Source organism: Enterococcus moraviensis ATCC BAA-383 (assembly GCF_000407445.1).
GTDB classification, from domain to species: Bacteria; Bacillota; Bacilli; order Lactobacillales; family Enterococcaceae; genus Enterococcus_L; species Enterococcus_L moraviensis.
Map to the genome: position 1 here is coordinate 173015 of NZ_ASWB01000004.1, position 57671 is coordinate 230685.

Annotated in this window: 43 protein-coding genes (2 of these 43 running past the window's edge); 29 read left to right on the forward strand and 14 right to left on the reverse strand. The window is 37.0% G+C overall.

Features of this window, described 5'->3' with window-relative positions:
• A protein-coding gene (locus I586_RS14340; RefSeq protein ID WP_010763585.1) for an AcpB/EbpR/MafR family transcriptional regulator crosses the window boundary here: on the reverse strand, positions 1-721 show its 5' end (the start). The gene continues 743 nt to the left of window position 1, outside the view; the window shows 721 of its 1464 coding nt (coding positions 1-721); it begins with the start codon at positions 719-721; its stop codon lies off the left edge, out of view.
• Between the two features lie 390 nt (positions 722-1111).
• Here I586_RS14340 and I586_RS14345 point away from each other — a divergent pair, with 390 nt between their 5' ends.
• Positions 1112-2620: a lytic polysaccharide monooxygenase gene (locus tag I586_RS14345; protein WP_010763586.1), complete on the forward strand. Its 1509-nt coding sequence runs from the start codon at positions 1112-1114 to the stop codon at positions 2618-2620.
• A 273-nt stretch (positions 2621-2893) separates the two neighbouring features.
• Entirely contained in the window at positions 2894-3514 is a 621-nt protein-coding gene (locus I586_RS14350; RefSeq protein ID WP_010763587.1) for a GyrI-like domain-containing protein, read from the forward strand.
• 242 nt (positions 3515-3756) lie between these two features.
• Here I586_RS14350 and I586_RS14355 read toward each other — a convergent pair whose 3' ends face one another.
• The 3 genes from I586_RS14355 to I586_RS14365 form a co-directional block, all read right to left on the reverse strand.
• A complete protein-coding gene (locus I586_RS14355; RefSeq protein WP_010763588.1) occupies positions 3757-5430 on the reverse strand; it encodes a glycoside hydrolase family 13 protein in 1674 nt (557 codons plus the stop codon).
• A 76-nt stretch (positions 5431-5506) separates the two neighbouring features.
• Positions 5507-7147 (reverse strand): glycoside hydrolase family 13 protein, encoded by a 1641-nt coding sequence (locus tag I586_RS14360; RefSeq protein ID WP_034702622.1) that lies wholly within the window; start codon positions 7145-7147, stop codon positions 5507-5509.
• Positions 7068-8933, reverse strand: coding sequence for a glycoside hydrolase family 13 protein (locus I586_RS14365; RefSeq protein WP_010763590.1), 1866 nt, complete (start codon positions 8931-8933; stop codon positions 7068-7070). Before I586_RS14365 ends, I586_RS14360 begins: the two co-directional genes overlap by 80 nt.
• 375 nt (positions 8934-9308) lie before the next feature.
• Here I586_RS14365 and I586_RS14370 point away from each other — a divergent pair, with 375 nt between their 5' ends.
• From I586_RS14370 to I586_RS14380, 3 genes are all read left to right on the forward strand, one after another.
• Entirely contained in the window at positions 9309-10544 is a 1236-nt protein-coding gene (locus I586_RS14370; protein ID WP_010763591.1) for an extracellular solute-binding protein, read from the forward strand.
• A 114-nt stretch (positions 10545-10658) separates the two neighbouring features.
• Positions 10659-12014, forward strand: a complete 1356-nt coding sequence (locus I586_RS14375; protein WP_010763592.1) for a carbohydrate ABC transporter permease — start codon at positions 10659-10661, stop codon at positions 12012-12014.
• An 8-nt stretch (positions 12015-12022) separates the two neighbouring features.
• Entirely contained in the window at positions 12023-12862 is an 840-nt protein-coding gene (locus I586_RS14380) for a sugar ABC transporter permease (RefSeq protein WP_010763593.1), read from the forward strand.
• A 37-nt stretch (positions 12863-12899) separates the two neighbouring features.
• Here the strand turns inward: I586_RS14380 and I586_RS14385 are convergent, their stop codons facing one another.
• The 3 genes from I586_RS14385 to I586_RS14395 form a co-directional block, all read right to left on the reverse strand.
• Positions 12900-13538: an NAD(P)H-binding protein gene (locus I586_RS14385; protein WP_244147890.1), complete on the reverse strand. Its 639-nt coding sequence runs from the start codon at positions 13536-13538 to the stop codon at positions 12900-12902.
• Between the two features lie 97 nt (positions 13539-13635).
• Positions 13636-14457: an endonuclease/exonuclease/phosphatase family protein gene (locus I586_RS14390; RefSeq protein WP_010763595.1), complete on the reverse strand. Its 822-nt coding sequence runs from the start codon at positions 14455-14457 to the stop codon at positions 13636-13638.
• Positions 14458-14535: 78 nt separating this feature from the next.
• Entirely contained in the window at positions 14536-16713 is a 2178-nt protein-coding gene (locus I586_RS14395) for a PTS transporter subunit IIBC (RefSeq protein WP_010763596.1), read from the reverse strand.
• Between the two features lie 183 nt (positions 16714-16896).
• Between I586_RS14395 and I586_RS14400 the strand changes: the two genes are divergently transcribed.
• From I586_RS14400 to I586_RS14420, 5 genes are all read left to right on the forward strand, one after another.
• Positions 16897-19236 carry a glycoside hydrolase family 65 protein gene (locus tag I586_RS14400; protein ID WP_279615040.1) on the forward strand — a complete coding sequence of 780 codons (2340 nt, stop codon included), beginning with the start codon at positions 16897-16899 and terminating at the stop codon, positions 19234-19236.
• Positions 19229-19903 carry a beta-phosphoglucomutase gene (gene pgmB / locus I586_RS14405; RefSeq protein ID WP_010763598.1) on the forward strand — a complete coding sequence of 225 codons (675 nt, stop codon included), beginning with the start codon at positions 19229-19231 and terminating at the stop codon, positions 19901-19903. The genes I586_RS14400 and pgmB overlap by 8 nt, the downstream gene beginning before the upstream one ends.
• A gap of 112 nt (positions 19904-20015) precedes the next feature.
• Positions 20016-21026, forward strand: a complete 1011-nt coding sequence (locus tag I586_RS14410) for a LacI family DNA-binding transcriptional regulator (RefSeq protein ID WP_010763599.1) — start codon at positions 20016-20018, stop codon at positions 21024-21026.
• Positions 21027-21254: 228 nt separating this feature from the next.
• A complete protein-coding gene (locus I586_RS14415) occupies positions 21255-21758 on the forward strand; it encodes a hypothetical protein (RefSeq protein WP_010763600.1) in 504 nt (167 codons plus the stop codon).
• Between the two features lie 309 nt (positions 21759-22067).
• Positions 22068-24533 carry a heavy metal translocating P-type ATPase gene (locus I586_RS14420; protein WP_010763601.1) on the forward strand — a complete coding sequence of 822 codons (2466 nt, stop codon included), beginning with the start codon at positions 22068-22070 and terminating at the stop codon, positions 24531-24533.
• Positions 24534-24794: 261 nt separating this feature from the next.
• On the opposite strand, the gene I586_RS14425 is transcribed toward I586_RS14420, so the two are convergent.
• A complete protein-coding gene (locus I586_RS14425; protein ID WP_010763603.1) occupies positions 24795-25793 on the reverse strand; it encodes a serine hydrolase domain-containing protein in 999 nt (332 codons plus the stop codon).
• A 382-nt stretch (positions 25794-26175) separates the two neighbouring features.
• On the opposite strand from I586_RS14425, the gene I586_RS14430 reads away from it, so the two are divergent.
• Together I586_RS14430 and I586_RS14435 are read left to right on the forward strand one after the other, a co-directional pair.
• Positions 26176-27369, forward strand: coding sequence for a multidrug effflux MFS transporter (locus I586_RS14430; protein ID WP_010763604.1), 1194 nt, complete (start codon positions 26176-26178; stop codon positions 27367-27369).
• Positions 27370-27487: 118 nt separating this feature from the next.
• Positions 27488-28396 (forward strand): AEC family transporter, encoded by a 909-nt coding sequence (locus tag I586_RS14435; protein WP_010763605.1) that lies wholly within the window; start codon positions 27488-27490, stop codon positions 28394-28396.
• A gap of 90 nt (positions 28397-28486) precedes the next feature.
• Here I586_RS14435 and I586_RS14440 read toward each other — a convergent pair whose 3' ends face one another.
• Positions 28487-30004, reverse strand: a complete 1518-nt coding sequence (locus tag I586_RS14440; protein ID WP_010763606.1) for a UDP-N-acetylmuramoyl-L-alanyl-D-glutamate--L-lysine ligase — start codon at positions 30002-30004, stop codon at positions 28487-28489.
• Between the two features lie 460 nt (positions 30005-30464).
• Here I586_RS14440 and I586_RS14445 point away from each other — a divergent pair, with 460 nt between their 5' ends.
• The 4 genes from I586_RS14445 (at position 30465) to I586_RS14460 (ending at position 34917) form a co-directional block, all read left to right on the forward strand.
• On the forward strand, positions 30465-32114 hold the full coding sequence (locus I586_RS14445; protein WP_010763607.1) for a putative polysaccharide biosynthesis protein: 1650 nt from the start codon (positions 30465-30467) through the stop codon (positions 32112-32114).
• 117 nt (positions 32115-32231) lie between these two features.
• Positions 32232-32954, forward strand: coding sequence for a pseudouridine synthase (locus tag I586_RS14450; RefSeq protein ID WP_010763608.1), 723 nt, complete (start codon positions 32232-32234; stop codon positions 32952-32954).
• Positions 32955-33211: 257 nt separating this feature from the next.
• Positions 33212-34099: an ABC transporter ATP-binding protein gene (locus I586_RS14455; protein ID WP_010763609.1), complete on the forward strand. Its 888-nt coding sequence runs from the start codon at positions 33212-33214 to the stop codon at positions 34097-34099.
• Positions 34096-34917, forward strand: a complete 822-nt coding sequence (locus I586_RS14460) for an ABC transporter permease subunit (protein WP_010763610.1) — start codon at positions 34096-34098, stop codon at positions 34915-34917. The genes I586_RS14455 and I586_RS14460 overlap by 4 nt, the downstream gene beginning before the upstream one ends.
• A 223-nt stretch (positions 34918-35140) precedes the next feature.
• Here the strand turns inward: I586_RS14460 and I586_RS14465 are convergent, their stop codons facing one another.
• Positions 35141-35992 carry an NAD(P)H-hydrate dehydratase gene (locus I586_RS14465; RefSeq protein WP_010763611.1) on the reverse strand — a complete coding sequence of 284 codons (852 nt, stop codon included), beginning with the start codon at positions 35990-35992 and terminating at the stop codon, positions 35141-35143.
• Positions 35993-36143: 151 nt separating this feature from the next.
• Here I586_RS14465 and pepV point away from each other — a divergent pair, with 151 nt between their 5' ends.
• The 3 genes from pepV (at position 36144) to I586_RS14480 (ending at position 40218) form a co-directional block, all read left to right on the forward strand.
• A complete protein-coding gene (gene pepV / locus I586_RS14470) occupies positions 36144-37559 on the forward strand; it encodes a dipeptidase PepV (RefSeq protein WP_010763612.1) in 1416 nt (471 codons plus the stop codon).
• Between the two features lie 189 nt (positions 37560-37748).
• A complete protein-coding gene (locus tag I586_RS14475; RefSeq protein ID WP_010763613.1) occupies positions 37749-38699 on the forward strand; it encodes an ABC transporter ATP-binding protein in 951 nt (316 codons plus the stop codon).
• 1 nt (position 38700) lies between these two features.
• Entirely contained in the window at positions 38701-40218 is a 1518-nt protein-coding gene (locus I586_RS14480) for an ABC transporter permease/substrate-binding protein (protein WP_010763614.1), read from the forward strand.
• A gap of 1224 nt (positions 40219-41442) precedes the next feature.
• Here the strand turns inward: I586_RS14480 and I586_RS14485 are convergent.
• Both I586_RS14485 and I586_RS14490 read right to left on the reverse strand, forming a co-directional pair.
• Positions 41443-43497 carry a DEAD/DEAH box helicase gene (locus I586_RS14485; RefSeq protein ID WP_010763615.1) on the reverse strand — a complete coding sequence of 685 codons (2055 nt, stop codon included), beginning with the start codon at positions 43495-43497 and terminating at the stop codon, positions 41443-41445.
• Positions 43484-44641 (reverse strand): Hachiman antiphage defense system protein HamA, encoded by a 1158-nt coding sequence (locus I586_RS14490; RefSeq protein ID WP_010763616.1) that lies wholly within the window; start codon positions 44639-44641, stop codon positions 43484-43486. The genes I586_RS14485 and I586_RS14490 overlap by 14 nt, the downstream gene beginning before the upstream one ends.
• Before the next feature lie 385 nt (positions 44642-45026).
• Here I586_RS14490 and I586_RS14495 point away from each other — a divergent pair, with 385 nt between their 5' ends.
• The 4 genes from I586_RS14495 to I586_RS14510 all read left to right on the forward strand — a co-directional run bounded on the left by I586_RS14495 (position 45027) and on the right by I586_RS14510 (position 48626).
• The gene (locus I586_RS14495) at positions 45027-45596 is read left to right on the forward strand and encodes a matrixin family metalloprotease (protein WP_010763617.1); all 570 of its coding nucleotides are present in this window, start codon (positions 45027-45029) and stop codon (positions 45594-45596) included.
• Between the two features lie 6 nt (positions 45597-45602).
• Positions 45603-46439 carry a hypothetical protein gene (locus tag I586_RS14500; protein ID WP_010763618.1) on the forward strand — a complete coding sequence of 279 codons (837 nt, stop codon included), beginning with the start codon at positions 45603-45605 and terminating at the stop codon, positions 46437-46439.
• A gap of 172 nt (positions 46440-46611) precedes the next feature.
• Positions 46612-47067 carry an arginine repressor gene (argR, locus tag I586_RS14505; protein WP_010763619.1) on the forward strand — a complete coding sequence of 152 codons (456 nt, stop codon included), beginning with the start codon at positions 46612-46614 and terminating at the stop codon, positions 47065-47067.
• A 38-nt stretch (positions 47068-47105) separates the two neighbouring features.
• Entirely contained in the window at positions 47106-48626 is a 1521-nt protein-coding gene (locus I586_RS14510) for a phosphohexomutase domain-containing protein (protein WP_010763620.1), read from the forward strand.
• 44 nt (positions 48627-48670) lie between these two features.
• Here the strand turns inward: I586_RS14510 and I586_RS14515 are convergent, their stop codons facing one another.
• Both I586_RS14515 and I586_RS14525 read right to left on the reverse strand, forming a co-directional pair.
• Positions 48671-49531 (reverse strand): RluA family pseudouridine synthase, encoded by an 861-nt coding sequence (locus I586_RS14515; protein WP_010763621.1) that lies wholly within the window; start codon positions 49529-49531, stop codon positions 48671-48673.
• A gap of 696 nt (positions 49532-50227) precedes the next feature.
• Entirely contained in the window at positions 50228-51184 is a 957-nt protein-coding gene (locus I586_RS14525; RefSeq protein ID WP_010763622.1) for an endo-beta-N-acetylglucosaminidase family protein, read from the reverse strand.
• Between the two features lie 523 nt (positions 51185-51707).
• On the opposite strand from I586_RS14525, the gene I586_RS14530 reads away from it, so the two are divergent.
• The 6 genes from I586_RS14530 to I586_RS14555 form a co-directional block, all read left to right on the forward strand.
• Entirely contained in the window at positions 51708-53870 is a 2163-nt protein-coding gene (locus tag I586_RS14530) for a PBP1A family penicillin-binding protein (protein WP_010763623.1), read from the forward strand.
• Between the two features lie 68 nt (positions 53871-53938).
• On the forward strand, positions 53939-54280 hold the full coding sequence (locus I586_RS14535; RefSeq protein WP_010763624.1) for a YlbF/YmcA family competence regulator: 342 nt from the start codon (positions 53939-53941) through the stop codon (positions 54278-54280).
• Between the two features lie 204 nt (positions 54281-54484).
• A complete protein-coding gene (locus I586_RS14540) occupies positions 54485-55090 on the forward strand; it encodes a CDP-alcohol phosphatidyltransferase family protein (RefSeq protein WP_010763625.1) in 606 nt (201 codons plus the stop codon).
• A 21-nt stretch (positions 55091-55111) separates the two neighbouring features.
• On the forward strand, positions 55112-55981 hold the full coding sequence (locus tag I586_RS14545; protein ID WP_010763626.1) for a phosphatidylserine decarboxylase: 870 nt from the start codon (positions 55112-55114) through the stop codon (positions 55979-55981).
• Positions 55974-57119 carry a metallophosphoesterase gene (locus tag I586_RS14550; protein ID WP_010763627.1) on the forward strand — a complete coding sequence of 382 codons (1146 nt, stop codon included), beginning with the start codon at positions 55974-55976 and terminating at the stop codon, positions 57117-57119. Before I586_RS14545 ends, I586_RS14550 begins: the two co-directional genes overlap by 8 nt.
• 300 nt (positions 57120-57419) lie before the next feature.
• Positions 57420-57671 carry the beginning of a metallophosphoesterase family protein gene (locus tag I586_RS14555; protein WP_010763628.1) on the forward strand. It continues 981 nt past the right edge of the window, so 252 of the gene's 1233 nt are visible here — the first part of the coding sequence; its start codon is at positions 57420-57422; the stop codon falls past the right edge of the window.

Here is a 57671-nt window from a genome sequence, read left to right on the forward strand (position 1 = left end):
CGCAAGCATATGTATCGTTAAGTATGGCAAAGTCTTTATTAGGTAAATCGTGAAGTTGATTTTCGCCATTATGTTTTAAAAGAATGATGACAGTGTACGTGTAAAAACGCAATTGATTCAACAAAGAGAAATCAAGGTTATAAGAAGCTTTAGTTGGAAGTGCTTGTTTAACCATCTCAAAAGCAACCTTGTCTAAGCTAGTCAATTGGCTAGGTGTTAAAAGTTTTTCAGCAAGACCATATTTTTCATAAAAGTAATGTTGCATAAAATTACAAATACTACGGGGGTCCCCAATAAGTTGCATCTTTTTCAGGTTGATTGTAAAACCTTCTATTTGGAGAAGTTGGTTTACGCGAATAACAATTCGTTTGATTGTTGAAACACTTGTATAAAGGTCGTTAGCTAGCTCGATGACAGTAGCGAAATTATGTAAGAAAATCTTTTCGATCAACTGAAATTCGACGCTGTTCTTTATGAATTTTTGATAAATGCTTGTTTTACAGAAGCCGAAATTTGACGCTAAACGAATCCCGTATTTTTTTGATGACTCGATTGTAGCAGGTGCAAGTAAGGCTCCTAACTCAATGATATCCGATTTTAATGTTTTAACAGGAACGCTGAGAGATTTTGATGCAGTAGTAAAAGTGACCCAATCGTTATCCGCTAAAAGTTCCATCAACTCTAATTGGCGTTTGGATCTTGAGGAAAGGATTTCTTTCATAATACCAACACTTTCTTTTTGATGTTATTTTATATATTTTTTCATATTGTAATGAAATAAATTTCAAGATATCATTCATTTTAACTTGAATTAATCTGTTTTGTCTATATAGCAAGTAATAATAAACTCTATTTTTATAGTATTTTAAAACGAATCGGTCATTTTTTTCTTTTTAATAGAGAAATTTGACCTTTTTCTTGTGTGTTTTATTGATAACGTTTGTAATATTTCCTATAAGTTGTTTTAAATTTATTTTCATTTCTTTTTATGAAGTAAAAATAACCAAATCTTTCTTTTTAATGACCTTAAATGACCCTTTTTTTTCTTACAAAACGTTTAAACTAATGTTAAGCCGTATTCAGGCAATAGGACGATAGATAGGAGAGAAACATGAAGAAAAAAATAGTAGGATTAGCGTTGGTGTCAGCAATTAGTTTAGGTGGAGCAGCTTTGTTAAACGCAGAGGAAGGGAATGCGCACGGATATGTAGAAAAACCAGCAGCTCGTGGGTACCAAGGGTCGTTGGATAAAAATACATTGGGTTGGACTGCTGCAATGGAAAAATACGGGATAGTTATTACAAATCCACAGTCTTTAGAGTTTGATAAAGGATTTCCACAAGCTGGGCCAGCAGATGGTCGTATTGCTTCAGCACAAGGTGGGAAAGGCCAAATTTCTGATTTTGTAATGGATAGTACTGGTGCTAACCGTTGGACAAAACAAGAAATTTCAACGGGATCTAATACATTTACTTGGCATTATACAGCACCTCATAGTACAACTAAATGGCATTACTATATGACAAAAGTGGGCTGGAATCCAGAAAAGCCATTAACAAGAGCGGATTTCGATTTTCTAGGTGAAGTAAAGCATGATGGTTCAGCTGCTTCGAATAATAAGTCTCATCAAATCGTCGTGCCTGAAAATCGTTCAGGTTACCATGTGATTTTAGCGGTCTGGGATGTTGCGGATACATCGAATGCTTTTTATAATGTGATTGATGTCAATGTAAACGGCAGTGGTGAGATTACACCACCAATTGAAGTTGCACCAGAAAAACCTGCGAATGTGAAAACGTCAGAAGTTACGATGTCTTCACTGAAATTAACGTGGGATACAGTTGCAAATGCAAAAGAATACAACGTGTATCGTAATGGAAAAAAAGTAGCAACAATTGGTGGAACGCAATTCAACGATGCTAGCTTAGCTGAAAATACTACGTATTCTTATCAAGTTGAAGCAGTTGGGACAAATGGGAAGGTCTCTGAAAAAAGTACAGAAGTAAACGTGACAACACAGTCATCAGCAGTAGAAGATAACCAAAAACCAACAGTACCAACAAATGTTCATTCAATGGGAACTACAGAAAGTTCAGTAGCGTTAATGTGGACAAAATCAACCCACTTCTTAGGCGTTAAAAACTATGAAGTATACCGTGATGGAAAAAAGATCGAAACGACTGAAAAAACAAGTTTTACAGATACTGGCTTAAAAGCAAACACGACGTATGATTACACTGTAAAAGCCGTTAGTCTTGGTGGGAATGTTTCAGAGGCAAGTGCTGTATTTTCTGTGAAAACCAAAGAAGCATCAAACGGTCACTCAACATGGGAAGCGGATAAAGTGTATACTGCTGGAAACAAAGTTCTCTTTGATGACTTAGAATATGAAGCGAAATGGTGGACGAAAGGCGATCGTCCGGATAAATCGGATGCTTGGAAATTACTTTCAGATAAAGTAATGAACTGGGAAGCGAGCAAAGCGTATAGTGGCGGGGACACAATCATTTTCCAAGGGAAAACATACAAGGCAAAATGGTGGACTCAAGGCAATCAACCAGGAACAGCGCCTGTTTGGGAAGCTATATCAGACGTAACTGATTCTCGTTTATCAGAGTAAAAAATCTCTACGACGTAGAACATAAAAGAAGGAGTAGTCAAGATGTAGAGCATCTTAGCTAGTCCTTCTTTTTGTATATAGTGGAGATGGAAAGAGTACAGAAAAAAAGACAGCTATTTTTTAGTTGCTAAAGTTGTTATTTATTCTGGTTAGTCCACTGTTAATAGGGAAGTTGATGCAGGGTGCTTTTTAGCGTATTATTTATTTTGAGAAGCAATCTTTTTGTTTGTATTGAACGAATCTGTTTTTTTATTGAAATAAGGAGGAAGATCAATGAAATATGAGTGGCGAAAAAAGGAAAAGGACTGTTACTTACCGAAAGCGAAACCAATGGAACTTACTATACCAAAACAGAAATTCTATACAATTTCAGGAAAAGGTGATCCAAACGGACCAGACTTTGGCGAGGAGACTGCAGCATTATATGCAATGTCGTATGGGATTCGAATGATGCCTAAAAATGGTATCACACCGGATGGGTATTTTGAGTACACGGTTTACCCATTGGAAGGATACTGGACTTTATCAGATGAAGCTATAGCAGAGGGAAGAGCGTTTGATAAGGCGGATTTAGTGTATAAAATCATGATTCGTCAGCCTGATTTTGTAACTGCTGAGTTGGCGCAGGCCAATTTAGAAGCTGTCGCAAAAAAGAAACCTAATGCATATAATCAAAAGGTGAAATTTGAAACGATCGAAGATGGTAAATGTGTACAAATGTTGCATCTAGGTTCTTATGATGATGAGTTTAAAACATTTGAAGTGATGGATCACTACTGTAGCGAGAGACAATTGGAAAGAACAACATTGGCACATAAGGAAATTTATCTATCTGATCCAAGAAAAGTAGCACCAGAAAAGATGAAAACAGTGTTACGTTACTTTGTTAAATAGAACAAGTAGTTGGTACAGAAGTGTTTAACTCCGAGAACCAAGTAGGTACTGTGTAACATCAGCTCGTTCCTCGCTGTGTTTTACAGCAATTTCAGTTTATTTCATAAGGAGTTGTTTCTGCCTCTACGGTTCTCGTTTCACTCCTAGCCTCGAAGCATCGAGGACCATTTGCTTCCACCGTTTATTCGGATACTAGGTGTCTGGGACATAACTCTACGAGTTACATCCCAGACACTTTTTAGTTACCCGATTATTTCTCGATAAACATGCGCTTCGTAATTGGAAAGGCATAGTTTGGAATGTAAGGATTTCGTTTCTGAATTGGAAATGATTTCGACCCATTTGGCATAATCCCAAGAATCAGGGAATGAGACGGTTGTCTCTTCACGACCTAGTTGAACTAAAATCAACCAACGTTCTGTTTCTGTTGTGCGAGTGTAACAAAAAACAGTTGGATGTTCTGGCAATAATAATTCGAATGTACCATCAATAAGAGCGTCTGTCTGTTTTCTTAACCGGATCAACGTTTGGTAGTAATGGAAAATACTACTACTTTCAAGATCTTTTTGAGCGGCATTGATCATGGGATAATTGTCATTAACGCGTAACCAAGGCTCAACTGTCGAAAAACCGCCATGTAGAGTGTTTTCCCATTGGAAAGGCGTTCGACTGTGGTCTCTGGACCAATTTACTGCGATAGCTAAAGCTTCTGTATCTATCATTCCTTGATCTAATAGCGTTTGATAAAAATGGATCGTATCTGCGGCATTGATTTCTTCGATTGAGCTGAAAGGATAATTTGTCATGCCAACTTCTTGTCCTTGGTAAATAAAAGGAGTCCCTTTCAGCAATAAAAGAATTGTAGCTAAGGCTTTCGCTGCTTCTGGCGTGTCGTCACCATAGACGGATACACTGCGAGGCGTATCGTGGTTCTCTAAATATAATGCATTCCATCCATCAGCCTCTAAACTAGTTTGCCATTGATTTAAAGAATGCTTTAAATGTGGAATCGAGCCTTTTTGTTGCCCGACTGTCCCGATCCTTTCGCAATGTTCTAGTTCAAAAATCATATTGAAATAGCCGTTTTCGCCTGTCCAATCGGTTGCTTCTTGATGAGGAACACCGCTTGCTTCACCTACAGTCATCACATTGTATTCATTGAAAATAGCTTTCAGTTCTTCTAAATAAAGTTCGATTCCAGCAACATTCATAAAGGGGGCCCACTGATTCTCGGTAATTTTAAAGTCCCAAGGTTCTTTTTGAATATGGCTGATCGCATCTATCCGAAAACCGTCTATTCCAAGGTCTAACCACCAACGAATCATTTGGTAAATTTCATGACGAACTTTTGGATTTTTCCAATTAAGGTCAGGCTGTTCTTTGGCGAAAACATGAAAATAGGACTGTTCAGTTGTCTCATTATATGTCCAAGTTGAGCCGCCGAAAAACGATTGCCAGTCATTAGGGGGTACTTCTCGTGTGGCATCGGCCCAATGATAATAGTCACGGTAAGGGTTGTCTAATGATTTTTTTGATTCTAAGAACCATGGATGTTGGTCACTTGTATGATTGACTATGAGATCCATAATGATTTTTAGATTCAAGTTGTGTGCTTCATTAAGTAAGGCTTGAAAATCCTCCATTGTACCAAAATCTTCGTGGATTGCTTGGTAATCGGAAATATCATAGCCATTATCAACGTTTGGTGATGCATAAATTGGATTGATCCAAACAAAATCGATTCCTAGTTCTTTTAAGTAAGGCAACTTTTCTCGAATGCCGTTAAGGTCACCGATGCCATCGTGGTTGCTATCTTTGAAACTGCGGGGATAAATTTGGTATCCGACAGCGTTTTTCCACCAATTCTTTTTTGTTTCTATACTCATTTGTTTTGTTTGAATAGCTGAGTTCGGCATGTTCTTTCCTCCTAGATTTAAGGGTATAGCTAGATGCTATTAAACACTGAACGATTCATTTTTAACACTAGTCTGGCTAATTAGAGATAGCAACGACAAACGCTTCGTAAGGTTCCAATATTGTGTCAACTAACTGGCTATAGTGTTTCTCAGTGTTTGAGAGGATTGTTTCTGTTACAGTTTTCTCTAATGAAAAGACTTGTTCTTGATCAGAAAAATTGCAAACGACTAACCATGTTGCGCCTTGATAATGGCGATAATATGCAAAAATATCAGTTGCAGTTTCTTCAAGTAATTCAAAACTTCCCCAAATGATCAATGGATAGTTTTTGCGGAGGTCAATCAATTTTTGATACGTATAAAAGATTGAATCATTATCTGCTAAAGCTTGTTCAACGTTGATTTTGTCATAATTTTCGTTAACGGCAAGCCAAGGAGTTCCAGTTGTAAAACCAGCATTTTCGGAATTGTCCCATTGCATTGGTGTACGGGCGTTATCACGACCTTTGACGTTGATAGAGGCTAGAATGTCCTTTTTCCCATACCCTTTTTGGATACGGTCGGCATACATGTTTTTACTTTCGATATCTTCAACTTCTGTAATGTCATGGATCACGCGGTTGGTCATTCCGATTTCTTCCCCTTGGTAAATGTAAGGTGTGCCTTTTAGCATATGGAGTAAAATAGCTAGCATTTTAGCACTTTGTACACGATAAGCCTTATCATTGCCCCATCTTGAGACGATTCGAGGTAAATCATGATTATTCCAAAATAGGGAATTCCAACCTTGGTCACCGATTTCTGTCTGCCATTTTGCAAAAACTTCTTTTAATTCGGCTATTTGTAATGGGCGTAGATCCCATTTGCTTTTTCCTGGTTCCTCATCTAATCCGACATGTTCAAATTGGAAGACCATTGAGAGCTCATTTCTTTTGGGATCAGAGTATTGTTTAGCGATTTCAGGTGTGGCGCCCCATGTTTCGCCAACGGTTAATAGATTCTTACCTCCAAATGTTTTGGCATTCATTTCTTGTAGATAGTCATGCAGTTTTGGTCCATTTCCTGTGATTTTCTGATCGGGGATTTTTCCTACTAGGTCGATTACATCCATTCTAAAACCGCCGATTCCTTTATTGATCCAAAAATTCATCATGTCGTAGATGGCGTCTCGGACGTTCGGGTTTTCCCAGTTTAAATCGGGTTGCTTTTCGCTAAATAAATGGAGGTAATATTCCCCTGTTGTTTCATCCAATTTCCAAGCTGGGCCTAAAAAGGTTGATTCTAAATCGTTTGGACCACCACCATTAACGCCTTTTCGCCAAACATAAAAATCACGGTATGGATTTTCTTTAGATGATCGGGAGTCGATAAACCATTGATGTTCGTCACTGGTATGATTGACTACAAGATCCATAATGATTCTTATCTCTCTTTTTTGCGCTTCTTGAATCAGTCGTTCCATGTCGGCCATTGTGCCGAATTCTGTCATGATTTGCTCGTAGTCGCTAATATCATAGCCGTTATCATCATTCGGTGAACGGTAGACGGGACTTAACCAAATCGCGCTGATCCCTAATTTTTTTAAATAGTCCAAACGTTGGATGATTCCAGTTAAATCGCCGATTCCATCTCCGTTACTATCTTGAAAGCTCCGTGGATAAACCTGATACACGACGGCTTCTTGCCACCATTGCGTGTCTGTTTTCTGATGTGTCATTTTGATCAATCCTCTCTGTGTTTTCTACTGTTACAGCGAAACCATAAGGTGCCAGTTCAACTTTATTTTTATCTAATAAGTGCATGTTGCTTGAAAATAAAATATCTTCCTTTTCAAAGTAAATTGGAGACGGCCCAGTGTTGAAAATACTGCGGATCATTTTTTCTTCGTATTCGTAAGCAAAATCAATGAGTCCTGTTTCTTCGTCGATTTCCAGCCAGCGTAGTTTCCCTTCAGATAAAAGCGGTTGATAGGCTTTTCTAAAGGCAATTAGCTTTTTAACGAATGCATACATGTCTAAATCTTGTTTATCTGCTTCCCAAACCATGCATTTACGACAATCAGGATCACCTGCACCGTCCATCGCGTATTCGTCACCGTAATAAAGGCAAGGCACTCCTTTTTGTAAGTAGGTGAATGCTAAAACTTGTTTCATCAGTTCTTTGTTGTTTTGTGCGATCGTTAATAAGCGTGGTGTGTCGTGAGAGTCAAGCACGTTAAACATAATTTGATTGGTTTGTTCACGATAAAGCATCAATTGGTGATTTAGCTCAGATACGAGTTTGCTTAATGGAATCGTTTGGTAGACAAAATAAGAGAGAATTGCATCAGTAAACGCGTAATTCATTACGGCGTGAAATTCATCTCCTTGCAGCCATGCTTGAGAGGAGTGCCAAATTTCACCTAAAATATAAATATCTGGTTTGGCTTCGGTACAAACATCATGAAATTTCCGCCAGAAACGATGATCTACTTCATTCGCTACATCTAATCGCCAAGCATCGATATCGAACTCTGTAATCCAGTAACGCGCGATTTTTAATAAATAATCTTGTACGTCCTTGTTTGCTGTGTTTAGTTTTGGCATATGAGGTGTGAAGGCGAATGTATCGTAAGTAATATCTTCAGAAAATTCAAAATCAGCTGTTGGTGTGTAAGTAACTGGGAATTTATGAATGTGGAACCAGTTAGCATAAACGGACTCTTCTCCATTTTTGATGACATCTTGCCATTGAGGTGAAAAATCTCCCATATGATTGAAAACGGCATCTAACATGACCCGAATCCCGCGTTTGTGACATTCGTCTACGACTTTTTTAAAGAGTTCTTTATCACCAAAAGCTGAATCAATTTCAAAATAATCAATGGTATCGTATTTGTGATTGCTGGCGGCTTGGAAAATTGGGCAGAAATAAATGCCGTTGATGCCCAGATCAACAAAATGATCTAGATGATCTAAAACACCTTGTAAATCGCCACCAAAAAAGTCATCACGCTCTGGATGTTCTTTGCTCCCCCAAGGTAAAGTACCTTTTGGGTCGTTTGAACTATCTCCATTAGCAAAACGCTCAGGAAAAATTTGATACCAAATCGTTTCTTTTGCCCATTGAGGAGCTTTGAAACGGTCGGCTTCATGAAAATAAGGCAATTTAAAATAGTTGTTAGCAGCTTTTAATGTATCTTCTTGATAAGGAAAGAAGCCGTGGTCACCATAGAAAAGAACTGTTCCATCCATCCCTTCTACCTTGAAAGCGTAACTTAGGCGTCTGAATGGCGCAGAAGTTTCCACCGTCCAATAATCGTGAGTAGCAGTAGATAAATATTTTTCCATAGGTATTGTTAAGTTGAACCATTTACTGTGTTCAAGTTGATATGGGTCACCATTTAATAATGCGACACTTTTGATATCGCCTCTTCCTGTTTTTAGCCGAATATGCATTTTGTCTGCTTCATATAAATAGGCAAATTCGCTTTCTGGTTGATGATGGATTGCTGCAGTATTCATCTAATTTGTCCCCCTGTGATCGACTTTGTATTTTTTCTAGTCATGTATTTCTAAAATCCACTCATATTATGACATATAAGAAAAACGTTTTCAATGTATTTTTCGCAAACGATTGCACTTTTGCTTATTTAGTATGAGCGTCTACCTTAGAATGGTAGCAGAGAACAAATAAATTCGCCTTTTTTTGTGATTTATCTATTCTAATGGTTATCTAATCGATGTTTAGGAATAGGGTTTCGCTGTTGATGTAGAAGTGTCTTTCCCTTTTCCGAAAATTATTTTGGCGCTTTCTATAGATTTCTCTTGACAATTTACGCAAACGATTGCACAATGTATGAGAATAGATCATTAAAAAATTCCTGGGAGGAACAAAAGATGAAAAGAAATACGAAAAAGCTTTTGGCATTAGGCGTAACAATGACGGCAGCAGCATTTGTTTTAGCGGCGTGTGGTGGAGGGGCTGAAGAGAAAAAAGCTTCTGACGGAAATGAAAACGCTTCTATTAAGCTGTGGGTGGATGTAGCGTTTGTTGATACATACAAACCATTAGTTGAAGAATTTGAAAAAGAACACAAAGATTGGAAAGTTACAATCAAACCAAGTGAATCTGCCACAGCTCAAGAAAACTTAAAAAAAGATCCTAGCGCAGCGGCAGATGTTTTCATGATGCCGCATGACCAATTAGGTCAAATGGTGGATGCTGGAATTATTTATGCGAATACAAAATACGAAGATAGCGTGAAAGAAAATAGTACGGACAGTGCGGTAGAAGCTGCAACGTATGATGGGAAATTATATGGTTACCCTTATGGTGTTGAGTCGCAAATTTTGTATTATAACAAAGCGAAATTAACAGAAGATGATGTAAAAAGCTGGAAAACATTAACATCAAAAGGCAAACTAGGTGCAAACTTTGGCGAAGCTGGAGCTAACTACATTTTCACACCATTATTCATGTCAAACGGCGATGAATTATATGGAAAAAATGGGGAAGATATCGATGGAACGAATTTTAACAATGATAAAGGTGAACAAGTCTTGAAATGGATTCGCTCGCAAAAAGATAATGCCGGTGTTATTCAATCGAATGCGGATGCACTTTCTAACTTAGGCAATGGCAAAATCGATGCTTTTTTATCTGGACCATGGTCTAAATTGGATGTCGAAAAAGCGTTAGGTGATAACTTTGCGGTAGCGCCATATCCAACAGTTGATCTAGGTAATGGTGAAGTACAACAAAAGGCATTCTTAGGCGTGAAATTATTTGGAGTAAATGCGTCAACGAAAAGTCCAGTTGCAGCGATGGCTTTAGCTGATTTCTTGACCAATAAAGAAAATCAATTAACTGTTTTTGAAAAAAATGGGACAGTTCCTGCGAACAAAGAGGCACAAACGGATAGCGAAGTGACTTCTGACGAAGTGGCAAAAGCTGTTATGACGATGAGCGATGCTGATCATTCGGTTGTTATGCCGAAACTTCCAGCAATGGTTTCATTCTGGGGACCTGCTGATGCGGTAATCAATGATACGTACAACGGTAAAATTGCGGAAGATCAATACTTGCCAAAATTAGACAAACTCGTAAAAGATACTAGTAAATCTGATAAATAATCTATAAAAATTGTAGTAACAAATAGAGGTCTGAGGAATCTAGGGAACACTCTTTGAGTTGTCGCCTAATGACTCAGCCTCTTGATTTCAAAGAAGAACAGGAAGTGAAAAGCTATGAAACTAAAAGCAAAAGCCGATGGGCCGATTTCTTTTAGAGAGTTGTTTAAAAAAGGGGATACACCAATCAAGCTTTCCTTTATTTTTATGGGAACAGCGAATAGTTTAAATGGACAGATCGTTAAGGGATTGGCGTTTTTAGCGTTGCAGATAGGGTTTGTGGCATGGTTGGTTGTAAATGGATTCCATGCTTTATCGATGTTGCAATCGTTGGGGACGAAATCTCAAGGTTGGGTCATGGATGAGTCGTTAGGGATCGAAGTGCAACAGCCGGGGGATAATTCGATGTTGCTGTTGTTATTTGGAATCGCTGCAATTATTCTTATTTTGCTTTTTATTTTTCTGTATATTGTAAACCTTAGAAGTGCGCGCAAAATCTACACGCTAAAACAAGCGGGGCAATCATTGCCTACGTTAAAAGAAGACTTGAATAGCTTGTTGAATGAAAAATTCTATATCACGTTGATGAGTATTCCGCTATTGGGTGTATTGGCGTTTACGATTTTGCCGTTGCTTTATATGATTTCGATTGCGTTTACTAGTTATGATCATAATCATTTGCCACCTAAAAATTTGTTTCACTGGGTCGGATTTGCTAATTTTAGCAATGTGATCACTGGTGATATCGCTGGAACGTTCTTTCCGGTATTAACTTGGACATTGATTTGGGCAGTCCTGGCGACAGCTACAACGTTTTTCTTTGGTATCTTATTAGCGTTATTGATCAATGCTAAAGGAGTAAAAGGGAAAAAAGTATGGCGGACGATCTTCGTAATCACAATGGCTGTTCCGCAATTTGTTAGTTTATTATTAATGGCGAATTTGTTCAATGGTTCAGGACCAGTCAATGCGATGTTACAAAACTGGGGCTTAATCGATCAACCGATTCCATTTTTGACAGATGCGTTGCTCGCGAAAGTGACCGTTATCTTCGTTAATATGTGGGTTGGGATTCCAGTTACGATGTTAGTGGCAACAGGAATCATTACGAATTTACCGACCGATCAAATAGAAGCAGCTGAAATTGACGGAGCAAATAAATTTCAAATTTTTAGAAATATCACGTTTCCGCAAATTTTGTTTGTAATGGCGCCTAGCTTGATCCAACAGTTTATTGGGAATATCAATAATTTCAATGTGATTTTCTTGTTAACTGGCGGACAACCGGCAAATAGTAATTTTCACTCTGCGGGTGAGACGGACTTGTTAGTGACCTGGTTGTATAAATTGACTGTAACAGCGGCTGACTATAATCTTGCGTCTGTCATTGGGATCATTATCTTTGTTCTTTCAGCAGTTTTCTCGCTTTTTGCCTACACACGAAGCAGTTCATTTAAAACGGAAGGGGCGTAAACAAGCATATGAAATCGAAAAAAAGAAACCATTTAATTTTGCATTATACGTTGTTGACGATTTTATCGATCGTTTGGATCTTCCCAATCGTTTGGATTGTTTTAACTAGTTTTAGAAGTGAGGGCGGAGCGTTTGTAACGTATTTTATTCCGAAGCAGTTTACGTTTGAGAATTATAAAATGTTATTGACGAGTTCGACTTATCCTTTTGTTCAATGGTTTTTAAATACGCTGTTTGTAGCGATTTGTAGTTGTATTTTGTCAACGTTGATTACGATTGCGATGGCATACTCGTTGAGTCGTTTGCGATTTAGAGCGCGTAAACCGTTCTTGAAATTAGCGTTGGTATTGAATATGTTTCCAGGATTTATGAGTATGATCGCTGTGTACTACATTTTGAAAGCGATGAATTTAACAGGTAGTTTATTGGCATTGATTTTAGTGTATTCATCTGGAGCCGCTTTAGGATTTTATATTGCGAAAGGCTTTTTCGATACGATCCCGATGGCGCTGGATGAATCTGCGATGATCGATGGTGCAAGTAAGTTTGAGATTTTTACAAAAATCACGTTGCCGTTAAGTAAGCCGATAATCGTCTACACCGCATTGATGGCTTTTATGGCACCATGGATGGATTTCATTTTTGCGAAGATCATTTTAGGTGATAACGTCAATAAGTACACGGTTGCGATTGGGTTGTTCACGATGCAAACGAAAGATAAAATCGATCAATATTTTATGGCATTTACAGCGGGCTGTGTGTTAATTGCTGTGCCGATCACATTATTGTTTATCTTTATGCAAAAGTATTATGTAGAAGGGATTACAAGTGGTTCTGTGAAAGGATAAAGTTAGAAAAAAGCATTTCCGAATGGGAGATGCTTTTTTATGTCTGTCTTTGTGTATAAGGCGATGTATTTCCTTTAATAATGTTTGATAGTTCAACTGCTAACTGTGCCCTTGAAATAGGATGGTATCTTTTGACGAGTTTTCTGAGTCCAGGAATATGTTGTAAAGTGGTGAGACCAAGGCCGCTGATGACAGAAAAATAGCGTTTTTTATCCACTACTAAGCTCGGGTAAATAATGACATGTGGTTGTGTGCTTTCTTTAATCAGTTGTTCAGCTTGGAGTTTGGCATCCATGTACTTTCTTAAAGGAAATGGTGCGCTGTTGGCGGAGATGAACAAGAACTTTGCAGATGGATTGTTGACTTTTAAGTACTCTAAAATCAGTTGGACAGGCGTTAAAATAAACCGTTCGTAAGTGATGCCTTTTTTAGGCTGTTCGAAAAGAATCCCGATTGTATCGATGACCCAATCAGCTTCGTTGATAGCGTTATGCCAAAGCGTATCGTTTAGAATATCTGAACGAAACCAATGGACTTTTTCTGCCCATGGATCGGATAGATCGGTGGGTTTTCCTTTGCGTGAGATACTTGTCACGTTATGCCCGTTGTTTGTTAACTCTTCAGAAAGTTTTTGTCCGATAAAGCCGCTTCCGCCGAAAATCGTTATATTCATCATGTGCGCCTGCTTTCTTTGGGTAATATAGCTAGTGTATCATTATTTTCTGAATCATAAAAAGAAACAGTACGCTGGGGCTTAAACGTACTGTTTCTTTTTAAATAATGGTTACGGCTACACCAAAGTGATCGCTGATAATAGGCGTTTGTTTTCCATCGAAAGTGACTTGATAGCTTGAAATCGTTAATTCTTGTGAAGTGAAAATATAATCGATTCGTAATTTTTCTTGGTTTTCACCCCAACCATCAATAGCTTTTTCTACGGTATGTTCACCGATTTTTTCGTTTGCAACTAAAAAGCTGTCCTGTAATTTCAGGGGACTGCTTAAAACCAGATCGTAGCCAGTCTTAGTGGCGGAAGCTGGATTGTTGAAATCACCCATAAGCACTAAAGGTGTAGTGCATTTTTTTAAAGCGAGCTCGGTCTGCTGCCATTCGTGGTTAAAACCACCCGTTTCTAGCCACCAAGAATAATGACAGCAAACAGCTGTAATCGGTTTTTCAGCTATTTTTGTTTCTCCAATCAATAATACTCTTGTGCGATAGTCGAGAGGATCTGTTTCTTCTGAAACGATGACTGTTTTAGGTTGAAGTGGTTGTTTGGACAGTAAAGCCACGCCTTCGTGATAGGTCGAGTAGCCGATATGATTGTATGCCCAGCACCAGTGATAGCTATGGCCTAGTTCGTTCAATTGCTGAACCAAAAGATGGGCAAAGTTGTCCTCGTGAATCGGCAATTGATTTTCAGTAGGATGAAAATTGTGAGTAGAGATCGCAGGTAAACTATCAATGCGTTGGTTGACCTCCTGTAAGGCAATCAATGCGTAATCTTCTTTGATGATTTGTGCGGCCATTTGTTTTAATTTCTCTAAAGGATTTTCTTCTAACCAGCTGTGAGTGTTCAATGTTAATAGGTTCATGCTTATTCCTCCGCGAAAACAGGGTCAGAATAAAACTCTATGAGTTTTATACCGACCCTATTTAGAATTTTACGTGTATTAAATATCTAAACGTCCAATGGTCGTTCCAGGTTCTTGTTTGCCGACTTTATCTAAATGGAAGGCATTGACTTTTTCACCGTTTGTAAAGACGACGATCATGGTTGTTTGTTTGCCAGCTGCTTTGATTTTTTCCAAATCAGCGGTAGCGATCGATTCACCTGCTGTGATTTTTTGTCCCTCTGTAACCAAAATAGTAAAGGCGGAATCTTTCATTTCGACCGTATCAAGTCCCATGTGGATCAAGACTTCGATTCCGTCTTCTGTTTGAATTCCTAGCGCGTGTTTAGATGGGAAAATACTGCTGATCACACCATCGATTGGCGCATAAATCGTTGTATCCTCTGGTATCACAGCGAAACCGTCGCCCATCATTTTTTGTGAAAAGACAGGGTCATCGACTTGTTCAATAGCGATCACTTCACCATTTGCGACAGGAACAATTGTTTTAGAAATGCCTAGATAATCAGTTGCGCTTGTCGCTGTATCGATTGATTCTGTTCGTTCAGGTGTAGGAATTGTTGCGCCAGAATCTAGCAAATCTTGAATATCTGATTTTAACACATCGGCTTTTGGTCCGTAAACTGCTTGGACGCCATTATCTTTGACGATCAGTCCCATAGCACCAGCTTTTTTCCACGCCTCTTCTGTTCCGACTTTTCCTTTATCGGTCACACTTACTCGTAACCTTGTCATACAGGCATCGACATCCACGATATTTTCTTTTCCGCCTAGTAGATGAATGATATCGATGATTTGAGGGTCGATTCCATCTGTATTTGATGTATTGCTTGATGATGAGTCAGTTTGGGCTTCAGTATTATCATAGTTGCCGTTTCTGCCTGGAGTAGCAAAGTTGAATTTTTTGATCATGAAATTAGCGATGAAATAAGTCAAGACCCCAAAGGCAATCGTGCAGAGAACGAAATTCAGTAAGTCGCCACCTAAACCAGCTTTGATAGCTAATGGTGTTCGGGTCAATAATTCGATGTTCCCGAAAGAGTGAACGCGTAGTGCAACCAAATCTGCCATAGCGAAAGCCGCTCCTTGGATGATGGCGTATACGATATATAATGGAACTGCAGCGAACATAAACATGAATTCTAAAGGTTCAGTAACACCTGTTAAGAATACGGCTAAAGCAGCTGAAAGATACATAGATTTATAGCTTGCTCGTTTGTCTGAATCGACATTCCGATACATTGCAAGAGTCATGCCCATCAAAATACCAGAAGCGCCGATCATTTGTCCGACTTTGAAACGAGCAGGTGTCCAGTTGGTTAAAACAAAATTGTATTGTGATGTGTCGCCAGCACCTTTTAGATTGACTAAGTCAGTTGCCCAAGCGAGCCACAAAGGATCTTGTCCAAAAACTTGAGTTCCAGCTTGTGCGCCAGATAAAATTTCATATGTTCCACCAAGTTGAGTGTAATTGATTGGGATCGTTAACATATGATGTAAACCAAACGGTAGTAACAAACGTTCTAATGTTCCGTATAAAAAGGGTGCCAAAACCGGTGCGGTATCTTGAGATTGTGCAATCCAAAGCCCAAAATTATTAATACCTGCCTGGATATAAGGCCAAATAATAGCCAACAGAATTGCGACGATTGTTGACCAAAGAATCACAACAAATGGCACAAAGCGCTTGCCGTTGAAAAATGAAAGTGCGTCAGGTAATTTTCGGTAATTATAATATTTGTTGAACGCCATAGCGCCGACGAAACCAGCGATGATTCCGACAAAGACACCCATATTCAATGCGGGTGCTTCTAAAACGCTAGTGAAAAATCCTTTGACCATGATTTTTGTTCCGAATAGTGTGTGCGTAAAGGCTTTTTCATCTGCTAACATCGCACTTGTTACGCCAAAAATCGAACCTGTGATTCGATTGATTAGGATGAAAGATAGTCCAGCAGCAAATGCACCACCTGCACGTTCTTTCGCCCAGCTTCCGCCAATTGCAAGCGCGAATAGAATGTGTAAATTGCCGATAACCGCCCAACCAATATTTTCTATCACGCCACCAGTTGTTGCTAACATAGCCCAATCGGGATTGATTAGCGGGATTGTTTTACCGATACTAATCATTAGCCCTGCTGCGGGCATAACGGCAATTACGACCATTAATGCCTTACCGAACTTTTGCCAAAATTCAAAACTCAATAACTTTTTCATCTTTTTTCTCTCCTTTGCAATAATTGCGCAATCGATTTCGTTGATTGTAGTATAAATCAGATTCCTGTTTTTGTAAACCCTTAAATAAAATGGGGTTCTTTTTAATATGGAAAAAACAGTTATTACATTATTAGCAAAGGATTGTTTAGTAGTAAAAGCTTTTTCATAAATAAATGTTTGACAATGCAATCGGTTGCGTTTATTATGGTGATAAGAAGCGAACCACTTACAGGAGGAGAGAAAATGAATCATTTATTTGAAATAGACCCTTGGAAAATTGCAACACATCAACTAGAGCGAGGAGAACGTCGTTTACAAGAATCGTTAACATCAATGGGAAATGGTTATATGGGAATGAGAGGGAATTTTGAAGAACAATATACTGGAGATCATCACCGAGGAACATATTTAGCAGGTGTTTGGTACCCAGACAAAACGAGAGTTGGCTGGTGGAAAAATGGCTATCCTGATTACTTCGGGAAAGTGATCAATGCAGTGAATTTTATTGCGATGGATATTTTTGTGAATGGTGAAGCCATTGACTTAGGAATGCAAGAACCAAAAGATTTCTATTTAGAGTTAGACATGCGCAATGGGTTGTTGACACGTACTTTTGTTGTTAACGTTGATGAGACAAGTGTTAAATTCCGTTTTGAACGTTTTTTAAGTATTGTTCAACAGGAGCTTGCGGTGATTCGTGTAACAGCAGAAGTGCTTGAAGGGACTGCAGATATTCAAATCATCTCAAAAATCGATGGAGATGTTCGCAATGAAGACAGTAACTATGATGAGATGTTTTGGGAAGCACAACAATCTGGTTTTGAAGAAGCAATCGGCTTTTTAACAACTAAGACGATCCCAAATCCATTTGGGATTGAACAGTTTAGTGTAACAGCTGCAATGAAACATCTAACCAATGCTCAAGTTGGTGTTGCGGAAACGGAGCCACTAAAAGTGCAGCAATCATTTCAAGCAACACTGCAAGCCAATGAATCGATTACGCTAGAAAAACAAGCAATCGTCTTGACTAGCCGTGATATTCCAGAAAAGGAACAACAAGAAAAAGCAGTGCAACTACTGAAAGAAACAACTAAAACATTTGATGCATTATTGAACGAACAAAATGAAGCCTGGGCAAAACGCTGGGCACTTGCGGATGTTGTGATCGAAGGTGATGATGCAGCGCAACAAGGGATTCGATTTAATTTATTCCAACTGTTTACGACCTATTATGGTGAAGATGAACGTTTGAACATCGGACCAAAAGGCTTTACAGGTGAAAAATATGGTGGTGCTACTTATTGGGATACAGAAGCGTATGCGGTTCCTTTGTATTTAGCTTTGGCCAAACCAGAAGTAACAAAAAATCTATTGAAATACCGTTATAATCAATTAGAACAAGCAAAACACAATGCTCGTCAACAAGGATTAGTAGGAGCTTTATACCCAATGGTGACGTTCACAGGAATCGAATGCCACAACGAATGGGAAATCACTTTTGAAGAAATCCATCGGAATGGTGCGATAGCCTATGCTATCTACAACTATGTCAATTACACAGGGGATAATGAGTACTTAAAAAACGAAGGACTACAAGTGTTGACAGAAATCGCACGTTTTTGGGCGGATCGCGTTCATTTTTCTAAGCGTACTGGAAAATACATGATCCACGGTGTAACTGGACCAAATGAATACGAAAACAATATCAACAACAACTGGTACACAAATACCATCGCAGCCTGGGTATTGCAATATACTTTAGAAAATTATACGAAATACCAAGCAGAAACACCTGTTGAAATTACCGAAGAAGAACAAAAACAGTGGCAGGAAATTGTCGAAAATATGTATTATCCATTTGATGAAGAGTTAGGCGTTTTTGTTCAGCATGATACGTTCTTAGATAAAGACTTAATGCCAAGAACAGCCTTAACACCAGCGGATCTTCCATTAAATCAACATTGGTCTTGGGATCGGATTTTGCGCTCTTGCTTTATTAAACAAGCAGATGTGTTACAAGGGATTTATTTCTTTGGTGAACGTTTTTCACGAGCAGAAAAAGAGCGGAATTTCTTGTTTTATGAGCCGATGACAGTCCATGAATCTTCTTTATCTCCAAGCGTTCATGCCATTTTAGCGGCAGAATTAGGTATGGAAGAAAAAGCAGTGGAAATGTATCAACGGACGGCACGTTTGGACTTAGATAACTATAATAACGATACTGAAGATGGCTTACACATCACGTCTATGACAGGAAGTTGGTTGGCAATCGTTCAGGGCTTTGCGCAAATGAAAACGGCGGATGAAAAATTAAGTTTTGCGCCATTTTTACCAAGCACATGGACGAGCTATGCTTTTCACGTGAACTATCGTGACCGATTATTATATGTCACAGTGGACAAAGAGAATGTGCGTCTGCAACTTGTTTCAGGAAAAGAGTTGCCACTGACTTTATATGATAATAAAGTGGTTTTAGCAGATGAATTAGTGATCGAAATGAAAAAGGTGAATGAACATGTTTAAAGGGGTTTTATTTGATTTAGATGGTGTGTTAACAGATACGGCGGAATATCATTATCAAGCATGGCAACGTTTAGGCGCAGAAATTGGGGTCACGATCGATCGAGCATTTAATGAAGAATTGAAAGGTGTTAGCCGTGAAGATTCACTCAAGTTGCTTTTAGCTCATGGAGGACGAACAAAAGAGTTTGATTCAGAGCAATTTGCTGAATTAGCGCAGCGGAAAAATGAGTATTACGTTGAGATGATCCAACAGGTCGGTCCAAAAGATGTTTATCCAGGAATTTTAGACTTATTAAAACACTTAAAAAAAGAAGGAATCAAAATAGCATTAGCTTCCGCTAGCAAAAATGGTCCATTCTTATTAGAAAAGATGGCATTGATGTCTTACTTTGATGGGATTGCCGATCCAGCTGAAGTAGCGAAAGGTAAACCAGATCCAGGGATCTTTCACTTGGCCGCTGAACAAGTTGATTTAACAGCCGTTGAGTGCATTGGAATCGAAGACGCCAAAGCTGGGATCCAAGCGATTGTAGCTAGTGGAGCACTGCCAATCGGAGTTGGGCGCCCAGAAGACCTTGGTTCAGATATTGAAATTGTTTCTTCTACAGAAGAATTAACGATCGAACGGTTGATTTCCGTATGGGAAATAGCAAGAAATGGCTCTTGATTTAAACGATAACTGCCTTGAATGAAAATGACGATAGCAACGAGGCATCAATCTATGGTATTATTTTCTACGATAGAATGATTTAAAACTAACCGTGAAAGGAGTGGAAGAGATGACGATTACAGTGAAAGATGTTGCGAAAAAGGCCGGCGTTGCGACCTCTACCGTATCAAGAGTAATTAATGATCATCCCAGCATTTCAGATGCTACAAAGAAAAAGGTCTATAAAGTAATGGAAGAAATGGGGTATGTGCCGAATATTGCTGCCCGAAATCTTGGGAAACGATCTTCAGGAGCGGTTGGCGTGATTTTACCACCGTTGGATTCTCGTGAGCGGATGGGTAATCCATTTTATTTGGAAATTATTGAGTCGATCAATGATGAAGCCCGTCAACATAGTATGACAACCGCAATCGCAACGGCGCAATCCTTTGATACGTTACTAGAAAACGTACAGTTGATGCATCGCCAAAAGCAAGTTGATGGATTTATTTTACTCTATTCTGATAAAGATGATCCTGTCATCAACTACTTGTTCGAAAATCAAGTTCCATTCTCCTTGATCGGTCAACCTTATACAAATGAAGACAAAGTTATCTATGTAGATAACGACAATCAGTTACTTGGTAAACATGCCACAGATTATTTGATTGAAAATGGGCACAAGACTATTTTATTTATTACGAATACAACGCATGAAAATGTCTATTATGAACGTTATTTTGGCTACCAAAAAGCAATGATGTTGGCGGGGTTGTCAGTTCTGCCTTCTGTGGATATGGAAAAACCAGAAGATTATGTAGCATTTGAACAACTACTGAAAGAAACAAATGCCACAGCAGCTGTTGTAATCGATGATATCTTTGCAATGCGGATGATTCAATTAGCGCAGATGTACGGCTATCGTGTGCCCGATGATTTTTCTGTAATTAGTTTCAATAACTCGATTTATGCTACCTTAGTTCATCCTTACTTGACGAGTATTGATATTGATATTGCTGAGCTTGGGAAGATGGGTATGCAAAAGCTAATCGAATCCTTGCAAGAAAAAGAAGCAACAGGCGTTCGGATGGTGATTCCGCATAAGTTGATCAAGCGAGAGACGGTTCTTTCGTTAAAGTGATGATCTACTAAAAAAGATAGAATTCGATTTTTTTGATCGAATCCTATCTTTTTTAGTAGATCATCAATAAATGGCAATACTCATCGCACGAGAAGTAATCAGGATATCTTTTTAGCTTCATTTGGGGACTATAGGGGATAGCATTAATAATTTTTTTCAAAACACACATTATAGACAGTTTTACTACTATTTTAGAGCTGTAAGGACTGATGGGAGGATATTCATTTTATGGCGGGGCTTCAAACAGATAGAAACCAATATTTTTATTCAGAGGATATACAGGGGCAGCAATATCAAGCTATTGTTCGTTTAGCTTTAGAGCAAAAATGTACATTTTTTGAGTTTTGTATTCGACACGATATTGATTTTAAAGGAGATAATACTTACTCCTATCACAAAAAAGCATACGAATTAATTAGTGAGTTAAATTCATTTTTAATTACTAAAATTGAAACAAATAGTTGGGCAACTTCAATGGTCATTGCGCGTGAAAAAGTAGTAGAGGTATATCGTTTTGAATTGAATTCAGATTCGTTGTCAATTCTTTTAAACTATTCAAAATCGATCGGAGATTGGCAAGGACCGAATTTGCCAGAAGATATTACATTTTTTCAGGATGAGAAAATGTGGTTAGGAACAGTTGGACACGAAAAAATGTCGTGGTGGTTTTTGACAGATACAGAGTGCCAAGAAGTTAGAGATCGTGGTATTGCGTTATTCGGAGGAATGTAGGGAGCTTTTCATTCTTTTTCAACTCAATATCCATAGGATGTTCAAAAAGCTGAATATTGCTCTATCAAAAGTGATTACGCTCAGTTGCGGCAGGATCACTTTTTTTCTGTTCAGAATCTTATATAAGTTCATTTAGAAGGGGTAGTTAGCGTTATTTGCTAAATAACCATGCTTTCAAGCAAATTAAGTGATCAGATCTTTAGGTTGACAAAAGGAATATTCTGTCTTAATATAAAGGAGAAATGAAACGACTACAAATATAGTCATTCGGGTGGTAACCAAAAAAAGCAACTAAAGGAGATGTAAAAAATGGAGGCAAAAACATTTGATATAGAAGGGATGACCTGTGCTTCATGTGCGCAAACAGTCGAAAAAGCGACTGCGAAACTAAGTGGCGTATCAAAAGCTACCGTCAACCTAGCAACCGAGAAACTAAATGTTGAATATGATGAAAATAAACTATCAGAAAGCGATATTCAAAAAGCCGTGTCCGATGCAGGCTATGAAGCTTTAAGTAATGTACAACAACGAACATTTGATATAGAAGGAATGACCTGTGCTTCATGTGCCCAAACGATCGAAAAAGCAACTAACAAACTAGCGGGTGTCTCAAAAGCTTCAGTCAACCTAGCGACAGAAAAAATGGTCGTTGACTTTGATCCATCAGCAATAAACGTTTCTGATATCACCAAAGCCGTATCAGATGCTGGATATGAGGCAATCGAGCAAGTGGATTCTGCAGATACTGTGGATAAAGACCGTGAGAAAAAACAAAAACATATCAAAGAAATGTGGCAACGTTTTTGGATGTCAGCAGTCTTTACGGTTCCATTATTATATGTCGCAATGGGTCACATGGTAGGTTTGCCATTACCAACATTTCTAGATCCAATGATGCATCCAGAAACATTTGCCATGGTTCAATTGATTTTAACGATTCCTGTATTATATTTAGGTAGAAGTTTCTTTACCGTTGGGTTTAAAGCTTTATTTAAAGGACATCCTAATATGGATTCGTTAGTTGCTTTAGGAACTAGTGCAGCTGTAGCGTACAGTTTATACGGGACTGCTATGATTTTTGCTGGCGATCCGCAATTCACAATGGCGTTATATTACGAATCAGCTGGCGTGATTTTAACATTGATCACATTAGGGAAATACTTTGAAGCCGTTTCAAAAGGAAAAACATCAGAAGCAATCAAAAAATTAATGGGCTTGGCACCAAAAAATGCCCGTGTTTTCCGTAATGGTCAAGAAATAGAAATTCCAGTAGACAGCGTTCAGTTAGAGGATACGATCATTGTTCGTCCAGGAGAAAAAATTCCAGTCGATGGCGTTGTGATAGAAGGATCATCTGCAATCGATGAGTCAATGTTAACAGGTGAAAGTATGCCAGTTGAGAAAAAAGTCGGGGATAATGTTATCGGTGCAAGTATCAACAAAAATGGTAGCTTCCGTTTTAAAGCAACCAAAGTCGGTAAAGATACAGCATTGTCTCAAATCATTAAATTAGTTGAAGATGCTCAAGGGTCCAAAGCACCAATCGCTAAAATGGCGGATAAAATTTCTGGTGTTTTTGTACCGATCGTAATGGTTTTATCTGTGTTAGCTGGTTTAGCTTGGTACTTCTTAGGACAAGAATCATGGGTATTTGCGTTAACGATCACGATTTCCGTTTTAGTTATCGCTTGTCCATGTGCGTTAGGCTTAGCGACACCGACAGCAATCATGGTGGGAACCGGAAAAGGCGCTGAAAATGGCGTATTGATCAAAAGTGGAGATGCACTTGAAACGACACATAAAATTCAAACAATCGTTTTCGATAAAACAGGAACAATTACAGAAGGCAAACCAAAAGTAACAGATATCGTGACAGCAAATGATATCAGTCGTGATGAACTATTAAGACTAGCAGCTTCAGCTGAAAAAGGGTCTGAACACCCTCTAGGTGAAGCAATCGTAAATGGTGCAGAAGAAAAAAATCTAGCCTTTGCTCAAACAGAAGATTTTGCAGCAATTCCGGGACATGGGATTGAAGTGACGATCGAAGGTAGTCGTTTATTGTTAGGAAATAAAAAACTGATGGATGATCGCAGTATTTCTTTAGGAAATTTAAGCTTTACTTCAGATCAATTAGCAGAACAAGGTAAAACACCGATGTACATTGTAAAAGATGGCACGATTGCAGGTATCATAGCAGTTGCGGATACAATCAAACCAAACAGTATTCCAGCAATTAAAAAACTGCATCAAATGGGTATCGAAGTTGCAATGATCACAGGGGATAATAAACGAACAGCTCAAGCGATTGCTAAGCAAGTGGGCATTGATCGTGTACTAAGTGAAGTTTTGCCAGAAGACAAAGCGAACGAAGTGATGAAATTACAAAAAGAAGGCAAAAAAGTTGCCATGGTTGGGGATGGAATCAATGATGCGCCAGCATTAGCACAAGCGGATATCGGGATCGCAATTGGTTCTGGTACAGATGTTGCGATGGAATCAGCAGATATCGTCTTGATGCGTAGTGACTTGATGGATGTACCAACAGCGGTGGAATTGAGTAAAGCGACAATCAAGAATATCAAAGAAAACCTATTTTGGGCCTTTGCGTATAACACGTTAGGAATTCCAGTGGCAATGGGTGTACTGTATCTATTTGGCGGACCATTGTTGAATCCAATGATTGCAGGAGCTGCGATGAGTTTTAGTTCAGTCTCTGTGTTGTTGAATGCTTTAAGGTTAAAAGGGTTTAAACCATCGGCATTGAAAAAATAAAAAAGAAACGCTAGTAAATTGACTTAAAAGTGTATAAAATAGCCACTATCTTACCTTAATTAAGGGAAAGATAGTGGTCTTTTTATTTCTGGATTAAAAGGATTAAAAAATTGATTACTTCTATAATGTAGCAGGTGCTAAAGATCTATCTTTATGGCAATAACTGCTTTTTTAAAGTTTTATCCGCAACAAGCAAATTCCCCTGCAAATAGCCTAGTTGATCATAGGTATTTATGTAGCTTTCTAATTTTTCTTTAAAATTCATAGTGTTTCCTCTTCAGAAAGCGTAGCGGAAATTTCTTTATGCAAGGTCCATACATCTTGCCCTAAGTTACTCATGATTGTGATATTTAGGTTCTGTGATCGATCATAAGATGAAATAAATGAGATGCCAGGATCTTGTCCCTGCATATATGGGAAAATCCGTTCATCCTTTTTGGCAATCCAAAAACCATAGCCGTAATAATCAGAAGCTTGTATTGTTTGCATCAGGTTTACAGCATGTTCAGAGATGATCTTTCCGCTAAACAAGGTTTTCCAAAAACGGGAAAGATCGTTTAATGTTGTAAAACATCCTCCTGCACCACTCCCTTTAACGTCGATGCTATAAATATTAGAGTAAAATTCTTCAGTTTCGCTATCATAAATATACGCATTCGCGACATTAGCTGGCAAGCGGTCTAAAGAAAAATATCCAGTTGAAGACATGCCGGCAGGTTCAAAAATGAGTTGTTTCAAATAACAATCAAATTTTTGGCGAGTCACTTCTTCGATGATCGTTGCTAAAAGAACATAGCCTGTATTGTTGTATTGAAATCTTTTCCCAGGGATATTAACCATTTTTTTATCAATAAAAAGCGGAAAAAGATCACTATTTTTACGTATTTTATAATTAGGAAAATCTTCCCACAAGGCTGCATAATCAGTCAGTTCTTCTTCGTCGAAATAATCTCCAACACCTGATGTATGATTCAGTAGTTGATGAATAGTGACACGAGGATCGATATTGGGCATATTTTTTGAGAGAATTTGATTGATAGGCTGGTCAATACCGATTTTTCTATCTTCAATCAGTTTCATGATCGCAACGGCAATGAATGTCTTGCTTCCAGAAGCTGTTCCGAAAATCGTATCAATGGTATTGTCTATTTGATTAGAAAGATCTCGATAGCCATAAGCGTCCAATAATAATGGAACATCATTAGATGTAACGCTGATAAAGCCACTAAAATCTTTTGGAATAGAGTGAGATAAGTTCATGAGCGAAACTCCTTTAGTTTAGAATATGTATTTGTCATTATATACTAGAATAAGTTTATCATTAATTATGTGCCGAATGGTTTATTTTTTTACCCTTTTGGGAAAATAGTTGGTGGATTGCTCACTTTTAGTATTTAGTGTAACGCTATTAAAAGAAGGAGTGGAATTGAAATTGCAAGAGAATGTATGCTACCATAGAGCAGATATCAAACAAACGTACAATAAAGCAAGAAAGGAAGTGATCAGCAGATGAATACCTATAACTTAATATTGATCATGCTCCCGCCGCTTCCCGGAGATCGATGTTTTTTTTCAACTCTTTAATAAAGTAAAGTAGCTGTGAAGATTTGTTTTTGCAGCGTTTAATCTAGGAGGAAGTATTTTGAAAAAAAGCATCGTAACGCGTGTACCATCTTTATTATTATTGATTGTTTTAGTTGGATTTCCACAAATCAGTGAAACAATTTTTACTCCGTCATTACCAGACATTGCCCTTGATTTTAAAACCTCTATGGCCACTGTTCAATTGACGTTGAGTATTTATTTTCTAGCATTTGCATTAGGAGTATTCTTTTGGGGTTGGTTATCTGATTTTATCGGCCGACGTAAGGCAATGCTAGCTGGATTGTTCTTGTACGGAATCGGTAGTTTTCTTTGTTTTCGTTCAGAGACGATAGAATTTTTACTCTTTGCTCGATTTATTCAAGCTTTTGGTGCTAGTACAGGATCAGTTGTCACTCAAACGATTTTGCGTGAAAGTTATTCTGGGAATCAGCGCCATGCGTTATTTGCACAAATTTCCGCAGCTCTTGCGTTTACCCCAGCAATCGGACCATTGATTGGCGGCATCGTTGACCAATATTGGGGCTTTAGAGTCGTTTTTCTTGTGTTGGTCGTGATGAGTGTGTTGATTTTTGGTTATGCCTACTTCTGTTTGCCAGAGACTTTTGAAGTGAGTAAACGGATGTCGGTGAGATTAAGACCAATCATTAAACGTTTTGTAACGAATCCAAGAGTTTTAACGTATGGTTTTTTAATAGGAGCAATCAATGGTGTGTTGTTTAGTTACTATGCAGAAGCTCCTTTTATCTTTATCGAGCATTTTCATTTATCAACTGCGATGTATGGATTTTTAGGAGTTGGTGTTGCGGGAGCTTCCATTTTAGGCTCGTTATTATCGAAACGCTTGTTGCCGATTTATCAGCCAGAAAAGATTATTGTGATTGGAATTAAAACGATGCTATTCGGTACGATGTTTCTACTTTTGGTAAGTGGACTACCTATTTTTACCGATGGCACTCAATTTTGGTTGATGTTGATCGGGATTTTTATTCTACTCACAGGGACAGGAACGGCACTTCCCAATTGCCTAAGTTTAGCATTGACAGATTTTCAGGATGTCATCGGTACAGCGGGAGCTATTTTTAGTTTAGGGTATTATTTGCTAGTAAGTTTGTTCACGTTTGGTATGAGCAAACTTCATAATGGAACATTACTGGTGATGCCGTTGTATTTTCTGGTGATCGGCAGTGTGATGCTGTTTTTGGCACGGAAGTTCTTGTCACCAAAGAAATAAAGTTAAACCAATAAATAAAAAACATCTGCGTAAACGTGCGTGGATGTTTTTTCGTGAGCGGTTTCTTTTTTTGTTATAATTGAGTTAGTATTAGAAAAAATAGTGAGGGGCGAGTTTGGTGAGAGAAATTTTGTTACAAGCAATCGGCTTTTGTTTCGTGATTTTTTTAGGCTACTTGATGAAACGGATTGGTTTGTTAAGGAAAGCAGATGGCGGAACATTGTCTGTTATTATTGTAAATATCACATTGCCGGCAACAGTTATTGTGAGTTTAGCAAGTGTAGATGTTTCCGGAACGTTATTTTTCTTATTGATAATGGGAATCATCTTAAATATCTTAGTTATTTTGATTGGTGGGCGAGTAAGTAAAAAACAAGCTGTTTTAGAACGGAAATTTCAAATGTATTCCATGTCGGGTTATAATATTGGGAACTTTAGTTTACCTTTTATCCAAGGGTTTTACCCTTTGGCAGTGCCATTTCTTTTGATGTTCGATATTGGAAATAGTGTCATGTTGACAGGTGGGAGCACTTTGTTGATTGATAAAGTTGTTGGATCCAAAGAGGAGACAACGTTTAAAAGAATTGTATTATCGTTGTTTAAATCAGCGCCTTTTACAGCGTATATGGGTATGTTATTGCTTAGGATCATACAGGTTGGATTGCCGCTAGAGTTGATAGGCATACTAGAAATGATTGCCAAAGCAAACGGCTTTTTGTCGATGTTTATGATTGGGTTGTATTTAGAATTGAGATTGCCTAAGAAAGCGATGCGATTAGTGAAAGAAGCGTTAGTTTGGCGCTATTTATGCGGAGTGGCATTTGCATTATTATTTGCTTTTGTGTTGCCATTGGATCCGTTATTACGGATTGTGTTAGTTGTATTGAGTGTAGCACCGATGCCGACTTTTTCAGTGATTAATAGTGTAAAAGCAGGGATGCCAGAAGAAACAGTTGGATTTACATCCTCTGCAAGTATTTTGATCAGTTTGATATTGATGACGGTCATCATGATGTTGATGGGATGATAATAGAAAAAGAGTGTGAGACAAACGTAAAAATCACGTTTGTTTCACACCCTAAATGCGGATGGACGCTTTTGTCCCATCCTCTTCTTTTTAATTTAAAATCAAGCGTTCTGCAATGTAGAAATCCCCGTCATACGGCGTGTCTTCTCCGCCGACTTTTTGATACAAGTCAGCACCTTTTCCAGCCAAAACGACGGCGTCTTCTCCTTGACTCATGGCAAGAGCCCTTTCGATTGCTTCACTTCGATCGGCGATTATTTCGACTGGAATATCTGTTGTGATATAAGACTGGATTTCTTCACATATCATAATTGGATTTTCATCAGCAGGATCATCCGTCGTTAGAATGGCACAATCAGCTAATTCAGATAAAACAGTACCAAAATCTTTACGTCGAGAAATAGCTTTGTTTCCAGTGCTGCCGATAACAACAAGTAAACGACCCTTAGGATGCTCTGCTTTGACAAAAGTCAAAAGATTCTTTAAACTGTCATAATTGTGTGCATAATCAACATAGACTTTTGCACCATTTTTATTTGTTAACAATTCCATTCGTCCAGGAACGGTTGTGTCGCTGATTCCTTGTTGGCAATCGTCGCGTGTGGCACCAACCAAAGCGCTAGCCAACGCAGCACTTAATGCATTTCCTTTATTGAAATCGCCACCTAAGCGCAAGTGATAGGCTCCAGACACAGCTAACGAATCATTTTTTGCTTCGATTGAGAAAGAAAGTGAATCATCTGCACTTTTTTGATAGACATAATCAGTATCTGATGAAAAGTGATCGCCATAGACAATATAGGGAACGCTATGCAATTCAGCCGTTTCTTTCAATAATTGGAAATGATCAGAGTCGTGATTCAAAATCATTGTTTTTGAATGGGTGATCAATTGACGTTTGCAGTAAAAATAATCATCAAACGTTGGATGCTCGATTGGGCTTATATGGTCAGGTGTGATGTTTAGAAAAATACCGACATCGAAAAATAGACCATATACCCGATTTGTTTTATAGGCTTGCGACGACACTTCCATAATGAAGTGGGTCATATTATATTGAACCGCTTCAGCCATCATGCGATAAAGATCAAGAGATTCAGGCGTAGTTAAATGTGATTTGAAAAAAGTCTGGCCATCTAAAGTTGAATTCATCGTGGACAACATCGCAGTTTTCTTATTTGTTGCCTGGTCTAAAATGAATTTAGTAAAGTAAGCAGCAGTTGTTTTTCCTTTTGTCCCAGTAAAACCAATTAGTTTTAATTTATTTTGGGGATAGTCGTAAAAAGTCATGCTTAAAATCGCCATTGCTTTTTTTATATCTGTTACGATAATTCCTAATGCAGCTGGGACTTCATAGGGCTGTTCTGCTACATAAACCTCAAGTCCGGAAGCAACTGCCTTTTCCAAATAGTCGGCTTTAAAATTGAGTCCTTTACAGAAAAAAAGTGTATCAGCACTTACAGTACGGGAATCATATGATAGTGTAGAAAATGTTTTATCGTTCATTGAGGCAGGGGGTGTTAACAGCCAACCTTGTTCTGAAACGAATTCTTTTAAAAGATGCTCTTTAAGCAAGCATTCACGGATTTTTTTTAAAGAAATAGTCATCATTGCGCCTCCAAGCGGTATCTCTAATCTAAATAGTAGATTATTGGATAGAAAACTTTAGAAATTCATCATACAATTTAAATGTCAAAACTTCAAGACACGTGCTGATGAAGGCTCCAAAAAAATGCTGGAAAATAATGGATGAAACAGAATTTTTCAATATATTTAAGATATATTAAATAACAAACGGATAAAGAGTATATTTTAATAGGATATGAAAAAAACTATAAAATTAAAGGTATTTTTAACATGTTTTTTTCTGAATATAAATAAAAAATAAATACTTATAAATGAAGTGATTCTTTGGTTTTTAGATAATTCAAAAATCATAACCAGTGTTTTTTTGCAAAATCCGTGAGGAAAATATAAATAAGTGAATTTATTCAAGAAAGTCGTTGCATATACTTGATTTAACAATTAAAATAAAGAAAGCATGTTCAAAGAAAGTTGGAGGAGTTAAATGATAAATCAACCAAATCTTGCTGATCAACCTATCTTGACGAACCAAGAAAAAATGGTTAAAGGTTCTGCTTGGATGACAGCTAGTAATATAATTTCTCGTTTGTTGGGTGCAGTCTATATTATTCCATGGTATGCATGGATGGGAGAACACGCCAACGAAGCAAATAGTTTATCCTCTATGGGGTATACTGTGTATGCTCTCTTTTTATTAATCTCTACAGCGGGTATTCCTGCTGCGATTGCTAAACAAACTTCTTACTATAATTCACTAAATGAATATAAAATCAGCAGACAGCTTTTTTATAAAGCCCTTCAATTAATGGCTATTTTAGGAGCGATTTCTGCAATTATAATGTACCTTGCAGCACCATTGTTGGCAAAATGGTCTGGTGGTGGGGAAGAATTGATCCCGACCATGCGTGCATTGAGTTTAGCGGTTCTGATTTTTCCTTGTATGAGCGTTGTACGTGGTTATTTCCAAGGAAATCAAGATATGATGCCATTTGCGTTATCACAAATTGTTGAACAAGTCGCACGTGTTTTTTATATGTTATTGACAGCATTTATTATCATGAAAGTATTTAAAGGTGATTATGTTGATGCAGTGACACAATCGACTTTGGCAGCGTTTATCGGGATGTTAGCTAGTTTTATAGTATTATTTTTCTACATCCGTAAGCAAAAACCAATGTTTGATTATCTTGAAGCACATAGTGCGAATGAACATGAAGCATCAACGCGTGATTTGTTAACAGAAACGTTAAAAGAAGCGATTCCGTTTATTATCGTTGGTTCAGGTGTAACAGTCTTTAAATTAGTCGATCAATTTACTTTTTCTAACTTTATGAACACATTTACCACTTATTCTGGTAGTCAATTACGGACGCTATTTGCGATCTTTAATGCGAATCCGGATAAATTAACAATGGTCGTGATTGCTTTAGCAACATCAATTTCAGCAACAGGACTTCCTTTGATCACTGAAGCAATTACGTTGAAAAAATACCGAGACTTATCGAAATTGATTAGTAACAATCTACAATTATTTATGTTTGTGATGTTGCCAGCAACATTCGGAATGATCGTCTTGGCAAAACCGCTTTATACAATGTTTTATGCTCCAGATGATTTAGGTGTATCAGTCTTGATCCAGGCATGTTTTGCTGGTCTGTTTATGGGGCTTTATATGTTGTCTTCAACAATGTTGATGGGAATGTATGAAAATAGAGCAGCAATCAAATATTTTGGACTTGGTTTAGCCTTGAAATTAATTGTGCAATATCCAAGCGTACGTCTTTTTGAAGTGTATGGTCCATTGATTGCTACAATGATCGGTTTCACATTATCTTGTGTCCTAATCATGAGAAAAATCAAAAAGGTCAGTCACTTTAATTTTGGGTTGACGTTACGACGTGGTTTGTTGATTTTCTTGATCACCTTGGTTATGATGATCGGGGCAATCATTATGAGACAATTCTTGTATCTATTTTTAGATCCAACACGTAAGTTCCAATCTTTTGTGATCATTATGATCGTAGCAGCCTTTGGTGGCGCGATATATGGGTATATCACATTAAAACTACGTTTAGCCGATAAATTATTAGGTGCTAGCGTTGGAAAAATTCGCCGTAAATTAAAAATAAAATAGAATCAAGTAACGAGCGGGGCGTAATGCTCCGCTTTTACTCTATCTAGTTTTAAGAGCTAGCCTATTGGGAAAAAAGCTGAATCAACTTGTTCAGTTTTTAAATGGAGGAGAGAGTATATGCGTTTAGATAAATTCCTTGCAGAAACAGGTGTTGGCAGCCGAAAAGAAGCCAAACAATTATTGAAAAAAGGGCTAGTAACAGTTAATGGTCAAGTTATCAAAGAGGCTAAAACACAAGTGGATGAAGTGCAAGATATCATTGAATTTGCTGGTGAAGAATTAACCTATCAACAGTATTACTATTACATGTTGCATAAACCTCAGGGCGTGATTTCAGCAACTGAGGACAAATGGGATCAAACAGTGGTAGATTTACTAAAAGATGAAGATTATCGGGAGGATTTATTTCCAGTTGGGCGCCTAGATAAAGATACAGAGGGGTTATTGTTGTTGACCAACGATGGACAATTAGCACATCAATTACTATCCCCTAAAAAACATGTCGATAAAGAATACTTCGCAATCGTTCAAGGGCTTGTAACGAATGATGATATTCTTCAATTTGCAGATGGCTTTGCATTGACCAACAAAGAATTAGTCAAACCAAGTGAACTAATGATTGATGCTATAAATGAAGAAGAGGAACGCTCAGAAATTCGTTTGATCATCCAAGAAGGAAAGTTTCATCAAGTAAAACGCATGTTTGAAGCGATAGATAAAAAGGTTGTCTACTTAAAAAGATTGCGTATGGGGAATTTATGGTTGGATGAAGAACTGGAACTTGGAGAATATAGAGCGTTAACTGAATCAGAACTTGAAGGATTAAAAACGAATAACTAGAAGGTAACCAAAATACAAGTAAACATGATGGCTTTACTTTAAGGCAATCATAGTTACTTGTATTTTCTTTGACTAGTTAGTCAACGGGGGATATACTTCAATTGACTAATTAGTCAATGTTATCTGACTATGCGAGCTAACTCTTCGGAAAAAGATAAAATCTGATTGTGGCAAAAAACGTCACCCTCATATTTTCCTATTTTTCTTTCAGAGTTGGACGAACCCGTTACGCTTTTATATTGAGGAGAAGTGATAAAATGAATGCTATTGAACTCAAAGGATTAACGAAATTATATAAAAAACAACCAGCTATCGATCAAGTAGAATTGTCTGTAGAAAAAGGGGAAATCTACGGTTTCATCGGTCCAAACGGTGCAGGAAAATCAACGACGATCAAAACCATGCTGAATTTTATTTATCCAGATCATGGAACCGCTACGTTACTTGGGTTAGATAGTATCAAAGAAGCAAAAGAAATTCGTAAGCGGACGGGATATGTCTCTAGTGATGTTCGTTTTTATCCTAATATGACTACTCTTGAAGTACTTAAATATGTCGCTGCGTTTCATCAAGTAAAAGAAAGCAAAAAGCAAATTGATTATTTTATTGAGTTATTTGATATTGATGCGAAGAAGAAAATGTCTGAATTATCCTTAGGAAATAAAAAGAAAATCGCGATAACAGCAGGAATTTTACCTAATCCAGAATTGTTGATTTTAGATGAACCAACGAACGGGTTAGATCCATTGATGCAACATCGTTTATTTGAAGAGTTGGAAAAATACAATCAACAAGGGATGACGATCTTTTTATCTAGCCACGATTTAAACGAAGTTCAGCAGCATGCACATCGAGCCGCCTTTATTCGTGAAGGGGAAATCATCACCGTTCAAGATATTACAAAAGAAAAATCTCTAGGTAAAGTGATCACATTGATCGGAGACCACATTCCATTATCTTTATTTGAAAAAATGGGCGCAGCAATTTTAAAACATCAAGGAAATGAGACTCGTTTATTGTTCGAAGGAGATTTACGAGAAATTTTACCGTTATTAGCAGATGCGTCGATTCAAGATTTTACGGTTACAAACCCAGAACTGGAAGATCAGTTTATGGCGTTGTATGAAGGAGGGACAGTGAAATGATCACAGCTAAAATCGAAAGCAAAGGACTCATTAAAGGATTAATCATTTGGGTGATATTATTTGCTGTGATAATTTTTGGCTTCAGCGCTGTCTATCCGCAAATGCATAGTTCAGCTATGGAAGATCTTTTAGGGGCAAAACTAGACGGATTATCACCGGCGCTTTTAAAAACTTTTAATATTAGTGTAAATGGTCAAGCAAGTTTTTTAGTTGCTGCAGGTTTCTTTGCCTATTATTTTCAGTATATGTTTTTAGCTGCATCGATTTACGCAATGATGCTAGGCAGCCAGGCATTGATCAAAGAAGAGACGGATGGCACTATTGAATTTTTATATGCCCAACCTGTGACACGTAGAGAAATTGTGACGAGTAAAGTTGGAGTGAACCTACTCATTTTGGCTATCTTTTGGTTGTGCTCATTCGGTGTATCGCTAGGCTCAACCTTGCTATACCGTCAATCAACCGATTCGGTCGCAACGATAACCAAAGAAATCAGTAAAATCTTCATGCAAGAAAGTTTGATTTTACTGTTTTTCTTAGCGTTAGGCTTTTTTGTCTCAACCTTTTTAAAATCAAGCAAACAAAGCACCAGTGTTTCTTTAGGGATTGTGTTTGGGTTTTATTTGATCGGGATTTTTTCTGATTTGAATGACTCTTTTAGTTGGGCGAAAACAATTTCTCCAACCCATATGGGTATCCCAAGTAATTTATTAGATAAAGGCTTATCTGGAGGTAATGTATTATTGTTGAGTGTGTTGATTCTGTTATTCCTAGGAGGAACTTACATGGTTTACCAACGGAAGGATCTGAAAGTCTAGTGCAAAACATCAACATCGATCAACAAAAATATGACCGAAAGATATCGTTCAGTTAGTTTTGGGTGTATTGGATCAACTTTATATGGAAAGTATACAGTTTATAAATAGGGATCCAGACGTGATAGAGACCGACCAAATGGAATTTTTAGTGAAACGGGCAGAGACGTATATGGGGATTTTACAAACTGGATTTCTATAAAATAAAGCAGAAGAAAAATGAGTCTCATTTTTCTTCTGCTTTATTCTGTGTGTTTTCAAACTGTTTCATATAATAGGGTAAATTCTGACTGATTTCGGTGGGTAAGACCACGTAATGTTCTGTTCCTAACGTCTCTCCAATCAAACTATGGAGATAAACTGCCGCGCAAATGGCTGCCTCTTTATCATCAAATTGGGCGAGAAAGCCAGCAATCATTCCAGCTAAAGTATCCCCCATTCCGCCAGTCGCCATTGCAGGCGTTCCTAGTGGGTTTTTGAATTGAGCATTGCTCGTATAGATTTCTGTTCGATGGCTTTTTAAGATCACTGTGGCACCTATTTGTCTTTGTACAGCTTGATTTTGTGTAACGGTTTGGTTGTCTATTTTAAGCCCACTTAGCCGTTCCCATTCCATTTGATGGGGTGTGAATACGACTTGTTTTGGATACTTCAACGCGTAATGATGTTGAGCGAATAAAGTAATGGCAGATCCGTCGATCACGAGCCGTTGTTCAGGTTTTTGTTGCTGTAAAACTAAAGCTAAAAGTTGCTGACTATGAGAAGTCAGACCTAACCCAGGTCCAATCAAAATCACATCTGCTGTATCAAGTAAATCCGTTAGTCTATGTGTAAGTGTCCAATCTAGCACCATCGCCTCAGGCAAACGAGCATGAAGTGCTGTATGGTTCTTTTCGGCTGTAACGACGGAGGTTAACCCGCAGCCTGCTTTGACACAAGCTTCTGCACTCATCATGATGGCTCCACCATACGTTTCATTTCCACCGATCAATACCGCTCGTCCAAAGGTTCCTTTGTGAGAATTTTTCGGCCGAGAACGGATCACCGCACTCAAATTTTTTTGTGAGAGTCCCTGCATATGAATGTCCTCCTTGAGGGATTTACCCTCAGTATAAATCTGTTTCGAATCAAGCGCAAAATATTACGGAAAAAACTGTTCCCGCCTTTTTCTTTTAAGCCAGTTAGTGGTATGATGGGGAGGTAGAATAATGAATTGGAGTGACTAAAAAATGACAATTGATTGGCAAAAAGAAGTAGACGCACGTAAAGATGCGCTATTAGAAGATTTACAAAATTTATTACGTATCAATAGTGAGCGTGATGATTCTAAAGTAACACCAGATGCACCATTTGGACCTGGTCCTGTAGCAGGCTTAAAACATATGTTAGCGTATGGCGAGCGTGATGGCTTCGTTGTGAAAAACGTGGATAACTACGCTGGACATATCGAATACGGTGAAGGTGATGAAACATTAGGGATTTTCGGTCACATGGACGTTGTACCTGCTGGCGATGGCTGGGATACTGATCCTTACGAGCCTGTTATCAAAGACGGAAAAATCTTTGCACGTGGCTCAAGTGATGACAAAGGGCCAAGTATGGCGGCTTATTATGCATTACGAATCATCAAAGATTTAGGGTTACCATTATCTAAAAAAGTTCGTTTTGTCGTAGGTAGTGACGAAGAAAGCGGCTGGGGTGATATGGATTATTACTTTAAACATGAAGAAAAACCTGACTTTGGTTTCTCACCAGATGCAGAATTTCCGATCATCAATGGTGAAAAAGGAAACGTAACGATTCGCTTAACTTTCAAAGGCGGAAACGGCGTGGACTATCAATTAATTAACTTTAAATCTGGCTTACGTGAAAATATGGTTCCTGGAACTGCAACGGCAGTTGTAACGGCTGCTTCAGCAGATGATGCAGCATCTTTAACAGCATCATTTGAAACATTTATTAAAGAAGAACAAAAAATTTCAGGACATGCAGAACTTTCAGATAAAACAGTTACCTTCCATGTTATTGGTAAAGGTGCACATGGCGCTAGTCCACAATCAGGAATCAATGCTGCTACATTCTTAGCAACTTTCTTAAATAATTACAGCTTTGCTGAAGGGGCCTATAGCTTCATTAATACATTAGCGGAATTTGTTCACGAAGATTTCTACGGTGAAAAATTAGGAACTGCATTTGAAGATGAAAAAATGGGCAAATTAACCATGAATGCGGGTATTGTGAACTTTGATCCTGCCAATCCAGAAAATAGCTTAGTAACATTAAACTTCCGCTATCCAAAAGGGACATCAGCAGAAGAATTACAAGAAAAAGTACAAAAAACAGTGGGTGAAAATGTAACGGCCACACAAGGTGGACGAAACCAAGAACCACATTATGTACCAGTAGATGATCCATTGGTTGAAACGTTATTACAAGTTTACGAAGATCATACTGGTCAAAAGGGTCATGAACAAATCATCGGCGGCGGAACATACGGACGTTTACTAAAACGTGGTGTGGCGTATGGCGCAATGTTCCCAGGCTATACAGATACAATGCACCAAGCTAATGAGTTTATGGCATTAGATGATTTATTCCGTGCCACAGCTATTTATGCGGATGCGATTTACCGTTTGGCGAAATAAGCTTCACCCCATTAATCTAATAAATTCAGAAAACCTGACAGACAGTTGTCAGGTTTTTTTCTGTACAATAGAAACAAGTCGTTAGAAACAAATAACATTTTCAAGTATACTTATAAACATACTTAAAAATAGTGAAGGTTTGACGAAAGACAAATAAGACATGCATAGAAGAAAAAATGAGGTGAATAGATGATTAATTTTCAAAACGTATCCAAAAAGTACAATGACCAATTGGTATTAGAAGACTTCGATGTTTCCATTGAAGACGGTGAATTTTTTGTACTAGTCGGCCCAAGTGGAAGTGGGAAAACAACCACGTTAAAAATGATCAATCGCTTGATCGAACCAACCGATGGGGATATTTATTTTAACGATCAACGGCTGATTGAGTACAATTTAAAAGAGCTAAGATTAACGATTGGCTATGTGCTTCAACAAATCGCACTATTCCCCAATCTGACTGTCGCTGAAAACATCGAGCTGATTCCAGAAATGAAACATTGGAGCAAGGCCAAAAGACGGGAAAGAACGGAAGAATTACTAAGAAAAGTAAGCTTACCGCCAGAAGAATACCTTCATCGAAAACCAGCTGAATTATCTGGTGGCGAACAACAACGGATCGGAATCTTACGAGCGATTGCAGCCAAACCAGATATTATTTTAATGGATGAACCGTTTAGTGCTTTAGATCCGATTTCAAGAGGGCAATTACAATTGTTGATCAAAGAGCTGCATAAGGAATTAGCCAGCACTGTTGTTTTTGTGACCCATGATATGAATGAGGCTCTACTTTTAGGCGATCGAATTTGTGTGATGAAAGACGGTAAAATTGTTCAAACAGATACGCCAGAAGCCATCAAAAGTCATCCGGCCAATGAATTTGTGGCGCAGTTCTTTCAACATGAGCATACCAATTTGGAGAATTATTGTGCAGAAGATTTAGTAGCCGCTGGATTTGTAGAGGATGGACAAGTTGAGAGTGAAACAACGGTGAATGTAGGAACAGATTTACCAACAGTGATTCGTTTACTTGTAGCAGGAAAAACCGTTGTATTAGTCGATGAAGATGGTCCAGTCGGTGAAATCACAGATCGAACGATTCTACGCTTTTTAGAGACAAAGATAGAAGGTGATCAATAATATGGGAAAACTGATTGAAACATTCATCGCCCGTAAAGAAGACTTTATTCAAGCAGTCGTCGAACATATCCAACTATCGTTATTGTCATTATTGATTGCGATTCTTATCGCAATTCCGTTAGCAATTCTACTGACGAATTACAAAAAAGTCGCTGAATTTGTTCTGCAAATTACGGGGATTTTCCAAACGATTCCGTCACTCGCTTTATTAGGGTTATTGATTCCAGTTATTGGGATTGGCAGTCCGCCAGCTATTGTGGCGTTAGTGATTTATGCACTATTTCCAATTTTGCAAAATACCTATACAGGTTTAACTGAAATTGATCCTTCGTTGGAAGAAGCAGCCGAAGCTTTTGGGATGAATAAACGGGAAAAACTTATCAAGTTTGAATTGCAGTTAGCGTTACCTTATATCATTTCAGGGATTCGCACAGCAACCGTTATGATTATTGGGACGGCAACATTAGCGGCTTTGATCGGTGCAGGAGGTCTCGGAACATTTATTTTACTGGGAATCGACCGAAACAATGTGTACCTAATCTTGATTGGAGCAATTTCTTCCGCTGTCTTAGCGGTCTTGTTTAACTTTGGAATCCATTTGTTGGAGAAAGCCACAGTGAAACGAATTGTAGCTGCATTTATGGTGTTACTTGCTTTATTAGTGGGGTCATTTGTCTATACCCATCAAGAAGCAGAGCAAAAAGAAATCACGGTTGCAGGAAAATTAGGTGCAGAACCAGATATCTTGATCAACATGTATAAAGAATTGATTGAAGCAAATAGCGATATCCACGTAAACTTAAAATCAAACTTTGGGAAAACCAGTTTCCTATTTAACGCACTAAAATCTGGTGAAATTGATGTTTACCCTGAATTTACAGGAACTGTACTTGAAACATTTTTGAAGGACAATAAAAACACATCGAATGATCCAAGAGAAGTGTACGAATATGCACGAGATCAAATCAAGAAACAAGAAAATATGGATTATCTCGAACCCATGCGTTATCAAAATACGTATGCGGTGGCAGTCAAACGATCATTTGCAGAAGAGAATGGTCTGAAAACCATTGAAGATCTGAAAAAAGTTGAAAGTCAGTTAAAAGCTGGTTTTACACTAGAATTTATCGATCGTGAAGATGGGTATAAAGGATTGCAAAAGTTGTATAACTTGAATTTAGATGTGAAGTCGATGGAACCATCGTTACGCTACCAAGCAATCAATAATGGGGATGTGAATGTAGTAGATGCCTATTCGACTGATAGTGAATTGAAGCAATATGATTTGGTGATTTTAAAAGATAATAAACAGCTATTTCCACCGTATCAAGGTGCGCCATTGCTGAAAGCTGAAACGCTTGAGAAATACCCGGAATTAAAAGAATTATTGCAGCCTTTAGTTGGTAAGATCACGGAAGAAGAAATGAGTGAGATGAATTACCAAGTGAATGTGGAGCAAAAAGATCCAGCGACCGTTGCCCATGATTATTTGGTGGAGCATGGGATGTTGGAAAAATAATGGTTGATAGATGAAAAGGCACGACATAAGAGAGCTATCTATCTCTTATGTTGTGTTTTTTATACTTTATAAGGTATAATAAAAAAGAAGGTAATCATCTTTATTATGATTACAAAAAGCCAGTGCGGAAACACTGACTCTTTAGTTGAGTTTTGACTAAAGCTCGATAGTTTGTTGCAATGCCACTATCTTACTTTAGCTGAGCAGATAGTGGTCTTTTTTTACTCAAAAATAGAAGTGATAAAAAGTTTAATCCCTTCGACAATATAGTAAGCCACAAGCGTGACCACTATTTTCGAAGCGATATCTTTTAACAAATCTTTCAAGGATCGCTGTTCCTAAGCAATAAAGCAGGACAAAAGCGATAAAGACATATCTTTATGGCATCAACTCCTTTTTCAGAGCTTCAGCCGTTATTCAACTAGTTATAGTATATCAAAGATTGCGTCGATAGTGTATTAAATATTTTACAAAATAGTAACGAGCAAACAGTCAGCCGTGGAGAATGTTCATCTGATCGAATGCTACAGATTCTGGTAGATAGCATTCTTTCTTAACTATACGCATTATTGACTTAGGCAACTTGATTTATCAGTTCGTGCTGATTGTTTTTGGCTTCAATATGTCAAGTGACCGCTTAACATATTGAGGTGTCGGCTGTTTCCTCGTTACTATCATGGCTACAATAATCTGTCTATAAAAAAGGCTTGCTCCGTCAAAAGTTAGCACAAAATTGGCAGATCATTATAGAAAAGTGAAGTGTGATGAAAGAAGTTAGATTTGCGGTAACTTCCTAAAAACGATTATTCAAATTTCAAAAAATCGTTACTCCACCGTAAAATAGAACGAAAAAAAACGGTTCCGGACACCTGCCGAAACCGCGCTAAGTACAATTAAGAAGCATTGACCTGTTTTTGTCGTTAAACTCAGAACATCAGAAAAAACACTAGTAATTTCATGAAATATTGAGTAAAATAAAAACAGTCAATGAAAATTGACTAGGGCAACTTGTACGATCAGGGTAGTAGCTGATTGTATAAGGCTCTGTGGGATGACGACCAATCTTCCTGCAGAGTGCCTTTTTATTTTGTCTAGCTAAACGAAGTTCGTTTGGCTAGATTTTTTTTCGTTCTATCTCATTCCATTTTAATTTAAGTGAGGTGGAGAGTCAATGGGGGAATGTAAGTTTGTGTGAAATATCTTTCATTTGTATAAATAAAACCTTTATAACTCTGAAATGATTTTTTTACCAAATGGCGAAAGCTCTTGAAACTTCGTCTCTTTTTTAAATTCTTTTAGCTTACTTTCGGTACCTTTAACTTGAGAGTAGTTATCAAAATTACTGCTAATTAATAAAAAGTCTTCTTTGGGAAATCCTAAATCAGTCAAAATACGTTCATAACCGTCAATAGAATTTGAGTATGATTTAATCATATTAATACTTTGTATGAATGCACGATTTTTAGTTGTATCAAAAAGACCTTTTTGATCAAATAATTCGTATATAGAAATCATTTTTGTCATTTTGAATTTGATAAACTCATCTATTTGGAATAAGGTGTCAATAAAAAAATTAATATCTTTCCTTGAATAGTTTCCATAAATATCTGTAAATTTATCTATAACACTTTTCATTCCTTTTGTTGAAACTAACAATAGATATACAGGATCAAGCTGTAAGTAGTTTTTTGCTGTGGTAATTTCTGAGCTGAAAGAATATTTTGATAGCTTTAAACCATCTAAATATTTATTATCTTCAGACAACAATTTATATTTTATGTCTTTAATTACATCAAACTCTTTAGGATAGTTTGTAATTGTATCAAATTCTAAAACAAATCTCTGTAGTAATTTGAATTCTATACCTGCATCAATCACATCAGAGTAATTTAATTTAAATTTTTCGTGTAGAGCATTTGTTAGGGTAGTAATTTTTTCTTGAGACTCTGGACTTGGTTCTTTTTCAAGGTATAAACTTTCATCTTCGGCGTCTATAGTTACAATATTTTCATCTTCATATAGTATATTCAAATCGATCCATGTATCAGGATCATACATTTCATAAATTTCTCTATTTCTTATATATATATTTCCGATTTTTGGTTTTTTAGTATTTAATCTACCAACACGCCCAATTAAGTTGTTAAGTTCAAAAACGCCTCTTGGTTTATCATAGACGATTAAGCTATTAGTAGGAGTATTTATTCCTTCTACCAAAGTGCTAGTACATAAAATAGTATGAATGTTTCCTTTTGAATATTCATTTTCAATGTATTTTCTTAAAAAAATAGGAGTCTTTCCATGATGGATACCTATCCCTTTTTTTAAATACTCAATATAGTACCAATCAGGATGAATACTATTTGAAATCCATTCAATTATATTTTTATCAAATTCAACATATGGTAGTATTGGGATGTTTTTTTCTAAAAAATTGACGATATTTTTTGGTGAATCAAAATAGATAAACCTTTTATCCGTAGTTCTTCCATAATAATCGGTGAAATTTTCATCAAAAATTATTTTATTATAAACTAAGTTTAAGTTTGTAATGAATTTCTCAATTTTAATTTTAGAACGATTAAACTCAACGTTCTTGATAAATGGACCCAATAACAAGATTTTATTTGATTTCTCAATAAGGTATTTATAGGTATAATTCATTTTTATTAATCGTTCATTATTATGAATACTATCACCTTTGTTTGAATTCAATTTGTAAATTTCATCGTAAACTAAAAAATCAATATTTTTTTCATCTAAATATTTTTGAAATGATCTTGTACTAATTCTTTCAGGAACAACGATGATAATTTTTTTTGACTCTGAATAATATTGTTCTAGCTCTGCATCAGATGTTATAAGTGTATAAGTATCTCCAAAGTAATGATAACATTTTTTTCGTAATTCATTCATCAATGCAATAGTAGGAACAACAAATACTGCATCATCAATTTTCTTTACATTTCTTGCAATATACTCTAAGGCAATGAATGTTTTTCCGAAGCTCGTAGGTGCGCTTATGAATAGATTGCTCTTTGAAAGTATATTCAAACATTCTTCTTGTTCATTAGTTAGTATTACTCCATTATCTAAAAATGATGACCGTACTGATTTACTAAGCCTGCTAAAGAAACTACTATCATCAGAATAAATATCTAAATCTGTGAGGTTAAAGATAGCATGATTAATTTTTACGTTATTATAAATATTTAATAAAACTTCTTCTCTTAATTTCTTCATAGAATCATCTAAATAATAGAACTCATTTTTGATCATAGTATTCCCTACCTTTCTCAGTTGAGTATTCTTCAAAGTACTTTAAAAACTGTTTTTTGTCTAAAATGGGAAATATGAAAATAAGCACTTCGAATTTATCTTTTAAATCAGCAAGTATATTATTTGTTTCGATACAACTTTGAACATCTTTTTCAAGGTAATTATCATCACACATTAGAAAGAGTATTAATTTTTCTTCAACACCATCTGTTACTTCAATAATTTCTCCAAGCCTACTGGTTTTTATATTACGAAAAAATTCTGGATCTATGATATCTTGAGACGTTTCATTGTGTTTTTCTAGAGATGTTACAGCTTTTTTTATAGCGCTGTTTAAGTTGCTATAAAATTTTGCTTCCATGTAGTAAATTTCATTTTTCTCAGGAAAATATATCGTACCATCATTTCCTTTTACAGCTGAACCTGGGGTAGTTTTAAAAATTAATTTAGGATATAAATATTTTAAGTTTTTTTCAGAATCTATAAATTTAGAGACTAATGTGTGCATAAAAAACTCTCCAATATCGCCATGAAGGATTGTTAAATTTGTATTTATTCCTTGCTCAGAAATAAAACCAATTTTGTGTAAGGCATCGTAATATCTTTTTTTTAAAATTTTATCTGTATATCTAGGACTAGGAGTATAAGCTGTTGCAATATTTAATACATTAGTTTCATCAAATAGGAGAGCAATCATTTTATCGAATAATATTGTTACATCTAAATTTAATTCTTCCCAATTAAAAAATCTTAGTTTTATTTTGCTAGCATAATCATTGACTAATTTACTTTTAAAATCAAGATTCTCAGTTATTGTGTATTCTTTATAATAGATACCTGCATCATAAGTATTTACGTTCAAGATTCCTAAATGTTCAATAATTTCATTTTGTATTTCAGTATCAACTTTGCTATAAACGTATTTATCAAAGCTATTTACAAATATTTTTCCAATACAATATTGAGTTTTAGATAAATTTGTGTAGCATACAATGAAAAACAGATTGTCTTGCACTTTATTATATTTGTTATAAAATTTGTCTACTTCTGCAATGCGGCCTGAATAGTTAAATTCATAGGTGCCATCTCTATTGTAATAATTAAAGACGGCTGGCTGAATAGTATAATGTATTAAAATCTGCATCGTTCTCCTCCTAATAATACCCAATAAAATTAATAGTTCTTGTAAGTAAACTGCAATCATAGTTTTAAAGTGATCATTATGTAAATATTTTAACATAAAATACATTAATTATAATCATTTAGTAATTAATTTTTTGTTTTTTGAATATTCATATTGATAGTATTGAGTAGATGATTTTTGAAACTTTTTAATAGAAAATTAAAATAGTAAAACTAATATTGGGTAGGGGAAGTATTGTGGATTAAGTTGACTTTGGAATTCCGGGTATATGTAACTAAAAAAGTTCTTGAAGTTATACATAATTCGTGTTAGTGTTAAATAGAAATCTTTTTGTAAGATAAAAGTGTTTTTTAGGCATCTAAGAGTTAAGAAATGGGGGAGAGAAATGAAAAAGAAAATTTTTTATGTGTTGTTTGGATTGGTATTATTGTTAGCATTATCTACAAAAGTGGACGCGGCAAAACCACCTAGATTTTCGGGAGTTTTATCTCAAGGAGTTAGAAATATCAAATATTATATTGCACCAAGTGCATCTGGCGTAGCGGGTTATATTGATAATGCTAAGCACAATTGGATGTATACTGGCTGGGCAAATCCAATTTATATGTATAAGCAAAATCACAATTGGCTATCCAATATAGACGCTCATGGCTATACTAGCTCTGGCAGTAAAACAGGAGGCTATGTTGAGTTTTATGACAATAATGATAGAGCGATTTCAACGGGAGGGCGTGCACCGAACAGAAACTACTATTATGCAATCATTCGTTTTAATATGCACTATAAGAATAATAGTTATATGAGAGATCGAATTCCAAGACATGAGATGGGGCACGCCTTAGGTTTAGCGCATATAAATGATAAGACGAGTATTATGCATCCAAGTGTAGAAGGCGGTCCTCGTAGTGTTGATAGAGATGCAAGCAACAAAATTACAGATATATATGGATGGTGATAAAAAATGAAAAAACTAACTATAATAGCACTTCTTTGCTCTAGCATTCTTTTAACTGGTTGCAATAATACGTCTTCCAAAAGTGCTGAAGTCAAAGAGCAATCAACAGAAAAAAGCAGTTCAAATGTAACACCTAAAACCAAAGAAGAAACATCATCAGAAATAAAAAAAGCAAATTACTACTCTTATCTCGATGAAGTGGATCGTTCCAATGTACAATCATCAACAGTAGAATCATTTCTAATGTACGATAATACCAACCCAAAAAGTCTTCAAGAAAATACAAATACTATTTTCTTAGCCCGTGTAATCTCTATAGATAAAGCGGATGTAGATGCCAATCTTTCTGAAAACGACAGCAACAGCATTTTACCTGACACTTATGGAAAGCTAGAAGTATTGAAAAATATCGAAGGAACAACAGATAAAGAAGTATCATTTATCAGATCAGGTGGTGTTATCAAAGAAAAAGATCGTTTTAAAAACGCTGAAAAAGAAGAAGTAGATAAACACAATCGTTTGAGAGCTGAATCGGGCCGGCCTCCTATTACTCAGAGTGAGGATTGGGTGGAAGTGAGAGAAGATGGCGATATTGAACTTCAAGCAGGTGAGGTATACTTGTTCTTTGCTACTTATAATGAAGAAAGAGGAGCATATATTCTAGAAGGCTATCAATATGGTGCTTTGCTACTAGAAGATGACGAACAACCAATTTCAAGAACACGTTCTATCCCAAATGAAATTGGAAAAACATGGAAAATAAAAAATGCTTCTTCTGGTGAAGAGCAAGATCTTGGCGATTATTTAAAAAATGAGCTAGGAATCGAAATGCAAGAAAATTAATCTAATAAAAATCAAAGCTTCGCATCCGTGATACCAAACGGATGCGATGTTTTTTTATATCCTTATACGTCACTTTTCTCATAATAAAGTAATTTTTACCAAAAAGAAATGCAAATTTCTCAAACTTTCGCTATAATAAAGAAAATAACCAAAACAGGAAGTGTAACTAAACATGAAAAAAGCAGACCGACAACGGTTGATCAAGCAACTGATCACAGAAAATGAAATAGAAACCCAAGACGACCTGATTGCACTTCTTGAACAATCTGGTGTCAAAGCAACCCAAGCAACTGTTTCAAGAGATGTGCGTGAAATGAGTATCGTTAAAACGCACGGCTCAGATGGTCGAGTGAAATACGCCCTATTTTCTCAGCAACAAGCATCTAGCAGTGAGGAAAAACTAAAAGAGTCTGTGAAAGATTCAGTAATTCGCATGGAACGGGTTCAATTTATGGTCATCGTCCATACCGATATGGGCGCAGCAGATGTCGTCACTAATTTTTTAGATGAAGTCAGTTATGAAGAAATTGCAGGAACGGTTGCAGGAGTGGATACAATCATTATTATTGCTCGTTCGGAAGATGACGCAATCGCCGTCGTTGAACGTTTTGAAGCAATGATGGATTAAAATAGAACCAATCAAAAAATGAAGGGAGATTTGGTTACATGGATTTGAAAGCGTTACAAAACGGGTCAGATATAAGAGGAATAGCAGTAGAGCATGGGGAAAAAGAAGCGAACTTAACACCAACGCAAGTCGGGAAAATTGCAGTCGGAATGGTTCATTGGCTTCGTGATGAAAAAAACTTAGCTGAAAAACATCAATCGGGGAATTTAAAAATCGGTATCGGACATGATAGCCGTATTTCGGCAGATAGCCTAAAAAAAGCCTTGATCGATAGCTTTGTTGAGCAAAATGTCGAAGTCTTAGACTTTGGTTTAGCGACAACGCCAGCTATGTTTATGGCTACGCAATTTCCGCAATATGATTGTGATGCCGCAATTATGATCACAGCCAGTCATTTGCCTTATTATTTTAATGGATTGAAGCTGTTCACTAAATCAGGTGGTGCAGAGAAAGCGGACATTGCATATATCTTAGAACACGCTGACAAACCTGCACTTGTAGCAAAAGGCTCAGTAACCAAATACTCGATTTTAGAGGATTACTCTGCTGATTTAACTGATAAAATTCGTAAAGGCATGAAAACGACAGACGAGAAACCTTTATCCGGTTTTCATATTATAGTCGATGCTGGTAATGGTGCGGGCGGTTTCTTTGCGGAAAAAGTCTTAGCAAAACTTGGCGCAGACATTACAGGTTCGCAATTTTTAGAACCTGACGGCATGTTCCCTAATCATATTCCTAATCCAGATAATAAAGAAGCAATGGCAAGTATCCAACAAGCTGTTTTGAAAAACAAGGCTGATTTAGGAGTGATTTTTGATACGGATGTGGATCGCTCAGCAGTGGTAGATGCATCAGGCGAAGTCATCAACCGAAATAATTTGATTGCCGTTTTAGCGACGATTGTCTTGGCTGAGAATCCTGGTAGCAGTATTGTGACAAACTCACCAACTTCAAGCCATCTGAAAGAGTTTATCGAGTCAAAAGGCGGTAAACAAGTGCGCTATATTTCTGGTTACCGCAATGTGATCAACAAAATGATTGAACTCAATGATGAGGGAATCGATACCCAATTAGCGATCGAAACAAGTGGACATGCAGCCTTTAAAGAAAACTATTATTTAGATGATGGGGCCTATGTTATCGCTAAAATTTTGATGCTGTTACCTACATTAAAAAAAGAAGGCTCAACACTCGGTGATTTGATCAGTTCATTAAAACAACCAGCAGAAACTCAGGAATTACGTTTTGAAATTTTGGACAGTCATGTCTGTGATTATGGAGAGCGAGTAATTCGAGATTTAAGTGGGTTTGTTTTAAGTCAACGAGGCATGAAAGTCGATCCTGAAAATCATGAAGGAATTCGAGTAAATGTTTATGATGAGTATGGCAGTGGTTGGTTCTTACTAAGGATGAGTTTACATGAACCATTGTTAGTTTTACAAGTTGAAAATGATCAAGCTGGAATGAATCAAAAGGTTTTAGAAGAAATGGCTGGTTTCTTTGAAGGATATAAACAATTGGACTTAGCGAAACTCACTGAAGCATTGGGGAAATAGTAAAAGCTAGGAAAGAACAAAACGTTCTTTCCTAGCTTTTTGTTTTACCACAAACTCGGCTCGGCAACTGCCATAATCGTTTCTCCAGTAAACGGATGTGTCAGGTGCAGTTCATAAGCATGAAGCATCAAGCGTCCATTAGGTTTTGGATGATACAACGGATCACCAATGATCGGGTGCCCAATACTTGTTAGATGTACACGGATTTGATGCGTTCGTCCCGTTTCCAGAACACAATAAATAGTAGTGTGGTTTGTCTTTCGATCATAAGTTTCAACCTCAACATGAGTAACAGCCACATCACCACGCCGTTCATCAATCACTCGTTTTCGTCGATCATGACGATCGCGGCCAATTTTTTTTCGAATGGTCATAGACTCGTTTAGCTGACCTGAAATCACCGCTTGATAGCGACGATAGATTTGCTTACTTTCCAATAATCGTCCTAAAATAGGCAATACGAAAGGATTTTTAGCAAATAAAATTGCACCGCTTGTTTCTTTATCTAACCGATGAACCACATATGGGACTTGATTTTTAGGTGCTAAGTAGGCAGCTAAATGATTAAGGAGTGTGTCGTTTTCATTTGGTTGATTCGGGTGAGTTTTCATGCTGATCGGTTTATTTAAAATAATCAAATGGTCATCTTCAAACAGCACATTCACTTTAGACTCATTCCCTAAAAGAATCGTTGGGATTGGATAATCTTCTGGCTCAAATTGTAACGTAACAACATCGCCACTTTTTACAGGAAAATGAAATAAAGCGGGCTCTCCATTGATCGAAACATTTCTTCTGGTTCTCAAAAAGTGGCGTACTTTACGAGGAACTAACCATTCTTGTTCCAGTAATTCTCTGACTGTTTGTTCGTTAAAATTCTTTGGTAACCGGATGGATAATTCCATATGTTTTCCACCTTTTCAATAGCGTTCTCTCTTAGTTTAACAAATGGAAGAATAAGTTCAAGTGATTAGTTGGAAGTAAAGGTTCAAGTAAGGAAGATTTTTGAGGAAGGTAAGTAGAGTGTATGGCTTTTCATTGTTGATCATCTGTGCTGGTTCCAGTTCTATTTTTTGTTTGTTAATTTTTGTCTAAGGCGTTTGGTGATTCCAAGTAAGGAGACTTATCTCACTGCGCTTGCCAAGTATTGTTCATTGTCTACATTGATGGGTATTGTTTTAGTCGGTTTGCTCTGGGGAGAATTTTTTAACCTTGGCGTGATTCCAAGTAAGGATACTTCGCTCACTATGTTCGCCAAGTACTGTTCATCATCTACTCTGGTGGTTATTGTTTTAGTCGATTTGTTCAAGGTAGGATTTTTTAACCTTGACGTGATTCCAAGTAAGGATACTTCGCTCACTATGTTCGCCAAGTACTGTTCATCATCTACTCTGGCGAAGCCAGTCGTAGTGATTCACAGCAAATACCCACTCTTTGGGGAAGAGTGGGAAAGGAGTTAAAAAATGAAAAAGTGTTTTGTTAGGGTTGTTTGTTGGTATACATATATAATACAAAGCAAATATGAATTTTTTGTGCATTAATTTAACTGAAACTGTAAAGCTTTTCTAAAGAAGTGTTTAAGATTCACACAAAAGCCCTAGCTAGTTGCCATTCATCGTATTGATCAATCGTTTTGTCCAGCTAAAATCGGTTTTTGTAATGGTATCATCTCCAAACTGTTTTCCATCCCGATCGATTGCATAAACGAACATGCCGCCTTTTTGTCCATCTTTTGGATTCCATTTGGCATAAGCATAAGCTCGGCTGGTTTCATATGGTTCTACGGTATCATTCCAACGGTTGTGATCTTGTTCTTCTGGGAAAGAGATGCCTGGAAGAAACTGTTGTGGTGTGATCGATGTTTTATAGGTGTTCCAAGTAGTGTCTAAAGAGCTAGCTGAGCGACCATACGCTTGTACAAATAGGTAATCAAAATAAGATGCTGTTTTTTTAAATAAAGAATGATTATCTTTGTTTGTATCATAAATCAATAGCTTATCAGTATTAGAATTTGGACCTAATTTTTTAGATAGGGCTTTGAATGTACCGACTGCCATTTCTTCTTGCTTAGCTGTCAAAGTAGATTCCATATCCACATCCAAACCATCTAAATTCCATGGTGTTAAATAAGTATCGATCAACTGTTGTGCGTATTTCTCATATTCAGCAGTTGTTGGTATAGTACCTACATGTGGGACATTCCAAATTTCTCGGATATCGATCGTGCGAATAACACGTGTCCCTCTAGCGTGTAAGGTTGGAACATAAGTGTCTCTCAACGTATCCCAAAATTTTTGTTGATCAGTACCTGAGTTTACGTAATGGAAAACAGAGACAATATCCACACCTTCTGGAATATCTGTCATAGCGGTCACATTTTGATCAGGTAATGTAGAATTTGCATCGTGGGGCATTGTTACGTCTCGCCATGTACGATAGTAAGCCATCATAACAGGATCTTTTTGAGTTGGTTGTACGGCATCGGCTTGTGTCGATGATAAACTAAAGTTTAGTAGAAAGAAAATTGGAACAAGTAATAACGCTAACTTCTTAGACATAAAAACACTCCTCTTCTGTTGTTTTTTTGTAAAACGTTTACATTTCAAAAAAAGTGTAGCATAAAAAAATCTTCAAAAACAAGATTAAGTGCATTTATCAGCAATCTAGGTAGAAGTTTCAATTCAGTTGATTTTACTTGAAAATTTTCTCAAAAAAAAGAGACCCACTCTTTGGGGAAGAGTGGGAAAAGGAGTTAAAAAATGAAAAAGTGTTTTGTTAGGGTTGTTTGTTGGTATACTTGTATAATAAAGGGAAAATATGAATTTTTTATGATTAAAGTTTTCATAAAATAGCACTTTTTTATACTGAAAATAAGAATTTCTATTTTTGACGGCTAGTTAAGTCAGTCAAAACATGGATTTCTTGATGGATTCTTAATATTTTCTACATAAAAATAAAAGAAAAACGTGGTAAAATAGGCAAAACAAAATCTATGTGTATTATTCATGCTAAAGCCGTATGAATAAACAGAACGAACTGTGTTAAAATGGCTTAGAAACTTTTATATAAAGAGGGAGCACTATGGACTTTAAAACAATTATGGGAAAAATAAAAACAGGTTTCCAAGTTTTCTGGGCTTGGATCAAACCTTATCTTGCTCGTTTTCATCACTGGAGAAAACGAATTTGGAAAAAATATCAAATCAACAAAATTATTTTGCTATTAGGGATGGTTGTTGTTTTAGTGGCCAGTATCTATTTATTTACCCTAGCTAAGTCAGCAAATGTTGGCGCTTTGAAAAAAGGGCTGGAGGAATCTACCGTTATTTACGATAAAAATGGAGATGAAGCTGGTAAGCTATTTGGGCAAAAAGGAACATTTGTCACGATTGACCAAATTTCTCCTTATGTTAAAGATGCGTTGATTTCAACAGAGGATCGAAATTTTGAAACCCATCACGGCTATGACATCAAAGGATTGTTACGTGCGGTCGTTGGGAAATTAAGCTTTGGTATGATCGGTGGTGGCGGTGGTGGTAGTACAATCACACAGCAGCTAGCCAAAAATGCCTACCTCACACAAGAACAAACAATGACGCGTAAAGCACGAGAGTTATTTTTGGCAATTGAAATCGAGAAAAAATATGATAAGTCGCAGATTTTAGAAATGTATCTGAATAATTCTTACTTCGGTAACGGTGTTTGGGGAATTGAAGATGCATCCCACAAATATTTTGCTGTTAGTGCTAGTGAACTTTCGGTTGGCCAAGCAGCAACTTTAGTTGGAATGTTGAAAGGACCAGGTATCTATAACCCCATCGACTACGTTGAAAATGCAGTTAATCGCCGTAATACAGTTCTGCAGTTAATGGTAGATAATGGCAAATTATCTCAAGGTGAAGCGGATGCCCAAGCAGGTGTTGATATGGGTAGTATGCTAGTTGATAATTATTCTGACCAAAATTCAGACTATAGATATCCCTATTATTTTGATGCAGTCATCGATGAAGCCGTTAATAAATATGGATTAAAAGAAGAAGATCTGCTGAATAAAGGATATAAAATTTATACAGCGTTAGACCAAAATTATCAAAAAGCAATGGAACAAACCTATGCTAATGATGCCTTATTCCCACCAAATGCAGAAGATGGCGCAATGGTTCAAAGTGGGTCTGTTGCACTTGATCCAAAATCAGGTGGTGTGCAAGGAGTAGTTGGTGGACGTGGGGAACACGTATATCGTGGCTTTAACTTTGCGACCCAAACAAAACGTTCACCGGGTTCATCTTTAAAACCAATTTCTGTTTATACGCCAGCTTTAGAATCAGGAATGAAACCAAATAGTATTTTAGAAGATAAGCCCCAAGATTATTACCCAGCTGAAAACTACAGTAGAACAAGCAGTGGTGAAGTGACAATGTATCAAGCGTTAGGTGAAAGTTTGAATCTACCTGCAGTTTGGACCTTGCATAAAATTGGGTTAGATAAAGGGTTTGAAAAAACAGAGAAATTTGGTATTCCCTTAGCAAAAGAAGATAAGTATTACGGATTAGCTCTGGGTGGATTAAAAACAGGTGTGTCGCCACTTACGATGGCGAGTGCGTATAGTGCGTTTGCCAATGACGGTGTTCAACCAGAGGCGCATCTTATCACCAAAATTGTTGATTCAACAGGCGCTGTGATCGAAGACAACACCAATGCGAAAACAAAACAAGTCATTACAAAAGATACCGCAGATCAAATGACAAGTATGCTTTTAGGCGTATTTAGTTCAGGAACTGGGATCAACGCCGATCCAGCAGGTTATGTTATGGCAGGAAAAACAGGGACAACTGAAACGAATTTTGATACTGATAAAACCAATGACCAATGGGTTGTGGGATATACACCAGATGTGGTGGTTGCAACATGGTTAGGTTTTGAGCAAACAAGTGAAAGTCATTATCTGCAAGGAAGCAGTGCCACGCATGCTTCAACTGTATTCAGTAGCCAGACCCAAGGCATTTTACCTTACACAGCACAAACACCATTCACAGTAGCCGATGCCTATGCAACAGGCGGAATCGTACAGCCAGCAGGAGAGGTTACAACACCTGATAATAATGATGATTGGAAAGACAGCGTCAAAGATATTGGTGGACAAGTCAAAGAAGGTGCCAAAGATATCGGCGGTAAACTCAAAGAAGGTTGGGACAATGCAAAAAATGGGTTGAAAGACTTCTTTGGTGGCTTAACGGGAGAATAATCGGTTTGAAAACAAATCAAAGAATGGTACAATCAAAGAGAAGAATTTATAGAAACGAGGGAGATTGAATGAGTAATATTTATGATACAGCCAATCAAGTAGAACGCGAAATCCGTGAAATGGACGAATTTAAAGCGTTGGAACAAGCTTATGCAGATGTAAAAGCAGATGAAGAAGCGTACAAATTATTTAAAGAATTCCAAACCTTCCAACAAGGATTACAAGAAAAACAAATGCGTGGCGAAGAATTTTCAGAAGAAGATGCTGAAAAAGCGCAAGCTTTAGCGACAGAGGTTCAAGCAGCAGAAGTCATCAATCAATTGATGCAAAAAGAACAAGCATTCAGTTTGATCGTCAATGATTTGAACCGTATTATCATGACACCAATTCGTGATTTGTATAACGATTAAGAGATAAATCCAAAGCTTTTAGAGATAGTTGATAAGAAATATCATCAACTATCTTTAAAAGCTTTTTTTGCCATCTTAACTAAGTATGAATCCATCCTGTATGCCGACCATCAAAAACACATGAAATAACAAAAAAGCTCGCAATTTGCGCCGTTTTAATGATATAGTAATACTAAACGAAAAAATGATTGGGGAACAAAAAGTATGATTGGTATTTATGATTACACAGTTATTCTAACATATGGAAACGCCGTTTTTTCAATAGTTGGAATGTATTTAGCATTGACTCAACATATCGTAGAAGCAATTTTTTGTTTGGTACTTTCTGGTATTTGCGATATGTTTGACGGGTTCGTTGCGAATCTTAAAGAACGTACGAAAAGTGAAATGTGTTATGGGATTCAAATCGATTCACTCGCTGATTTGATTAGTTTTGGGGTTTTCCCAACTGTTTTAGGCTATGCATCTGGTCTGACACAAGGAATTTATCTGCCATTATTTGTCTTTTATATCTTAGCAGCGTTGATTCGTTTAGCGCATTATAATGTAACCGAAATGGAAAGAAAAGAGCAGTGCGACGGTTGTCGAGAATATTATGAAGGGTTGCCAGTAACGAGCAGCGCTGCATTGATTCCATTGCTGTTCTTTGTTGCTGGACGGTTGCATATCGCGATTACTTTAGTTTATCCAGCCGCATTATTGGCTATAGGATTTCTATTTATTTCAAAGGTGAAAATCAAAAAAGTCGATCCGAGAAAATTAGCTTTCGGAGCCTTTGTGGGCGCTGTAGTCGCTTTTTTCATTCGCTAAATTTTTCAAAGGGGGAAAGATATGGAGAAACGCTTTAAAACAAAGGCTATTATTGAAAACGATAGTCAGGCATTAAATTTTTTATATAAGAATCCGCTTGGACGATTTATGCTAAAAGGACTTATTCAACCACCGATTACTAAAATTGCGGGTGCGTATTTAAATAGTTCAATGTCAAAAAGAATGATTACTGGTTTTATCAAAAAAAATCAGCTTCAAATGACTGATTATGAGCCAATGGCTTATACGTCGTTCAATCATTTCTTTATGCGAGAAATAAAATCTAGTGCGCGTACATTAACGCAAAATGCAGCTTCTTTAAGTGCACCATGCGATGGTAAAGTGACGGTTTATCCAATCACTGCGGAGCAAACATTTAAAGTAAAACATTCAGAATACTCTGTTTCAGAATTACTTAACAGCACAGATCTTGCGGAGGAATGGCAAGCTGGGTGTGCTGTTATTTTTCGTTTGACACCAGATGATTATCATCATTACTATTTTATTGATGAAGGAAAAATTCTTGACCATCAGAAAGTGGCGGGTGTTTTCCATACAGTTCAACCAATTGCAGTTTATAATCAACCGGTATTTTCACGGAATACGCGAGAGATTACAATCATTGAAACGGAAAAATTCGGGAAAATAGCACAAATTGAAGTGGGCGCTTTAATGGTTGGCAAGATCAAGAATCTAAAACAATCTGGTGAATGTCAACGCTTTGAGAAAAAGGGCTGGTTTGAATTTGGCGGGTCAACTGTGATTTTATTGTTCCAAAAAAATCAAGTGACTATTGATCCAGAAATTTGGCAGAATACTGAAAACAATCTGGAAACAATTGTGAAATTTGGGGAAGTTATTGGTCAAGCAGTGGAGGGAAGTCATGAATAAGTTCGCTTTTTTGATTATTGGATCGTTATTTCTTTTAAGTAATTATTATATTGGCAAGAAATTTCTTTCTATACTAGCCCAGTTTTCATTTTTCAAGTATCCGTTGATCTTGTGGCTAATTATTGGTGTATTAGCCTTGACCTCAATGCTAACGTTATTATTATTTGATGCTAATGTAGGCGGATTGATTGGGAAAATTGGGAGTTACTGGCTATCATTTTGGTTTTTGTCGTTCGTCATTTTTGGACTGAGTGATTTGGTCTTAACAATAGCGAAAAAAATTATCACTGTTCAAGCAAAATCAGAATTGATTGTTTGGTTAGTATCAACAGTCTTGATTGTGGTGTTGTTTTGTTATGGATCATGGCAAGCGCAACAAATCAAAACAATCAGTTATCAAGTGACAATCGATAAATCAGCAAGCAATCGACCGAAAACAGTAAAAGCCGTTTTGATCAGTGATTTACATCTAGGCTATGTCAACGATGCAAAAAAATTAGAAAAAATTGTGACTAAAATTAACCAACTGCATCCAGACATTGTTTTTATTTCAGGAGATCTATTTGATGGAAACTACAAAGCGCTCCAAGATACACAGCAGATGGAAAAGCAATTTAAACGTCTTTCATCAACATACGGAACCTATCTGTGTTGGGGCAATCATGATGCTGGAGAAACATTTGAGAAGATGAAAGCGTTAGTTAAAGCGTCTAATATTACACTGCTTGAAGATGAAATGACAGTTGTAGGTGAAGAACTATTAGTTGTCGGTCGAAAAGACAGTAGCCCCATCGGTTCACAAGATGGCAGTCGAAAAAGTATTCAAGAGCAGTTCAACAAAGTAGGCAACAAGTTACCAAAAATCATCTTGGATCATCAGCCATCTAATATTGATGAGTATAAACATGCGAATGAACTGATTCTGTCAGGTCACACTCACCAAGGACAGATTTTTCCCTTTAATTTAGTAACAAAAGCTTATTTTACAGTAGATTATGGATACTATCGTAAAAATGAAAATAGTCCTCAAGTGATTGTTTCTTCTGGTGTTGGTACTTGGGGTCCTCCAATGAGAATCGGCACACAAAGTGAAATAGTTCAAATTGATATTACCGTAAATGGAGACCACGCTAAGTAACCATGTTTAGGAAGTGCTGATGAATGACTGGAGACTATAAAAATAGTCATTAGGTTAAGCGATTTGGATGGAAAAAGTCAACTGTTCCTAGTGTGCTAATGAATTCTACACTACTACTTTTTCAGCGAGTTTATTTAATTTAAAAACGTGGAGTGAACCAGCGGAGTGGTTTTTTCCACGTTTTTTTTATTTTCCACCTAAAAAAATAGAAAACGAACAAGTTTTCGTATGTTTTTACTGACCGCTTCTAAATAAAATGATATGATTAAGGAAAAGAATTCAGGCAAATAGGAGGACCTTATGAAAGTATTGCATACGGCAGATTTACATCTAGATCGGTCTTTTGAAGGCCTAAAAAATAGTCCAAAACAACTCGTTGAGAAATTACAAAAAGCCAATCATAACGCGCTCACAGCGATTGTTGATATAGCAATAAGGAATCAAGTAGATGCCGTTATCTTTGCAGGTGACACATTTCATCAAAGTCGGACATCTATTCGAACGCAAGCTTATTTTATTGATGAAATGAAACGTTTGGAACAAGCCAAAATT

Bases quoted from the DNA above. Each gene is read 5' to 3' on its own strand.
- I586_RS14345 (WP_010763586.1), top strand. From the start codon at position 1,112: ATGAAGAAAAAAATAGTAGGATTAGCGTTGGTGTCAGCAATTAGTTTA.
- I586_RS14350 (WP_010763587.1), top strand. From the start codon at position 2,894: ATGAAATATGAGTGGCGAAAAAAGGAAAAGGACTGTTACTTACCGAAA.
- I586_RS14355 (WP_010763588.1), bottom strand. From the start codon at position 5,430: ATGCCGAACTCAGCTATTCAAACAAAACAAATGAGTATAGAAACAAAA.
- I586_RS14360 (WP_034702622.1), bottom strand. From the start codon at position 7,147: ATGACACATCAGAAAACAGACACGCAATGGTGGCAAGAAGCCGTCGTG.
- I586_RS14365 (WP_010763590.1), bottom strand. From the start codon at position 8,933: ATGAATACTGCAGCAATCCATCATCAACCAGAAAGCGAATTTGCCTAT.
- I586_RS14370 (WP_010763591.1), top strand. From the start codon at position 9,309: ATGAAAAGAAATACGAAAAAGCTTTTGGCATTAGGCGTAACAATGACG.
- I586_RS14375 (WP_010763592.1), top strand. From the start codon at position 10,659: ATGAAACTAAAAGCAAAAGCCGATGGGCCGATTTCTTTTAGAGAGTTG.
- I586_RS14380 (WP_010763593.1), top strand. From the start codon at position 12,023: ATGAAATCGAAAAAAAGAAACCATTTAATTTTGCATTATACGTTGTTG.
- I586_RS14385 (WP_244147890.1), bottom strand. From the start codon at position 13,538: ATGATGAATATAACGATTTTCGGCGGAAGCGGCTTTATCGGACAAAAA.
- I586_RS14390 (WP_010763595.1), bottom strand. From the start codon at position 14,457: ATGAACCTATTAACATTGAACACTCACAGCTGGTTAGAAGAAAATCCT.
- I586_RS14395 (WP_010763596.1), bottom strand. From the start codon at position 16,713: ATGAAAAAGTTATTGAGTTTTGAATTTTGGCAAAAGTTCGGTAAGGCA.
- I586_RS14400 (WP_279615040.1), top strand. From the start codon at position 16,897: ATGCAATCGGTTGCGTTTATTATGGTGATAAGAAGCGAACCACTTACA.
- pgmB (WP_010763598.1), top strand. From the start codon at position 19,229: ATGTTTAAAGGGGTTTTATTTGATTTAGATGGTGTGTTAACAGATACG.
- I586_RS14410 (WP_010763599.1), top strand. From the start codon at position 20,016: ATGACGATTACAGTGAAAGATGTTGCGAAAAAGGCCGGCGTTGCGACC.
- I586_RS14415 (WP_010763600.1), top strand. From the start codon at position 21,255: ATGGCGGGGCTTCAAACAGATAGAAACCAATATTTTTATTCAGAGGAT.
- I586_RS14420 (WP_010763601.1), top strand. From the start codon at position 22,068: ATGGAGGCAAAAACATTTGATATAGAAGGGATGACCTGTGCTTCATGT.
- I586_RS14425 (WP_010763603.1), bottom strand. From the start codon at position 25,793: ATGAACTTATCTCACTCTATTCCAAAAGATTTTAGTGGCTTTATCAGC.
- I586_RS14440 (WP_010763606.1), bottom strand. From the start codon at position 30,004: ATGACTATTTCTTTAAAAAAAATCCGTGAATGCTTGCTTAAAGAGCAT.
- I586_RS14445 (WP_010763607.1), top strand. From the start codon at position 30,465: ATGATAAATCAACCAAATCTTGCTGATCAACCTATCTTGACGAACCAA.
- I586_RS14450 (WP_010763608.1), top strand. From the start codon at position 32,232: ATGCGTTTAGATAAATTCCTTGCAGAAACAGGTGTTGGCAGCCGAAAA.
- I586_RS14455 (WP_010763609.1), top strand. From the start codon at position 33,212: ATGAATGCTATTGAACTCAAAGGATTAACGAAATTATATAAAAAACAA.
- I586_RS14460 (WP_010763610.1), top strand. From the start codon at position 34,096: ATGATCACAGCTAAAATCGAAAGCAAAGGACTCATTAAAGGATTAATC.
- I586_RS14465 (WP_010763611.1), bottom strand. From the start codon at position 35,992: ATGCAGGGACTCTCACAAAAAAATTTGAGTGCGGTGATCCGTTCTCGG.
- pepV (WP_010763612.1), top strand. From the start codon at position 36,144: ATGACAATTGATTGGCAAAAAGAAGTAGACGCACGTAAAGATGCGCTA.
- I586_RS14475 (WP_010763613.1), top strand. From the start codon at position 37,749: ATGATTAATTTTCAAAACGTATCCAAAAAGTACAATGACCAATTGGTA.
- I586_RS14480 (WP_010763614.1), top strand. From the start codon at position 38,701: ATGGGAAAACTGATTGAAACATTCATCGCCCGTAAAGAAGACTTTATT.
- I586_RS14485 (WP_010763615.1), bottom strand. From the start codon at position 43,497: ATGATCAAAAATGAGTTCTATTATTTAGATGATTCTATGAAGAAATTA.
- I586_RS14490 (WP_010763616.1), bottom strand. From the start codon at position 44,641: ATGCAGATTTTAATACATTATACTATTCAGCCAGCCGTCTTTAATTAT.
- I586_RS14495 (WP_010763617.1), top strand. From the start codon at position 45,027: ATGAAAAAGAAAATTTTTTATGTGTTGTTTGGATTGGTATTATTGTTA.
- I586_RS14500 (WP_010763618.1), top strand. From the start codon at position 45,603: ATGAAAAAACTAACTATAATAGCACTTCTTTGCTCTAGCATTCTTTTA.
- argR (WP_010763619.1), top strand. From the start codon at position 46,612: ATGAAAAAAGCAGACCGACAACGGTTGATCAAGCAACTGATCACAGAA.
- I586_RS14510 (WP_010763620.1), top strand. From the start codon at position 47,106: ATGGATTTGAAAGCGTTACAAAACGGGTCAGATATAAGAGGAATAGCA.
- I586_RS14515 (WP_010763621.1), bottom strand. From the start codon at position 49,531: ATGGAATTATCCATCCGGTTACCAAAGAATTTTAACGAACAAACAGTC.
- I586_RS14525 (WP_010763622.1), bottom strand. From the start codon at position 51,184: ATGTCTAAGAAGTTAGCGTTATTACTTGTTCCAATTTTCTTTCTACTA.
- I586_RS14530 (WP_010763623.1), top strand. From the start codon at position 51,708: ATGGACTTTAAAACAATTATGGGAAAAATAAAAACAGGTTTCCAAGTT.
- I586_RS14535 (WP_010763624.1), top strand. From the start codon at position 53,939: ATGAGTAATATTTATGATACAGCCAATCAAGTAGAACGCGAAATCCGT.
- I586_RS14540 (WP_010763625.1), top strand. From the start codon at position 54,485: ATGATTGGTATTTATGATTACACAGTTATTCTAACATATGGAAACGCC.
- I586_RS14545 (WP_010763626.1), top strand. From the start codon at position 55,112: ATGGAGAAACGCTTTAAAACAAAGGCTATTATTGAAAACGATAGTCAG.
- I586_RS14550 (WP_010763627.1), top strand. From the start codon at position 55,974: ATGAATAAGTTCGCTTTTTTGATTATTGGATCGTTATTTCTTTTAAGT.